Annotated in this window: 44 protein-coding genes, 1 pseudogene and 1 riboswitch (1 of these 46 only partly in view); of the genes and pseudogenes, 31 read left to right on the plus strand and 14 right to left on the minus strand. The window is 27.1% G+C overall.

Annotation, left to right across the window (positions count from 1 at the left end):
- The 7 genes from IC175_RS14525 to IC175_RS14555 all read left to right on the plus strand — a co-directional run.
- On the plus strand, positions 1–185 hold the 3' portion of the coding sequence (locus IC175_RS14525) for a FeoA family protein (protein WP_227432844.1). 37 nt of this gene lie to the left of the window's left edge; 185 of the gene's 222 nt are visible here — the last part of the coding sequence; its start codon lies beyond the left edge, outside the window; the stop codon is at positions 183–185.
- A gap of 99 nt (positions 186–284) precedes the next feature.
- Positions 285–2,441 (plus strand): ferrous iron transport protein B, encoded by a 2,157-nt coding sequence (gene feoB / locus IC175_RS14530; RefSeq protein WP_227432845.1) that lies wholly within the window; start codon positions 285–287, stop codon positions 2,439–2,441.
- A 25-nt stretch (positions 2,442–2,466) separates the two neighbouring features.
- The gene (locus IC175_RS14535; RefSeq protein ID WP_227432846.1) at positions 2,467–2,619 is read left to right on the plus strand and encodes a FeoB-associated Cys-rich membrane protein; all 153 of its coding nucleotides are present in this window, start codon (positions 2,467–2,469) and stop codon (positions 2,617–2,619) included.
- Between the two features lie 180 nt (positions 2,620–2,799).
- Positions 2,800–3,510 (plus strand): AIM24 family protein, encoded by a 711-nt coding sequence (locus tag IC175_RS14540; RefSeq protein WP_227432847.1) that lies wholly within the window; start codon positions 2,800–2,802, stop codon positions 3,508–3,510.
- A gap of 88 nt (positions 3,511–3,598) precedes the next feature.
- Positions 3,599–4,369 carry an ABC transporter permease gene (locus IC175_RS14545; protein WP_227432848.1) on the plus strand — a complete coding sequence of 257 codons (771 nt, stop codon included), beginning with the start codon at positions 3,599–3,601 and terminating at the stop codon, positions 4,367–4,369.
- Positions 4,362–5,093 (plus strand): ABC transporter ATP-binding protein, encoded by a 732-nt coding sequence (locus IC175_RS14550; RefSeq protein WP_227432849.1) that lies wholly within the window; start codon positions 4,362–4,364, stop codon positions 5,091–5,093. Before IC175_RS14545 ends, IC175_RS14550 begins: the two co-directional genes overlap by 8 nt.
- A gap of 33 nt (positions 5,094–5,126) precedes the next feature.
- Entirely contained in the window at positions 5,127–6,089 is a 963-nt protein-coding gene (locus IC175_RS14555; protein WP_255619376.1) for an NrtA/SsuA/CpmA family ABC transporter substrate-binding protein, read from the plus strand.
- A 115-nt stretch (positions 6,090–6,204) separates the two neighbouring features.
- Here IC175_RS14555 and IC175_RS14560 read toward each other — a convergent pair whose 3' ends face one another.
- The gene (locus IC175_RS14560) at positions 6,205–6,801 is read right to left on the minus strand and encodes a DUF3793 family protein (RefSeq protein ID WP_227432851.1); all 597 of its coding nucleotides are present in this window, start codon (positions 6,799–6,801) and stop codon (positions 6,205–6,207) included.
- Positions 6,802–7,045: 244 nt separating this feature from the next.
- Here IC175_RS14560 and IC175_RS14565 point away from each other — a divergent pair, with 244 nt between their 5' ends.
- The gene (locus IC175_RS14565) at positions 7,046–7,645 is read left to right on the plus strand and encodes a hypothetical protein (protein ID WP_227432853.1); all 600 of its coding nucleotides are present in this window, start codon (positions 7,046–7,048) and stop codon (positions 7,643–7,645) included.
- Between the two features lie 152 nt (positions 7,646–7,797).
- On the opposite strand, the gene IC175_RS19695 is transcribed toward IC175_RS14565, so the two are convergent.
- Genes IC175_RS19695 through IC175_RS14580 form a run of 3 tightly spaced genes read right to left on the minus strand, consistent with a single transcriptional unit; the run spans position 7,798 to position 9,368 of the window.
- Positions 7,798–7,896 (minus strand): cysteine-rich KTR domain-containing protein, encoded by a 99-nt coding sequence (locus IC175_RS19695; protein WP_227433305.1) that lies wholly within the window; start codon positions 7,894–7,896, stop codon positions 7,798–7,800.
- Between the two features lie 26 nt (positions 7,897–7,922).
- Positions 7,923–8,729: an alpha/beta fold hydrolase gene (locus tag IC175_RS14575; RefSeq protein WP_227831146.1), complete on the minus strand. Its 807-nt coding sequence runs from the start codon at positions 8,727–8,729 to the stop codon at positions 7,923–7,925.
- A gap of 15 nt (positions 8,730–8,744) precedes the next feature.
- Positions 8,745–9,368 (minus strand): TetR/AcrR family transcriptional regulator, encoded by a 624-nt coding sequence (locus tag IC175_RS14580; RefSeq protein ID WP_227831145.1) that lies wholly within the window; start codon positions 9,366–9,368, stop codon positions 8,745–8,747.
- Between the two features lie 601 nt (positions 9,369–9,969).
- A riboswitch (SAM riboswitch) is annotated at positions 9,970–10,076 on the plus strand.
- A gap of 118 nt (positions 10,077–10,194) precedes the next feature.
- Between IC175_RS14580 and IC175_RS14585 the strand changes: the two genes are divergently transcribed.
- The 7 genes from IC175_RS14585 to proC all read left to right on the plus strand — a co-directional run bounded on the left by IC175_RS14585 (position 10,195) and on the right by proC (position 18,768).
- Entirely contained in the window at positions 10,195–11,160 is a 966-nt protein-coding gene (locus tag IC175_RS14585) for a methionine ABC transporter ATP-binding protein (protein ID WP_227432855.1), read from the plus strand.
- Positions 11,153–11,809 (plus strand): methionine ABC transporter permease, encoded by a 657-nt coding sequence (locus tag IC175_RS14590; RefSeq protein ID WP_227432857.1) that lies wholly within the window; start codon positions 11,153–11,155, stop codon positions 11,807–11,809. Before IC175_RS14585 ends, IC175_RS14590 begins: the two co-directional genes overlap by 8 nt.
- Positions 11,810–11,846: 37 nt before the next feature.
- On the plus strand, positions 11,847–12,638 hold the full coding sequence (locus tag IC175_RS14595) for a MetQ/NlpA family ABC transporter substrate-binding protein (protein ID WP_227432859.1): 792 nt from the start codon (positions 11,847–11,849) through the stop codon (positions 12,636–12,638).
- 148 nt (positions 12,639–12,786) lie between these two features.
- Complete coding sequence (locus IC175_RS14600) at positions 12,787–15,525, plus strand: PAS domain-containing sensor histidine kinase (RefSeq protein WP_227432861.1); 2,739 nt, start codon at positions 12,787–12,789, stop codon at positions 15,523–15,525.
- Positions 15,526–15,639: 114 nt separating this feature from the next.
- Positions 15,640–16,248, plus strand: a complete 609-nt coding sequence (locus tag IC175_RS14605) for a DNA-3-methyladenine glycosylase (RefSeq protein ID WP_227432862.1) — start codon at positions 15,640–15,642, stop codon at positions 16,246–16,248.
- 1,089 nt (positions 16,249–17,337) lie between these two features.
- Entirely contained in the window at positions 17,338–17,928 is a 591-nt protein-coding gene (locus tag IC175_RS14610; RefSeq protein WP_413840640.1) for a helix-turn-helix domain-containing protein, read from the plus strand.
- 36 nt (positions 17,929–17,964) lie between these two features.
- Positions 17,965–18,768: a pyrroline-5-carboxylate reductase gene (gene proC, locus IC175_RS14615; protein ID WP_227432864.1), complete on the plus strand. Its 804-nt coding sequence runs from the start codon at positions 17,965–17,967 to the stop codon at positions 18,766–18,768.
- Between the two features lie 79 nt (positions 18,769–18,847).
- Here the strand turns inward: proC and IC175_RS14620 are convergent, their stop codons facing one another.
- Positions 18,848–20,038, minus strand: a complete 1,191-nt coding sequence (locus tag IC175_RS14620; protein WP_227482326.1) for a DUF1002 domain-containing protein — start codon at positions 20,036–20,038, stop codon at positions 18,848–18,850.
- A gap of 267 nt (positions 20,039–20,305) precedes the next feature.
- Here IC175_RS14620 and IC175_RS14625 point away from each other — a divergent pair, with 267 nt between their 5' ends.
- The 7 genes from IC175_RS14625 to IC175_RS14655 all read left to right on the plus strand — a co-directional run bounded on the left by IC175_RS14625 (position 20,306) and on the right by IC175_RS14655 (position 27,120).
- Complete coding sequence (locus tag IC175_RS14625; protein ID WP_227432867.1) at positions 20,306–20,782, plus strand: type I restriction enzyme HsdR N-terminal domain-containing protein; 477 nt, start codon at positions 20,306–20,308, stop codon at positions 20,780–20,782.
- Positions 20,783–21,072: 290 nt separating this feature from the next.
- Positions 21,073–21,957, plus strand: coding sequence for an RNA polymerase sigma factor RpoD/SigA (locus IC175_RS14630; protein WP_227432868.1), 885 nt, complete (start codon positions 21,073–21,075; stop codon positions 21,955–21,957).
- A gap of 696 nt (positions 21,958–22,653) precedes the next feature.
- Positions 22,654–24,198 carry a murein biosynthesis integral membrane protein MurJ gene (gene murJ, locus IC175_RS14635; protein ID WP_227482327.1) on the plus strand — a complete coding sequence of 515 codons (1,545 nt, stop codon included), beginning with the start codon at positions 22,654–22,656 and terminating at the stop codon, positions 24,196–24,198.
- Between the two features lie 35 nt (positions 24,199–24,233).
- On the plus strand, positions 24,234–24,893 hold the full coding sequence (gene deoC, locus IC175_RS14640; RefSeq protein ID WP_227482328.1) for a deoxyribose-phosphate aldolase: 660 nt from the start codon (positions 24,234–24,236) through the stop codon (positions 24,891–24,893).
- Positions 24,894–25,080: 187 nt separating this feature from the next.
- The gene (locus IC175_RS14645) at positions 25,081–25,449 is read left to right on the plus strand and encodes a GntR family transcriptional regulator (protein WP_227432872.1); all 369 of its coding nucleotides are present in this window, start codon (positions 25,081–25,083) and stop codon (positions 25,447–25,449) included.
- Positions 25,450–25,452: 3 nt separating this feature from the next.
- Positions 25,453–26,328 (plus strand): ABC transporter ATP-binding protein, encoded by an 876-nt coding sequence (locus IC175_RS14650; protein WP_227482329.1) that lies wholly within the window; start codon positions 25,453–25,455, stop codon positions 26,326–26,328.
- Complete coding sequence (locus tag IC175_RS14655; RefSeq protein ID WP_227834594.1) at positions 26,329–27,120, plus strand: ABC transporter permease; 792 nt, start codon at positions 26,329–26,331, stop codon at positions 27,118–27,120.
- Positions 27,121–27,297: 177 nt separating this feature from the next.
- On the opposite strand, the gene IC175_RS14660 is transcribed toward IC175_RS14655, so the two are convergent.
- Positions 27,298–28,623 carry an MATE family efflux transporter gene (locus IC175_RS14660; RefSeq protein WP_227836055.1) on the minus strand — a complete coding sequence of 442 codons (1,326 nt, stop codon included), beginning with the start codon at positions 28,621–28,623 and terminating at the stop codon, positions 27,298–27,300.
- A 421-nt stretch (positions 28,624–29,044) separates the two neighbouring features.
- On the opposite strand from IC175_RS14660, the gene IC175_RS14665 reads away from it, so the two are divergent.
- From IC175_RS14665 to IC175_RS14675, 3 genes and pseudogenes are all read left to right on the plus strand, one after another.
- Positions 29,045–29,629, plus strand: a complete 585-nt coding sequence (locus tag IC175_RS14665) for a TlpA disulfide reductase family protein (RefSeq protein ID WP_227851664.1) — start codon at positions 29,045–29,047, stop codon at positions 29,627–29,629.
- Positions 29,622–29,771 carry a CD1871A family CXXC motif-containing protein gene (locus IC175_RS14670; protein ID WP_227432878.1) on the plus strand — a complete coding sequence of 50 codons (150 nt, stop codon included), beginning with the start codon at positions 29,622–29,624 and terminating at the stop codon, positions 29,769–29,771. Before IC175_RS14665 ends, IC175_RS14670 begins: the two co-directional genes overlap by 8 nt.
- Positions 29,772–29,781: 10 nt before the next feature.
- Positions 29,782–30,633: pseudogene (locus IC175_RS14675) on the plus strand (4Fe-4S binding protein); the annotation flags it as partial.
- 892 nt (positions 30,634–31,525) lie between these two features.
- On the opposite strand, the gene IC175_RS14680 reads toward IC175_RS14675, so the two are convergent.
- From IC175_RS14680 to IC175_RS14695, 4 genes are all read right to left on the minus strand, one after another.
- Positions 31,526–32,386, minus strand: coding sequence for a creatininase family protein (locus IC175_RS14680; RefSeq protein ID WP_227851665.1), 861 nt, complete (start codon positions 32,384–32,386; stop codon positions 31,526–31,528).
- A gap of 563 nt (positions 32,387–32,949) precedes the next feature.
- The gene (locus IC175_RS14685) at positions 32,950–33,597 is read right to left on the minus strand and encodes a lactate utilization protein (protein WP_227432881.1); all 648 of its coding nucleotides are present in this window, start codon (positions 33,595–33,597) and stop codon (positions 32,950–32,952) included.
- Between the two features lie 445 nt (positions 33,598–34,042).
- Positions 34,043–34,957 (minus strand): DUF2935 domain-containing protein, encoded by a 915-nt coding sequence (locus IC175_RS14690; protein WP_227482332.1) that lies wholly within the window; start codon positions 34,955–34,957, stop codon positions 34,043–34,045.
- Between the two features lie 232 nt (positions 34,958–35,189).
- Complete coding sequence (locus IC175_RS14695; protein ID WP_227432883.1) at positions 35,190–35,372, minus strand: hypothetical protein; 183 nt, start codon at positions 35,370–35,372, stop codon at positions 35,190–35,192.
- 421 nt (positions 35,373–35,793) lie between these two features.
- Between IC175_RS14695 and IC175_RS14700 the strand changes: the two genes are divergently transcribed.
- The 6 genes from IC175_RS14700 to IC175_RS14725 all read left to right on the plus strand — a co-directional run bounded on the left by IC175_RS14700 (position 35,794) and on the right by IC175_RS14725 (position 39,471).
- Positions 35,794–37,896 carry a bifunctional diguanylate cyclase/phosphodiesterase gene (locus tag IC175_RS14700; protein WP_227482333.1) on the plus strand — a complete coding sequence of 701 codons (2,103 nt, stop codon included), beginning with the start codon at positions 35,794–35,796 and terminating at the stop codon, positions 37,894–37,896.
- A 234-nt stretch (positions 37,897–38,130) separates the two neighbouring features.
- The gene (locus IC175_RS14705) at positions 38,131–38,280 is read left to right on the plus strand and encodes a hypothetical protein (RefSeq protein WP_227432886.1); all 150 of its coding nucleotides are present in this window, start codon (positions 38,131–38,133) and stop codon (positions 38,278–38,280) included.
- 502 nt (positions 38,281–38,782) lie between these two features.
- On the plus strand, positions 38,783–39,001 hold the full coding sequence (locus IC175_RS14710; protein ID WP_227432888.1) for a hypothetical protein: 219 nt from the start codon (positions 38,783–38,785) through the stop codon (positions 38,999–39,001).
- A gap of 68 nt (positions 39,002–39,069) precedes the next feature.
- On the plus strand, positions 39,070–39,189 hold the full coding sequence (locus IC175_RS14715; RefSeq protein WP_227432890.1) for a DUF2829 domain-containing protein: 120 nt from the start codon (positions 39,070–39,072) through the stop codon (positions 39,187–39,189).
- On the plus strand, positions 39,190–39,297 hold the full coding sequence (locus IC175_RS19700) for an MW1434 family type I TA system toxin (RefSeq protein WP_227831156.1): 108 nt from the start codon (positions 39,190–39,192) through the stop codon (positions 39,295–39,297).
- A gap of 6 nt (positions 39,298–39,303) precedes the next feature.
- The gene (locus IC175_RS14725; RefSeq protein ID WP_227432891.1) at positions 39,304–39,471 is read left to right on the plus strand and encodes a hypothetical protein; all 168 of its coding nucleotides are present in this window, start codon (positions 39,304–39,306) and stop codon (positions 39,469–39,471) included.
- A gap of 59 nt (positions 39,472–39,530) precedes the next feature.
- Here the strand turns inward: IC175_RS14725 and IC175_RS14730 are convergent, their stop codons facing one another.
- The 4 genes from IC175_RS14730 to IC175_RS14745 form a co-directional block, all read right to left on the minus strand.
- Positions 39,531–39,848 (minus strand): hypothetical protein, encoded by a 318-nt coding sequence (locus tag IC175_RS14730; RefSeq protein WP_227851666.1) that lies wholly within the window; start codon positions 39,846–39,848, stop codon positions 39,531–39,533.
- Between the two features lie 378 nt (positions 39,849–40,226).
- Positions 40,227–40,427: a hypothetical protein gene (locus tag IC175_RS14735; RefSeq protein ID WP_227432893.1), complete on the minus strand. Its 201-nt coding sequence runs from the start codon at positions 40,425–40,427 to the stop codon at positions 40,227–40,229.
- Between the two features lie 89 nt (positions 40,428–40,516).
- The gene (locus IC175_RS14740) at positions 40,517–40,930 is read right to left on the minus strand and encodes a hypothetical protein (protein WP_227432894.1); all 414 of its coding nucleotides are present in this window, start codon (positions 40,928–40,930) and stop codon (positions 40,517–40,519) included.
- Positions 40,914–41,147 carry a helix-turn-helix transcriptional regulator gene (locus IC175_RS14745; protein WP_227432895.1) on the minus strand — a complete coding sequence of 78 codons (234 nt, stop codon included), beginning with the start codon at positions 41,145–41,147 and terminating at the stop codon, positions 40,914–40,916. Before IC175_RS14745 ends, IC175_RS14740 begins: the two co-directional genes overlap by 17 nt.
- Positions 41,148–41,178: the final 31 nt, after the last annotated feature.

Here is a 41,178-nt window from a genome sequence, read left to right on the forward strand (position 1 = left end):
TAAAAGTTAAAAAATTAGAAGGAGAAGGAGCTACACGAAGACGTATAATGGACATGGGAATTACAAGAGGTGTTGATGTATTTGTGAGAAAAGTAGCTCCTCTTGGAGACCCAATTGAAATAACAGTTAGAGATTATGAACTATCAATTCGTAAATCAGATGCAGAAAAAATTATTGTGGAATAATAAAGTTAATTATAGTAGAGTTAATGCAATTATATAGTGAGAATGATTTTCTGTATCAAAAATAATTTATATATCTAAATATTAATGGAGGGAATGGAAATGTCAATAAAAATAGGTCTCATAGGAAATCCTAATTGTGGCAAGACAACAATGTTTAATGGACTTACAGGTTCATCACAATATGTTGGTAACTGGCCAGGAGTAACAGTTGAAAAAAAAGGTGGAAAATTAAAAGGAAATAAAGATGTAGAAATAGTAGATTTACCAGGTATTTATTCTCTATCACCATATACATTAGAGGAAGTTGTTACACGTAATTTTATGCTTGATGATAAACCAGATGCAGTAATAAACATTGTAGATGCATCAAATATAGAGAGAAATTTATATTTAACAACTCAGGTTTTGGAATTAGGTATACCTACTGTTATAGCTCTTAACATGATGGACGTTGTTAAGAAAAATGGAGATAAGATAAATATTAAAAAATTATCAGAGGTTATAGGTTGCCCTGTAGTAGAAGTAACAGCTGTTAAAGGGCAAGGTATTATGGAAGCTGCTCAAAAAGCAATTGAAATTGCAAGTGGTAACAATAAATTAGATTTTAAGTTACCTTTTGTTGATGAAAGCAAAGGAGCAATAGAAAAAATCGAAAAGATAATAGAGGAAAAAACTCCATATATAGATATGGAAACACGTTGGTTAGCTATAAAGTTATTTGAAAGAGATGAAAATGTTATACAAAAGCTTGATATTTCTAAAGTAATATTAAATGACATAGAAGAGATAACTAGAAATTGTGAAGATGAATTGGATGATGATAGTGAAAGTATAATCACAGCAAATCGTTATGAATTTATTAGTTCAATAATTTCAAGCATAATAAAGAAAAATAGAAATGGTAAAGAAACTGTTTCAGATAAAATAGATAAGTTTGTAACAAACCGTATATTAGCACTACCTATTTTTGCACTTATAATGTGGGGAGTTTACTACATAGCAGTAAGTTCATTGGGTGCTATAGCAACTGATTGGACAAATGATGTATTGTTTGGAGAAATTATTCAAGGTAATGTAAGTAATTTCTTAGCTTCCGTAAATGTAGCTGATTGGTTACAAGGTCTTGTAGTTGATGGCTTAATTGGTGGAGTTGGAGCTGTATTAGGATTTGTACCACAAATCATGCTTTTATTTTTGCTATTATCAATACTTGAAGATTGTGGATACATGTCACGTGTGGCTTTTATAATGGATAGAATATTCCGTAAGTTTGGTCTTTCAGGAAAGTCATTTATACCGATGCTTATAAGTTCAGGTTGTGGAGTTCCTGGTGTTATGTCAACTCGTACTATAGAAAATGACAGAGATAGAAAAATGACTATCATGTTAACTACATTTATTCCATGTGGAGCTAAGATTCCAATAATAGCTTTATTTGCAGGAGCACTGTTTGGAGGGGCTTCATGGGTAGCACCATCAATGTATTTCTTAGGAATTGTAATGATAATTGTTTGTGGAATTATATTAAAAAGAACTTCTTTATTTGTTGGAGAACCATCTCCATTTGTTATGGAACTACCTCAATATCATGTTCCTAGTGCAAAAGGAGTTTTAATTCATATGTGGGATAGAGGAAAAGCATTTATAATCAAAGCAGGTACAATTATCTTTGTTGCTTGTGGAGTAATATGGTTCTTACAATCATTTAACTGGTCACTACAAATGGTAGATGCAGGAGATAGTATATTGGCTAGTCTAGGAAATATAGTTGCACCAATATTTGCACCTCTTGGATTTGGAAACTGGCAATCATCAGTAGCAACAGTTACAGGTCTAGTAGCAAAAGAGAATGTAGTTGGAACATTTGGCGTTTTATTTGGTATATCAGATGCAACAGAACAAGACCCAACACTTCTTGGTTCAGTTGCAAGTATGTTTACAGTAGTCAGTGCATTTTCATTTATGGCATTTAACATGCTTTGTGCACCTTGTTTTGCAGCTATTGGTGCTATAAAAAGAGAAATGGGTTCATGGAAATGGACATGGATTACATTAGGGTTCCAAACTTTAACAGCTTATATAGTTGCTCTTCTTATCAATCAAGTTGGAAGTGTACTTTTAGGAACTGGTGGAAGTATTGCTGGGGCAATAATATCTATAGTTATAGCAATAGCTGTAGTATTTGGGGTTTTAACTTATTCAAATCGAACAATAAAAAAAGATAAAATTGGTAATTTGAGCTATATGAAAAATTAGTTCATATAAATAAGGAGTGATGATTATGGCTACATTTATTATAGCAGCTATTGTGGTAGTATTAATGGCATTGGCTGTGATGCATATGGTTAATAACAAGAAAAAGAATGGCAGTAGTTGTGGATGTGGTTGTTCTGGATGCTCAAGTAGTAAGAGTTGCCATGATACTAAAAGATAGATAAAATAAGAGTCTGATAATAAAGTAAGTTAAACTTTTTATCAGGCTCTTATTTTTTATATAAATAATAAATTTCATATTTGAAGTCAATTAGACTATATTATATTTTTACTGTATAATTATAGACAAATATATGATTAGGAGGGATTATTGCTAAATACAGCAATATAAATGTTTATTATGTTTAAATTTGATGTAACAAATGAACTTATGTGTATAGCAAGAGGAAGTGGTAAATTTTTTGCTAAAAAAGGTGCTATGGTAGCATTTAAAGGAAATTTTAACTTTGAAAAATTAATATTAGGCCCAAATAATGGTGGTGGTTTAGGTAGAGCATTGCTAGGACATGTTCAAAGGTCATTGACAGGAGAACAAATGCCAATAATGGTTGTTGAAGGTGAAGGTGAAATTTACCTAGCACAAAATGCTTATCATGTAGATGTAATATCAATTGACCCAGGTGACTCGATTTGTGTTGAGAGTGAAAACTTATTAGCATTTTCAGAACAACTAGATTATAGTGTAAAATTAATTGGTTCAGGAGTAATATCTCAAAAAGGACTTTTTACTACACATTTAATAAATAAAACAAGTCAAAATCAAGATATTGCCATAATAACAGATGGGAACCCTCTAATACTTGAAGGGCCTTGTTGTGTCGACCCAGATGCGTTAGTAGCATGGACTGGAAGGGAACCATATCCTAAAGTAGCAAAACTATCATGGAAAACTTTTGTTGGTCAGACTTCAGGGGAATCTTATCATATGGAGTTTGTTGAGCATGGTCAAATTGTTATTATACAACCATCTGAAAGATTGTCCAGCTTGAATACAGATGCAACACCTTCTGACAGAATGAGGTCAGGTGGAGTAAGAATTGGTATAGATTAATTTTTATAGTGAATTTTAATTGTAGCTTAAAATATATTTAAAGAATAAAAAGGGTAGCAGGGGTAGGTATATTAAAAAGGAGTATTAGATGCTGGAGAGAATTCATAGAAAGTTTAAAGGATATTACATTTTCTTACTAATCTTAGTTTTATGGAAAATTGTATGTGTTTTAGGTATATGGAGTAGCTATATTTTGCCTCCGCCTGAAAGAGTTTTGGAAACTTTTATAAAAATGATAAATGATGGTTCTATTTTTTTAAATGTTTATGCTAGTGTGAAGAGGATATTTATAGGTTTTTTAATAAGTTCATTGATAGCAATACCACTTGGAATCGTGTTTGGTGTAAATAAAAAAATGTATGAATATTTCAAGCCACTATTTGAATTTATGAGAAGTACACCTCCACTAGCCTTAATACCTATGCTGATTTTATGGTTTGGTATAGGTGAAGAGTCTAAAATTATAATTATAGTTTTAGCATCGTTTTTTCCAATATTTTTAAATACACTAAAAGGGATAAAAAATTGTGACAGTAAATTAATTGAAGTAGGCAAGTCTTTTAATTTATCTAAGAAAAGAATTTTTTGCAAAATAATAATTCCTAATTCTATGTTAGATATTGTTGTTGGACTTAGTTTAGGTCTTGGGTATAGCTTTAGAGCTATAATTGGTGCAGAACTTATTGCGGCTTCTTCAGGTTTAGGATACTTGATTTCTGACGGTAAGGATATGTCAAGAACTGATATTGTACTGGTTGGAATTTTTGTTATTGGTTTTTTAGGTATACTTTCAGATTATCTATTTTCAATGGCAATAGCAAAATTTAGTAAAGGGAAGCAGGTTGATTTAAATGGTTAGAAATGGATTTTTATTAGAGAATATACATAAAAAGTATTTAGTTGATAATAAAGAACATTTAGTGCTTGATGATATATCATTAAGTATATCTAGCGAAGAAATAACGGTTATACTAGGGGAAAGTGGCTGTGGGAAGACAACCTTGCTTAGAATTTTAGCAGGTCTTGAAAGTACTACTAGTGGAAATGTATATTTTTTTAATAATGATAAAAAGTGTATCCCAAAAGTAGGAGTTGTTTTTCAAGAAAGTAGACTAATGCCATGGCTAAATGTAAGTGAAAATATACTTTTACATACTGAAAAAAATAATAGAAATAAAGTTGATTTAGATAGATATTTAAAGATGATGAAACTTGAAAAGTTTAAGAACTCATATCCAAATGAGTTATCAGGAGGAATGGCTCACAGGGTAAGTATTGCAAGAGCTCTTTCTTTTAATCCAGATATTCTATTGATGGATGAGCCATTTGCAGCATTAGATTATTTTACAAGAAGAAAAATGCAAAAAGAAGTAGTAAATATCCATAAAAATACTAAAAAAGGGGTAGTATTTGTAACTCATAATATAGAAGAAGCTATGGAAATAGCAAAGAAAATAATTGTTTTTAGTAAAAATAAAGGGATTAAACAATTTAGTGTCGAAGATGAATATAATAGAGATTTAACTAAAAGCTATTATATAAGCTTAAAAAAAGAAATATTAAGGGAATTGGGGGAGTTTTAAGTGATTAAAAGAAACAAAAAAATTTTAGCAGTAATGACATCTTTAGTAATGGTATTGGTTGGGACTGTGGGATGTTCAACCAAAGAAGAGGGTAATAAAGATGTTCCTACAAAAAAAGAGACTAGTTTACCTAAGGAAATAAATTTAACCTATGTGAAGTCTCCACTTAACGTTCCAAGTATACTGGAAAAGAAAGATGATTCATTTGGTAAGGAATTTAAAAAGGATAATATAAAAGTTAATTTTCATGAACTAACAACAGGCCCAGAACAAACTCAGGCACTAGCTGCTGGAGAATTAGACTTTTTACATGCATTAGGTGGAACATCTGCTATAATAGCAGCATCTAATGGAGTTGGACTTAAAGTTACAAATATCTATAGTAGATCACCAAAAGGATATATGCTTATAACTAACAATGAAAATATCAAATCTATAAAAGATTTAAAAGGTAAGAAAATTGTAGGTCCAAAAGGGACTATACTTCATCAATTATTGATTGCTGCACTTGCTAAGGAAGGTTATACGATAGATGATGTTGAATATGTAAACATGGATATTCCTAGTGCTGCCTCTGCATTAGAAAGTAAAAGTGCAGATGTTGCAATGCTTGCAGGGCCAGTGGCTTTAAAAACAATAAATGCAGGTAGCAAAATGATAGTAAATGGAGAAGGTTTAGTTAGTGGAATAATAGTTACTGCAGTAAGTGATGATTTTGCTCAAAAATATCCTGAATTAGTAAAAAGATTTATGAAAGTTCATGAAGAGACTTTAAAATATATGGATGAGAATAAAGATAAGGTAATGGAAGAGGTATCAAAAGAAGTTGGTTTAACTTTAGATGAAACAAAGGAAATGTATTCTTGGTATGATTTTAGTTCTAAGATAACAGATAAGGACATAAAAGAGTTAGAGGATACACAAGAATTCTTGATGTCTAATGGAATGCAAGAAAAGAAAATAAATATTAAAGATATGTTATATAACCAAAATTAGTATATTAAGAAATTAGCATATTAAAATAGAAAATACATCCTTAAGTTATTGTGATAATAACATGATAAAAAAGGATGTATTTTTATTTTTAATTATTTTATAGAATAAAATCTAATTAGAAACAGCTTACTATTTTATCTACACTTATGTAGTCAAGTAATTTTCTCATTTTTTTACGATGAAGCAAGAACTTAGAATATGTGTCTTCTGATTGTTTTGGATCACCATAAACTTTCCAATACCTAATCATAGAAACTTCATAGTTACTATATCCCATAAATCCAATTACATCTTTAAGGGGATATCCTAAAAAAATACCTATTTCATCAGGAAAAGTATCAGTTTTAAGCTTTTCAACTAGATGCTCTAAATAAGCATTTACATTAGTATTTTGTTTGTATCCTAAAAACTTCAAGAAATTTACTGTTTTTTTACATTTTAATCTTTCTGACAATGCTGTTTTATTTACAAATAAAATTTTTAATCCTTTTTTTTCTTTATCAATAACTATAAAATCTATTCTTTTACAATTATATAGATATTTGTAAATATCATTAATTTTTTCCTCTCTATTTACATCAGTAAATGAAATATTTATTATTTCAGCAGGTTTAGAGCCTAAAAAAACTGGACCTAAAACTTCTAAAAGCCATTTTATATATGATGATTCAATTTTATTCTTACAACAAAATTGTGAATTGCAACAATGCATAAAAGATAACCTCCTTCAAATGAAAATTAATATCAATTAATTAAATTATACTATGAATGATAATCAATATCAATAATAAAATTATATTTTTTTTATTAATTACTTATCTATTATAATTTCCCAAAAAATAAATTATAAATTGTTTAATTTTAGTAAATAAAAAATAAAAATATAGAAATACTAAATTGAGAAAGAACTTTATTAAAACTTTTTGTAATATAAAACATCTAGGAGGATAATAAAAATGAAATTAAAAAGAACTTTATTTGTAGGACTAGCGTTAGTATTAGCTATAGGTATGACTGCTTGTACTAAAAAAACTGAAAAACCAAATGAAAATGCAGGAAAAAATCCAAATGAATCAGTAAACAACAATGAAGGTTATATGAATTATTATTCAACAAGCTATAATGATTATATAGCAGGTTTAAATAGATATTCTATTTATGATACTCCAGAAAGTATAAATAATCAATTTAAAGATAAAGAATATCCAGGAAATGAAAAATATTTAAGTGATGTAAAGGCTGCATACAAAGACAGTAGAGACAAAATACAATCATTTGTAACATCTCTTAAAAAAGATGGTAAAACAGAAGATGCTGAATTAAAGAAAATGAATGATGAATTAATAACTGAAGGTGAAAGATTAGTAAAAGATATAGATGCTAGATTAGAGAAATTAGATAAAGTATCTGATGAAGATATGAAAAAAGGTCAAAATGACTTTATGAAACTAGTTCATGGAACAGAAGATGTTGGAAATGATATAGGTAGTGGTTTTAGAAAAATGATAAAAGACATGAATGATAGATTAGGAATAACAGGAAATAATAAAAAATAGTAGAATAACCTGCCAATATCAACAATAAAAATTATTTTATAAAGCGCTGTAAAGCCACACGAACACTATGTTTGTGTGGCTTTATGTGTTTCTGTTTTAGTTGCTTAAAAATTCCGTTTTACGCCTATTTGATTTCAATATTTAATGATGGCTTATAAAAACAGTAAAAAAATATAAAACGAGAAATTTTCAGGTATAGTATCTAATCGAATTTTTAGCCTTGTTTTGTTGCCACATACAGGATAGCGTATCTACTCTATTTTTATAATGCTTTACTTTATTTCGATAAATAATTTAGAACACGATTATTAAAATCTTTTGCTTCCTCATACGCAGCATGTCCAAGACCTTTATATATAAATAATTCGCTGTCCTTAATTTTATCAGTTAATTCAACAGAAGAAGTTACACCAACTATCTTATCGTTATCGCCCCCAATTATCAAAGTGGGACATATAATATTATTCAACTCCATATATGCATCATGCTGAATACAAGAGGATGCTTGTATGAGAAACCGTCTAAAATCTTTAGGTTTACCGATTTTCCCAAGCAAGGGGTAAAGAAAACGATATTTTTTTAGATAATTCTCTGAATAAGAATTTTCTGATATGTCAATCATTAGATGCTTATATTTTTCTTGCTCTGCCAATGTAATCCAATTCCCAACAACTTCTTGTATGTTTTTATTCTGCTTTGATAGCGTAACTGCCAGTACGAGTTTCTCAATTAAATCGGGATAATCAATAGCAAGGTATTGTGCTATCATTCCACCTTGAGAAATACCTAAAACTTTAGCTTTAGTGATACCAAGTATTTTCATGGCTTTCGCTTGGTCTTTAGCCATATCTCGTGTAGAATAACCTTCTTTTAAATGGTTTTTTCTGCTAAAAACATATACTTTATAGTCTTTGGCGTACATGCGATATGCTATAGCCATTGCGATAGCCATTCTTTTGACTGTGGTTAATCCATCGCCTAGTCCAGGAAGCATGATTAAAATATCACTACCATTTCCAAAAGAGATATAGTCCATATCTGTATCGTCAATGCTGACGCATCCACCTTTTGCCTTCCAAAACATAACTGTATCCTCCTTTTATTTTAAAAGCCCCATTTTTAATATTTCCAGATATTCTGTTAGACTTTTTACATATTCATTTTGTATGTGTTCGAATGAATAGTTATCTATTTGAGTACTTACTAAAAAAGAATCGTTAAAACCTTTTAGAAACCACTTCAAAATGTCGATAGTTTTCTGCTTATCCCAACGAAAATTACTCAAATCAATATCTTTAACTAGATTGTCATATACATCAAATTCCTTAATACTATATCGTTCTATGGTCTTTTGGTAAATCTCAGTATCACTTCTTGTAAATGCACCTATTAACAATTTTGCTTTTTCAGGATTTTGAATATACCAAGAAAATTCTAAAGCAGAATATTCAATTATTCGTTGGAATAACTCTGGTGAAATGGCGATTGTCTTTTTTTCTAAACTTTCAATAAAGTCTGCTGTGACGGTATCAAGTATGAAAAAATACAATTCTTCTTTAGTAGAAAAATATTTAAACAAGCTACCTTTACTAATACCAGAGCTTTTAACTATTCTATTGGTGGAACTATTTGTATAACCATATGTTGCAAATTCAGATATTCCCACACTAATAATATTCCTTTGTTTGTCTTCATTAAGCTCAAAAAATAATTTTGTAGGCATGATATCTCCTTATGTAATGACCGACTGGTCATTTCCGTTGTACAATATTAGTGACCATGTGGTCACTGATATTTAGTATACTTATTAGTCACTTACTTGTCAATGAGTTTTTCAAAAAAATGTTACAAGTGGAGATATTATAATGCTTTATTACAATCTTTTCTTACATAGTGACGTATTTGGTTTTTGCCTGCCAACGAGACTGTATTTAAAGTTCCAATAACTCCAGTTCAGATGATTAGTATTTTCACAAATATTTACTTCGCATTTTAAAATAGTTCGTTTTTATTTTTTACTCCAAGTTCTTTGCAAATAAGTTCTTTATATGCTTCTACTTTTGCTGGAAAATCACTAACATTCTACTCGAAGAAATCCACATCCAAATAGAAATTAGATAGAACAAGTATCAGTTTTGTCAAAATAATTGAAAGAGTAGTATCTTTATATCCATTTTCTAAACTGATATGAGGTTTTATGAACTTTGTTTTCAATTCAGAATAATAAAAAATAAAAATTTCAAATAAATTTATTGACAAATATTATTAATAAATATATTATATATAACATAGCAAGAAATGATAATCGAATTAAATTAAATAACGTCTTATCAAGAGTGGTGGAGGGACTGGCCCTTTGAAACCCGGCAACCAGTATATTTTATATACATTGGTGCTAAATCCTGCAACTAATATAGTTGATAGATGAGTATAAATAGCTTTCTAAGCCTGAGTTTATACTCAGGCTTTTATTTTGTTAGATACAAATTTAAAATACATAAATAAAAATAAACATACAAATTGAGCAGAATATGTGGGGAGGAAATTTTATGATTAGCATAAAAAATGTTAATAAGTATTATGGAAAGACTCAAGTACTTAAAGATGTAAGTATTGAGATAGAATCTGGAGAAATTTTTGGAATAATAGGTCATAGTGGTGCTGGAAAATCAACACTACTTAGATGTATAAATGGGCTAGAAGAATATCAAGAAGGTAGTGTGCTTGTATCTAATAAGGAAGTAAAGTCATTAAATGAAAAGCAAATGAGGGATTTAAGAAAAGAGTTAGGTATGATTTTTCAACACTTTTCATTACTTGAAAGAAAAACAGTGTTTGATAATGTAGCATTACCTTTAGAGTGCTTTGGATATACAAAGGCAGAAATAAAAAAAAGAGTTTTAGAGTTACTAGAAGTGGTTGGTATATCTGAAAAGAAAAATGATAAACCAAGAAACTTAAGTGGTGGTCAAAAACAGAGAGTTGCAATTGCTAGGGCTTTAGCACTAAACCCACAAGTACTTCTTTGTGATGAAGCAACTTCAGCACTAGACCCAAATACTACAAAATCAATTCTTTCATTACTTGAAGATATAAACAAAAACCTAGGAATAACAATAATAGTTGTAACTCACCAAATGGAAGTTATAAAACAAATTTGTGGAAGAGTGGCAATAATGGAAAATGGAGAGGTATTAGAAATAGGAGATACAGAAGAAATTTTCTTGAGAAATACTAAAGGACTTAGAAAATTAATAGGTGAAGAAAGTATAATTTTACCAAAAGGAACAAATATAAAAATACTATTCCCTAAAGACATTTCTAATGAAGCTATTATTACAACAATGGCAAGAGAGTTAAACATAGATGTATCTATAATATTTGGGAAATTAGAACAATTTAAAGAAGATATTTTAGGTTCACTTATTATAAATGTTTCAGATAAAAGTGGAGATAAAGTAAAACAGTATCTTACAGATAAGGACATAAGATGGGAGGAAATGATAAATGAATAGTCTAATTGATTTTTTAACAACACTATTTCCAAATGCATTACTACAAACTTTATATATGGTCATAGTACCAACTGTAGTGGCAACAATATTAGGATTTATACTAGCAATTATATTAGTAGTGACAAAACCAGATGGATTAAAACCAAATAGTACGATTAATAGTGCACTAGGATTTATAGTAAACATATTTAGAAGTTTCCCATTTATGATACTTATAGTTGCAATGATTCCAATAACAAGATTAATTGTTGGAACAAGTATAGGAGAAACTGCTGCAATAGTACCAATAACTATTGGTGCAGCACCATTTATCGCTAGGATTATAGAAAGTTCATTAAACGAAGTTGATAAGGGACTAATAGAGGCTGCCAAATCTTTTGGAGCTACAAAAAAACAAATAGTATTTAAAGTTATGATAAAAGAAGCAATGCCTTCAATAGTATCTGGAATTACATTATCAGTAATTTCTATACTTGGCTATACAGCTATGGCAGGTGCAGTAGGAGCTGGTGGACTAGGTAATATAGCTCTTATTTACGGATACCAAAGATTTGACACAGCAGTAATGGTTTATACAGTAATAGCACTTGTAATACTAGTTCAAATAATACAAGGTTTAGGAAATCTAGCTTATAAGAAACTAAAATAATTTAATCAATAAAACATTTTTAAAGGGGGAGTAAAAAATGAAATTAAAAAAATTATTATCAGTAGCATTAGTGTCAGCAATAGCAATATCAGCAGTAGGATGTTCAAACAAAGAGGATAAAAAAATATTAGTAGGGGCATCATCAAATCCACATGCAAAAATATTGGAAGTTGCAAAACCTTTATTAAAAGAAAAAGGATATGATTTAGAAGTAAAGATATTTGATGATTATGTGCTTCCAAATACAGCTTTAGATGAAGGTTCTTTGGATGCTAACTTCTTTCAACATATTCCATTTTTAGAGGAGACTGTGAAGGAAAAGGAATATAAACTTACTTATACATCTAAAGTTCATATAGAGCCAATGGGATTCTATTCAGAAAAAGTTAAATCATTAGATGAAGTAAAAGATGGAGCAGTTATAGCTGTACCAAATGATGCGACTAATGGAGCTAGAGCACTTAAATTATTAGCAAAGCATAAATTAATAGAAGTAAAGGATGGCGAACTTATAACTAAAAAAGATATAACTAAAAATCCTAAAAATATACAAATAAAAGAAATGAATGCAGAACAATTACCAACAGTATTAAAAGATGTTGATGGAGCAGTAATAAATTCTAACTATGCTTTAACAGCGAATTTAAATCCTACTAAAGATGCAATAGTAATAGAATCAAGCGATTCTCCATATGTAAATATAATTGCTTGTAGAGAAGATAATAAAGATAGCGATAAGATTAAAGCTTTATCAGAGGCTATGAACAGTAAAGAAGTTAAAAAGTTTATACAAGATGAATATAAAGGAAGTATAGTTCCAGCTTTTTAAATTAAATATACAAAATCTATAAAATGAGTAAAATTTTAAAAACTTTACTCATTTTTTTTTATAACTAGAAAGTGACAAATTTTTTGGGAGAATTGTGGTAACATATTTATAGATAAAACTATATAAAAATGAAGAAGTGGTGGAGAATATGGAATCTAAAGGAACTTTAAGGAAGAATAAGGGCTATATATTGGCTAATGGGTTATTTTTAATTATTGCACTTTTGAATATAAATTTGTATACAGTTTCCATAAATATGTATAGAATAATTTTACTTTGGATATTTGGATATTCTATAGTTTATATAACTAGTTTTGAAAAAGATGAATTTATAAACATACTAAAATTAGGATGCCTTGTATTAGTTTTTGTGGGGATTTTAGGCATAGCAGAATTAGAGATTCAAAAATTCCAAGTTATGATACTCAATTTAAGTATAATTAATATATCTACATTTATATACTTAACAATTTCTAAAATAAAAAAACTGAGAATAAGTCATTTGTTGATTTTCAACAGTACTTTTGTAATAGTAGATTATCTTCTAAGAAGTATTTTTAATAACTTTTATTTGAATATGATTATTATGGCAATTAATGTTGCCATGTCCTTGTTCAATTTATTGTTTGTATTAAACAAAACTAATAGTGAAACTGAACATTATAGCTTAATAAAAAATTTATCATACTTTGCTTTATTTGCAACTATTATAGGTTTTATAACAACTTGTCAAATTAGTATAGTAGATACAGATAGATTAATAGGAGTAGTGTATTTATTGTTATGTAATTATACTTACTATGTGTATGTATACAGTCTAATTAATAGAGTGGTATATCCATATTATGAATTAAATTCAATAAATAAGAAATTAAGTAAAAAGTCAGAACAATTAAGTAAGATAAATCTAGCAATAGAAAAGGACATGACTATACAGAAAACATTAAAAAATTACATAGATGAAAGAAAAGAGTTATTAAGACAAGCACTTGATACTATACCAAATGTATGGATAATAACAGATTATGATTTTAATATAAGTTATACAAATAATGCATTTAAAGATGAATTTTCAAAGGACATGAAAAACTTTTATCACATATTAAATTTTATAAAGGAAGATGAGCATGTAGCTGAAAAGCTAAAGAAATTTGATACGGATATAAGTATAATTGATAAACAAGTAGAGTTGAATAATAAAATATATTTGTTAAGTTTAAGTAATAATGAAGAAGAAAGTAATTATTTAATAAGCTTAAATAATATTACAAATGAAATAAAAATGGATAAAGAGATAAGGGCTATAAATAAAGATTATGAAAATATAATATTAAATATACCATCTCCTATACTTGTAAGAAGTGCAGAAGGTGGTATAAAGAAGAATAAAGTAATAAGCATAAATAAAAAATATGAAAAGAGTTTTAAATGTACACCAAAAGAGCTAGTTAATATGACATTAGAAAAATATTTTGAAACCTTTAACATAGATTTTTTTGATAATAGAGAGTTTAAAAGATTAAATCTAACAAAAGAAAAGAAAGCTGAAATAGTAAGTTATAATGATACAGCAAATTGTATAATTAATTTTGTAATGTCTGATTCAGAGGGCGAAGAACATGTTGAAGAAGTAAGAGTTGGAGATTATTGGTCAAATAATAAATTATTTAAGTTACTTACATTTAGAGATATAACTAAAGAAATAAATATACTTAGAACAGTAAATGAACAAAAAATAATATATGAAAAATTATTAGATGCTATACCAGAGGCTATTTTTCTTGAAGATTTAAGTACATCAAGAGTACTCTATACGAATAGAGCTTTTAGAGAATTATTTGGAATATCAAGTGATGTACTAGGCGTAACAACACAAAAATATAGAAATATCTTAGTAAAAAAATACATAAACAATTTAAATATAGGTGAAAGAGAAAAAAGTATTCATATAGTAAATGAAAACAATCATATTAAAGAAGTAAAGATGATATCAAGAACCTTATACTTTGGGCAGAAGAGAAGTAGAGTGAGAATAATTAAAGATTTAAGTGTACAAAGAGAGTCTGAGAGACTTAAAAAAGCATTAATAAAACAAAGACAGTATGACCAGATGAAGATGGAGTTCTATGCTAATATATCTCATGAACTTAAGACCCCTTTAAATAATATCTATAGTTCAGTTCAGCTTATCGAGAATCTTTATAAAAAAGGAAAGATAATTGACTGTCAAGATATATTAAGAGAACACATAAAAATAACTAAACAAAACATGTTTAGATTATTAAGATTAATAGATAATATAATAAATATTTCTCAAGTTAAATCAGAAATATATAAGATTAAAGCGGTTAACTTTGATATTATCGATATAACAGAAAGAATAGTTACATCCATTAGCAGTTATGCAAAATCTAAGGGAATAGACTTAGTTTTTGATACAAATGAAGAAACCATGAGAGTAGGACTTGACCCAGAATCTATAGAGAGGATAATATTGAATATATTATCAAATGCTATAAAGTTTACTTTAGAAGGTGGAGAAATACTTGTAGGAATATATAAAGAGGGTGAAAATGTAGAAATACTTATAAAAGATACTGGAATAGGTATAGAAAAGGAGAAATTAAACGACATATTTAATAGATTTAAACAAATTGAAAATAGTGGTATATCAAACGAATTCGGCAGTGGAATAGGATTGTGTCTTGCAAAATCATTAATTGAAATTCAAAATGGAGAAATTTATATAGATAGTAAATTAGGAGAAGGAACAAAGGTAAAAATAATATTCCCAATTAAAGAAGTAGTTGAAGAAGTCTATGATAAATCAAATTACAACGATAATATTGAAAAATTCGAGATAGAATTTTTTGATATATATAAGTAGTAAATATTGAAATCCATTATTTTATATATTAATATACAATTAAAAGCAGACTAATTTTACTTATGATTTTAGCTGTATTTAACTGACTATAAATAAACTTTATGAGGTGGAATTTTGGAAAAGGATTTTTTTAGGAAAAATGGAATTGATTTAGCTAAATCTATATTAGGTAAATATTTAATAAGAAAATATGAAAATAAAACAATTGTTACCAAGATAGTAGAGACAGAGGCATACATGGGTATAAATGACAAAGGCGCACATGTATATGGTGATAAAAGAACTGAGAGAACTAAGCCTCTCTATTTAGATGGTGGACATATATATGTTTATTTAATTTATGGTATGTACAATTGTCTAAATCTATCAGCAAATATAGAAAATGTACCAGAGTGTGTGTTAATAAGAGGTGTCGAACCAATAACTTCTTTAAATGAGATATCTGTAAATAGATATAATAAACTGTATGATAATTTGAGTAAGTATCAAATAAAAAATATTACTAATGGACCAGGAAAACTTTGTAAGGCTTTAAAAATAGATAGAAGCTTAAATAGTAAGAGTATAATGGGTGAAGAATTATATATAAGTGACTTTTATTATGATAATGAAGGAAAAAAAGTATTTAGTGAAGATAAATTGGATATAAAAACTAGTAAACGTATAAATATAGACTATGCAGAAGAAGCAAAAGATTTTTTATGGCGTTTTTATATAGAATAGGTACTGATATCAATAAGATATATATTTATAAAAATTATTTTTTATAAATATATATCTTATTTTTTATAGAATTTTTATTTTAGTATAAATAAATTTATAAAGCAGGAGATGTATTTTCAGTAGATTTTTATAATTATTTTCAATTGTTTTGTTTATACAAACAAAGATATATTTCAACAAAATAAGTATGATAATATTATACTATAAAATAAATGAATATTAACTTTTGGACGCATTTTATTAAGAATAGTCGTGTTTATATATAAAGTTAGTTTATTTTATATTAAACAGATTATTTATTACAACAAATAATTATTTATAAAAAATAGAAAAATTTTGACAAAAAAAGAAAGTATCTTTAGAATAGAGATATATTTAAAATCGTATGATTGAGGTTATAAGGTGATTTCATATGGTTTATTATGAAAATTATTGTTAGACAGAAAATTTAAAAATGGAATTTAAAAAGATGATAAATATTTTGATAACGATTGTTAAATTAGGAAATAACAAGTCTGTATCTGTATAAATATTAGAAAAATATGTATAGTTTTAGACTGTAAAATATAAGATATTGTAGAAATAAAAAAAGGCATTGAATAGATACTATTAAATTGTAAAATTATGTTATAATTATTGTAAAGGATGTAAAAATCTGTAGAAATAGCAATATAATAAGCTTGATTTTTAATAGTTAAATTCAAATAAACTATATAATGCAATATACATAAATTAAAGATAGTAATCTGATAAAAATTATACTAATAGGATTTATATATTATGAACTATATAAATAATAAAGTAAATTATAGGAATAACTTAAGTTTTATAATATAGTTTTATAATATAAAAAAAGTCATTATAATCAGATATATTAAAAAATAGAAAAATGATTAATAAATTTTATTAAATTAGGTAGAGAGATATATATAATAAATTATAAATAATGATAAATGTGTAGACAAAAGAAAGTGAATAAATTATATTTATACTAATAAAGTTTTTTTGAGGTGAAATATTATAGATATAATAGCCTATATTTATATTCTTATATTTATATTATGAAAAAATTAAAATTATTTAGGGGTGATGGTTTTGAATAAGGACATAGGAGCAAAAATAAAGCAACTTAGAACTCAAAAACAAATGACACTGAAAGATATGAGTGAGAAAACAAACTTATCAATTGGATTTTTGTCACAGCTTGAAAGAGGATTAACAAGTGTGGCAACAGATTCATTAGGTAAAATAGCAAATGTATTGGATGTAGATTTAACTTACTTTTTTATGAAACCAAAGGAGCATAAGAGACCTGTATTAAGAAGTTATGAAAAAGAAGTTTTTGATGTAGAAAATTCAACATTTATACATTATCATTTATCATCTAATTTAAAAGAAAAAACTATGTTACCAAGATTAATTGAAATTCTTCCAAGTAAAAGTAGTGAAGAAATTTGTTGCTATGTACATAGTGGTGAAGAATTTGTATATGTTTTAGAGGGCACTCTTACAGTGTTTTTGGGTGACGAGCAAATTGAAATGTATCCAGGTGATACAATACACTACAATAGTGAAAAGAACAATCACAATTGGGTTAACTATACTAATAAGATGGTAAGAATTTTAGTGGTAAGTATACCAAATCCATTTGAAAATTCTGATACAGTTAAAGAAGCTTAAAGTTTAGTTATTACTTATTTAAGGAGGAGTATTACAGTGAAAAGAATTGGATTTATAGGTGCAGGGAATATGGCCAGTGCTATGATAGGTGGTATAGTAAATTCAAAATTAGTTGAACCTAATATGGTAACAGCATCAGCATATACTCAAGGAACTCTTGATAGAATACATGCAAATTTTGGTATAAATACTACAAAAGATTCAAAAGAGGTTACTAGAAATTCTGATATAGTAATTGTAGCTGTTAAGCCAGACATATATGATGATATTTTAGAAGAGATAAAAGATTTTGTAGATGATAGTAAGATTATAGTTACAATAGCAGCAGGAAAATCTATAAAAGATATAGAGGCAATTATAGGTGAAAATAAAAAAATAGTTAGAACTATGCCTAATACTCCTGCACTTGTAAATGAGGCTATGTCTTCAATATCTATAAATAAAAATATAAAAGATGAAGATTTAGAAGCAGTGGTAGAAGTATTTAGTTCTTTTGGAAACACTGAAGTCGTACCAGAATATCTTATAGAAGCAGTGATTGGAGCGAGTGGTTCTGCACCAGCCTATGTGTTTTTGTTTATAGAAGCTATTGCAGATGCAGCAGTAATTGCAGGAATGCCAAGACAACAAGCATATAAATTTGCAGCACAAGCAGTTATGGGTTCTGCAAAAATGGTACTTGAAACAGGAAAACATCCTGGTGAACTAAAAGATATGGTATGCTCACCTGGAGGGACTACTATAGAAGCAGTTAAAGTCCTTGAAGAGGAAGGTTTTAGAGCCTCTGTTATAAAAGCTATATGTGCATGTATAGAAAAATCTCAAAAAATGAGCAAGTAATAAGAATTTATTTGAGATAAAAAGAATTGCCTTTTATAGAAAATTTCTATATTAGGCAATTCTTTTATTTACTTAATTTTTAAAATAAACCTGAAAGCCAATTCTTTATTTTTTCAAAGAAACCAACTGAGTCATTAGTATTGGATTGATTTTCAGAATTATTAGTTGTGTTATTTTCACTTGATTGAGTGTTATCATTATTCTCGCTATTATTTTCTGAGTTATCCGTATTATTAGAGTTAGTACTATCTTCTGAGTTATCTGTATTATTAGAGTTAGTATTATCTTGTGGATTTATTTGAACACCTTCTGTAGAGTTTATCACAGCATTTGAGCCAAGAGACTCATCATTAGTGTTATTTAAGATTCCCAAATCTTTTTTATCTCCTCCTGAGAATAAACCAGAGAACCAATCTCCTATTCCACTAAACCATCCACCTATAGTATCTAGTATTCCAGAACCTTTAACACTATCACCTAATTTTTTTAGTTGTTCATTTACATTGTCTGATACATTATCCAATGTATTTTTCATATTATTGTAATCATAATCTTGGTCAGCTATTTTTTTCATTACACCTTGAATTTGTTCTTTTTGTTCTGGTGTAATAGTAATATTGTAATTGTTTACAACATTATTTATCGTATTAGCTATTTGATTAGTATCCTTTGTACCATTTTTTACAATTTCTGTTTTGATATCATTCATCACACCAGTTGCTTTTTCTTGACCTATATCATCTCCTAAATCACCTGTAACCACTAACTCTTCAGAAGCAATTTCCTTTTTTGTTTCGTCAAGTTTTTTTCCTGATGCATCTTCAAATGCTTTCATAATTCCTGTCAATGCACCAGTACCACTTACAGGATATGGAGCAGCAGCAATAACATTTGCATTTTCAAGACCAGCTGTTGTAAGTGTTGAAGCAATCATTGAGCTAGTTACCCAAGTTAAATTTGCTGTTTTAACATTAATTCCATTGCCATTTGTTGTAGGCTCAACATAAGAGCAAGAAATAGTAACTTTACCAAGTTGGCTCTCTGTTGCAACACCTTGTAAATATTGTCTTTCTTCTGCATTTGTTACATCTAAAACTAAGACTTGGTCTTTTTTAACTCCAAAATAATTAAGCATTTGTTGTTTTTGAGATTCTGATAAGTTAGCTCCAAGTGTAACAACATTTGTTCCATCTGCATAAGCAAGGTTTAAACTTCCAAACACAAGCATAGTAGATATAATAATAGAGCTAATTTGTTTTTTAAACTTCATAATAATCCTCCTAGATTTAACATACATTACATTTTCAATATATATTTTTATCAATATATTGAATAAAAATATGTGCTACATTTCTATTATACTAAATATAAACTATTTTTTAAATCAATGCGATTACAAGTTTGTAATAAAAAAGGTAATATAAGGTAAATAATAAAAAAATAATTTTTATAAGAGATTGAAAAAACAATTAATGTAGTATACTATAATATAGAAATGATTATGATAATGTTATAGAATCGGAAGGAGAAAAAATAAATGTCAAAAGAATTAGTAAAAGACAGAGTAATAAAATATTTAATAGAAGATTTATTAGTACCTCAGGACATGATTGATACAAATGTTGAATTAGCAGAATTTGAAGAAGGTGCAGAGGGAACTTTAGATATTATTGTAAATGTTAAAGATGATGAGGATTATTACGCTCCAGTAATGATAGTGCAGTGTTTAGATGAAGATGTAGAATTAGAAGGGGAAGTTTTACAAAAACAAATAGAATTTTTAGAAGAAGTAGATAACATAACTATGTCAGGTAGATTGGTTTTAACTAATGGTGATGCTATGATGTATGCTGATTGGAGAGGCGAAGAATATGATACTGAGGCAGCACTTCCAACTTATGATATAATGGTAAAAGAGTTTAATGAGATGGAACAACAAGTTAAAGATTCAGAAGAAGAACATCATCATCACGATGAAAATTGTGGATGTGGATGCAATCATCATGAAAAGTAAATAACAAGCATATATATTAAAAAAGACTGTTTAATCAACAGTCTTTTTTTAGACATATATCAATCTAAAAACTTAGGATATAACAATATATAATAAAATAAATTATATATATAAGGAGGATATTAGGGTTAGAGGTAGAATAATATTATAGGTATAGTTTTTATAACTTTGTATACATAATATACAAAACAACTTATTTGAAGAAGGGGATATTATGTAGTTGTAGATTATGTAGTTTTAAATTATTTATTTTTGTTTTAGCAAATTCTATGAATAGAAGGGGTTTGATTATGGATACTAAAAAAGAAAATAATTATGAAAATTATATTTGTGTGGGTTCATCAAATGTATCAAATGCGATGAAAATGTATTTAAAGGAAATTGAGGAATACAAAATGTTGTCAGCAGGAGAAGAGGTAGAGCTGGCAAAGGAAATAATCAACTCATCTTCAGTAGCAAAGGAAAAGTTTATAAATTCAAATTATAGGTTGGTAGTGAGCATAGCAAAAAGATATAAAAGAGATAGTATTGATATGCTAGACTTAATTCAAGCGGGAAATATAGGACTCATAAAAGCAGTAGAGAAGTACGATTATAAAAAAGGATACAAATTTAGCACTTATGCTACATGGTGGATAAAACAAAGCATAACAAGATATATTGATGATTGCGAAAATACTATTAGAATACCTATACATCTTCACCAAAGAATAAATTTTGTAAAGAAAAAGAAACAAGAACTTTTAAATGTATTATTAAGAGAACCAACTGTAGATGAGATTGCAGATGCTTGTGGTCTTGAGGTTGAGAAAGTATTGGAATTATTAAAACGAGATAAAAATGTTGTATCTTTGGATACACCATTAAAAGAAGATGAAGATAGTAGTTTAGTTGAATTTATACCATCAGATGCTGATTTTAAAGATGTTGTAATGCATGAAGTGGAACAACATAATTTAAAAGAAAAAATAGAAGAATTACTTACAGGTCTTGGAGAACAAGAACAGCAGGTTTTGAGAATGAGATTTGGCATTGATGATGATGACCCTAAGACATTAGAGCAAATTGGAAAGGTGTTTGGAGTTACTAGAGAAAGAATAAGACAAATAGAAGCTAAAGCAATAAGAAAATTAAGACATCCAAGTAAATTAAAACAATTAAAGCATTTTTATTAATATTTATAAAGCGAATATAAAAGAAAGTAGGAGAAAGATTCTCCTACTTTTGTTTTTTCTTTTGTTATACTTACACATAATCAATAATGGTTTTTCAATAGGAAAATATGAGATTAATAAAATAAAAATTACCTTTACATTACTTTAACTTGCAGAAAAGTTGAGTTTTTATTAGCTTATTGACGACTATTAATAATCATATTGATGTACTTTATTTAAAATGCACTTATATATCTCTGTTAAGTATTCTTCATTGAGGAGAATACTTTTTTGGATTTTCTTTAAATAAATAATTATTTAGTAAAAGTGATTAAAATTTTTCAAAATAGATAAAATATGTTAAAATATAACTTAAAAATGATTATATATTTTCCTTATGTTGAGATTATTAAGTTATAAGAAATGAATAAAATGAAATTTAAAGATATTGCTAATATAAGTGTTTTGTTTTACCTAGATTAGAAAATAATAACTCCATTTCTGTGAATTCAATTAAATTTATTCTATTAGATTTAAATTGCGATTATAGAAAATGTTGTATAAATAAAAAACATAAAAAATAATGTTATTTATGATATATTAAAGAATAAACAACTACTATTATCTTCAGAAAATGTAGGAATAATAGATTAAATTATATATAAGAGGCTAGCTTTTACTGAACTAAAAGAAGTGTGTTAGAAGTGGAGTGATGAAATGAGCAAAGTGGCTAAAGCAACTTTTTATTTGATGATAGTTACTGTAATATCTAAGATTCTTGGCATGGGTAGAGAATTGGTTTTATCATCAATTTATGGAACAGGTTTGTATACAGAAAGTTATTTGACAGCTATGAATATACCAAATATTATATTTGCAGCAATAGGAACTGCTATAGTTACTACTTTTATACCAATGTATCAAGACATAAGTAGTAAACAAGGTGAAAAACAAGCAGTAAAATTTTTAAACAATGTCTTAAATATAATAGTTGGTATATGCATAATTGTAGCTATACTGGGTGTGATTTTTTCAAAACAACTTGTGAGTATATTTGCTATAGGATTTGAAGGCGAAAGATTTGAGCTTACTGTAAAATTTACTAAAGTACTTATAACGGGAATAATATTTATAGGTATTACTAGTGTTATGTCAGCATTTTTACAAATAAAAGAAAATTTTATCATAGTTGGATTTGGTAGTATCCCCTATAATATAGTAATAATTATTTCAATAATGATAAGTACCGTGTTTGGACCATATGTACTTCCAGTTGGTGCTGTAGTTGCTATGATAGTTCAGCTACTTTTTTACATGTTTTTTGTTAAAAAAACAGATTACAAATATTCATTTTACTTAGATTTTAAAGATGATAGTCTTATAAAATTGCTGGCATTACTTTCACCAGTGTTTATAGGTGTTGCTGTTAATCAAGTAAACTCATTAGTTGATACAACTTTAGCATCTACATTAGTTAAAGGTAGTATACCAGCACTTACTTATGCAGATAGGTTAAATGGTTTTGTTACAGGGACATTTACAGCCTCAATAGTGTCTGTTATGTACCCAATGCTGTCAAAATTAAGTGCAGAGAATAATCAAAAAAAATTTACTAGTTCAGTTAAATCTAGTGTCAATATGATAATAATTTCTATGATTCCTATTTCAGTTGGGTCTATTGTTTTTGCAAATCCAGTTGTTAGAATTATATTTGAAAGAGGAGCTTTTGATGCTAGAGCAACTCAAATGACAGCAACTGCTTTAGTTTTCTATGCAGTTGGAATGACTGCATTTGGACTTAGAGATATATTAGGTAAAGTTTTTTATTCATTACAAGATACAAAAACACCTATGGTAAATGGTATTATATCTGTTTGTGTAAATATAGTGCTAGATTTAATTTTAATAAAACCTATGGCTCATGGTGGTCTTGCTCTTGCAACTAGTTCATCATCAATTGCATGTATATTGTTACTTTTCATAAATTTAAGAAGGAAAGTAGGTTATTTTGGACAAGATAAGATAATAAAAGCAACCTTAAAATCATTAGTAGCATCAGTTATTATGGGAATTTTATCATATTTTACGTATAAATTTATATTTGGACTTTTAGGCGTAGGTACACTTAACGAGTTAGTATCATTAACCATTTCAGTAATAGTTGGAGGTGGAATTTATACATTACTAATGACCATTTTTAAAGTTGAAGAAGTTGATATGATATTAAATATTGCAAAAAGAAAGTTACACTTAAAAAACTAGTTTAACTATATTAATTATATATTTAGGAGGATTTTATGAAACACATATTAAAAACAGTAGACCATACTATTTTAAAGGCTACAACGACATGGGAAGATATTAAGATTTTATGTGATGAGGCTATAAACATGAATGTAGCATCAGTTTGTATACCACCATCATATGTAAAAAGAGCAGTAGAATATTTAAATAGTAAAATAAAGGTATGCACAGTAATAGGATTTCCCCTAGGATATCAAACTACTGCAACAAAGGTATTTGAAGCTGAAGATGCAATTAAAAATGGAGCAGATGAAGTTGATATGGTTGTAAATATTTCAGATATTAAAAATGGGGACTATGAGAAGATAGAAAATGAGATAAAAGAAATAAAAGCAATTATTGGAGATAAAATATTAAAAGTTATTATAGAAACATGTTATTTAGAGGAATATGAAAAAGTAAAGATGTGTGAGATAGTAACAGTGTCTGGTGCAGATTTTATAAAGACATCTACTGGAATGGGAACAGGTGGAGCTACTTTAGAAGATATAAAGCTTATGAAAGAGCATGTTGGAGAAACTGTTAAGATAAAGGCTGCTGGAGGTGTTAAATCGATTTCTGATGCAGAAAAATTTATAGAGGCAGGTGCTGAAAGATTAGGTACTAGTTCAATATGTAAAATATTAAAAAATGAAGACATAACAGGTTATTAAAACTATTAATTAATGGATAAAACAATGACAACTAGATATTAGTTTAATTATAAATTTATAGAATAAAAGGCAGAGGGAAATTTCCCTCTGTTTTTTTTATTTAATCTTGACAGAGAAAACTTTATAATATATTATAGTCTTATAGTTAGTTACTTAAGTAATTAACTAACTTAGGAAGGAGGAACCTATGAAATTAATATTAAATAATGAAGAACCCATATTTATTCAGATAGCACGAGCAATTGAAGATGAAATACTATCAGATGGAATAAAAGAAGAAGAGCAGGTTCCATCAACAACTGAACTTTCAAAGCTTTATAAAATTAATCCTGCTACAGTCTTGAAAGGAATAAATACATTAGTTGATAAGAATATTTTATACAAGAAGAGAGGGATAGGAATGTTTGTATCAGAGGGGGCAAGAAGTATAATAAAAGAAGTTAGGAAAGAAAACTTTAAAAATAATTTTATAAAAAATCTACTTCAAGAAGCAGATAAATTAGAAATAAACAGAGAAGAATTAGTTGATATTATAATAAATTTTAAGGGGGAGTAATGTATGAGTAACTCTATTAGGATAAAAAATTTGTCTCATAGCTTCAAAAAACAAAAGATTTTTGATAATGTATCTCTGAATTTTGAAGAAAATAAAATATATGGTTTATTAGGAAAAAATGGTGCTGGGAAAACTACATTATTGAATATAATAGTAAATCAATTAATTCAAAGTGAAGGAGATATAGAAATTTCAGGAAAAAATATAAAAGAAGATTTAAAAGTATTGGAAGATATTTGTATTGTAAGAGAAAAAGAATTTTATAATTCAGACTTTAAGGTAGGTCAGATATTTGAGTTTTCTTCTAGCTTCTATAAAAATTATGATAAGGCATTAGAAGAAAAACTATGTAAATATTTTGATTTAAATATAAAGAAAAAGTATAGACAATTGTCTAGGGGAATGAAGACTATACTTTCAAATATAATAGGAATTTGTTCCAATTCAGCTATTACTATATTTGATGAACCAACAATTGGTCTAGATGCAGTAAACAGGCAAGAATTTTATAATGTAATCTTAGATAATTATATAAAAAATCCAAGAACGATAATAATATCAACTCATTTGATTGATGAAATAGATGATTTATTAGAGCATGTAATAATATTAAATGAAGGTAAGATTATTATAGATGAAGATATTGATACTATAAAACAAAAAGCTCATTATATTACTGGAAGCAGAGAAGAAGTAGAAAAATTAGAAGCAATAAGAAATGTAAAGCCTAAAAAATCATTTGGAAATACAGTTGCCTATTTTTACTATGGTGACTTTAATAAAAACGATGAAAATATACTTAAAAATTCAAATATAGATGTAGGATATATAGGATTACAAGATATGTTTGTAAGTATGACTAAAAAGGAGGTTTTGTAATTGAATGAATTAAGACCATATATGAAATTTTTTAATAAAAATACAAAAACGTATATAATTTTATTTTTGGTAATAGGTGTTTTTTTAAATGTTTTACCACTTATTATTGTAAATTTTGCTAATTTACCTAGAGAAGACTTATCTTCATTTACAACTCCACTTTTAAACTATATAAGTATACTAATATTTGTATATGGAATATCTATAGTAAATAAAGATTTTTCAGGTGCTTTAAGTATAAGGGCAGATAGAAAGAATTGTATAAAAGCTATTATACTAACTTTAATTATTTTAGCCTTTGTTCTTTCTATTGTAAGTATAGTTTTGATATTTTTATCAAAGTTATCTATTGAGCTTATAACTGGTTATAAGGTAGATATGTTAGCTTTACTGAAACAAGATTTAATTTGGACCTCTATACCCATGATAATAAAATCATCAACAACAAATATGCCACTAGCTTATTTAAATTATTTTATAAATTTATGTATTAGTGAAATATGTATAGGTTTGATAGGCGCTTTATTGGGTGCTTTTACGTATAGGGTTAGAAAAGCTACAAGCTTTACCATATTAATAGGACTACCAATATTGATATTAATTTATGTAGTTAATTTTGCAATTAAACATATGCAAAAAATGATTACATATTTAGATAAAATTATTATTTTATTTGAAAATCCTTCTATTTTATTAGGGTTAAAAGTAGGAACTATATTTGTTTGTATAGCCTTAATAATATTACTACTTAGAAGAGCTCCAATTAAGGATTATGCAAATGATTTATTATAATTAAAATAGAAATTACCTTAAAAGTAGATTTAAATATTACTAGTAAAAAGCCCTTAAAAACCATTTGTTTTGGATTTTAAGGGCTTTAATTTCATTACAAATATGAAGTTTCTAAAGCGAAATTTGAATACAATTACTTTAAGCTAGCTTTATTAATTTTAACAATTATATATTTTACTAATACTTATATTTACTCTTATATTTTTTTATAAACAATATAGATATAAATATAGTTATAATTTCAGCAAATGGAACAGTAAGCCATAATCCATTTAGATGCAATATAGGAGGAAGAATTACAATTCCTATAATTACAAAAACAAAGGCACGACTAAAAGATATAATAGCTGAAATTTTTCCGTTGTGAAATGCTGTGAAAAATCCTGATGCAAATATATTTATACCAACAAATAAAAAAGCAAAAGCAAATATTTTTAGACCTTGTAAAGCTAAACCAAATACCCCATTATCAGGATTTACAAAAACTCTAACAATAAGTGGTGCAAAAACTAAAGCTACAATAAAAACTAAAATAGAAGAAACAAATATAAATTTTAAAGAATGCTTAAATGTTTCTTTTAACTTATCACTATTTTCAGCACCAAAATTATAACTTATCAATGGTGATACTCCAGCAGCAAAACCTAGATAAACCGATGTCATCAAAAAGTGAGCATAAAGTACTATAGTAAGAGCTGCAAGTCCAGTTTCTCCTGCTAATCTTAAAGCAACTATATTAAATAAGAATGTTGTAATTCCTGTAGATAATTCTGTAACCATTTCAGAAGAACCATTTATCATTGTATCTCTTATAAGTCTAAAATCAGTTTTTGGTTTTTTTAATTTTAATGTAGACTTACTTGATAAGAAGTAGGCTATACCTAAAATACAAGTTAAAATGATACCTATAGCAGTTGCAACCGCAGCACCTAGAAGACCCATTCCAAAATATTTAATAAACACATAATCTAATATTATATTTGTTACACCTCCAATTACTGATAGAAATAAACTAAATTTAGAGTTTCCATCAGTTCTTGTAAAATATTCAAATATAAATTTTAAAATATAAAAAGGTGTACATAAAATCATAACCTTACCATAAGTTATACAATAAGGTAGTAGTTTATCTGTTGCTCCAAGTAAAATAGATATTTCTTTGACAAAAAAATACGAGATTATTGTGAATAAAATTCCAATAATCAATGAAAATAAAACTATAAAAGAAAATGTAGAATTGGCTTCATCTTGTCTATTTTCCCCCATACGTATAGAAACTATAGCTCCTCCACCAGTTGCCATCATTATTCCAAAACCACAAACAAGGTTGATTATGGGTAGTACAATATTTATACTAGCAAGAGCATCTGAGCCAACTAATGTTGACACAAATATACCATCTATTATTGTGTATAAAGATATAAATACCATGGATATAATTGCAGGAGAAACAAATTTCAGAAATTCAAAAGTAGTGAATTTTCTTGTAAATAAATTTTCCATAAATTTTACCTCCTTTTATTACTCTCTATATATAATAAGGTATATAGTAACTATATAGTCAAGAAAAACTTTGCTAATACTATAAATGGCTTTAAATCAATAATAACTTATGTTTCGTATAATTTATAGAATAGCGATTAATGAACTTTTATTGAAAGAATAATTATACTCTATTGAAAAAGATAATTATATCTTAAGAAAATCTTTAGAAATATAGGTATATAATCTTAAGTTTTACAGCTTATCATATATATAAGATTTTGTTTGATAAGAAGTATATTTTAGTAACTATATATATTCAATATAGTTTTCCTTAGGTTGGCTATTATTTATTAAATGTAATAACTATAGTATAGAGAATAGGTTACTTTTATTTCAATCAACAATTTTATATATTATATAGATATTAGGAGTGTGAAGTATGAAAAGGTTTTTTGTATTAGTTTTGGGATGTGTTTTTGTTTTAGGTATACTTTCTGGTTGTAGTAAAAAAGAGTCTAAGCCTATAGACACAAGCGAAAAGAATAGTGAATGGTTTTTTAATCTAGAAACAAAAGATGTAGATGGAAATAAGGTAACAAAGGAGGTGTTTTCAAGTAAAGACCTTACTCTTATTAATGTTTGGACTACCTGGTGTGGTCCATGTGTAGGTGAGATGCCAGAACTTGAAGCTTTATCAAAAGAATATGAAAGTAATAATTCAAATGTAGCTATAAAGGGATTAGTTGTAGAAGTGGATGGAGTTGATATGAAAACTGGTCTTTCAGATGAAGAGAGAGACTTAGTTAAAGATATTATGAAAAAATCAAATGCTACCTATCAACAATTAACAGTATCTGAAGGTTTGAAAAAGACTGATTTTAAAAGAATTATAGAGTTTCCAACAACTTATTTTGTAGACAAGAACGGGAAATTTGTAGGTGACAAAGTTGCAGGTGCAAATAGCAAAGAAGAATGGAAAAAAATTATAGATGAAAGATTAAAGATGGTAAAAAGTAATGAGTAACTTTATTAAAGAAAATAAAAAAGGTATTTCTATTATTGTAATTGGTATTTCATTTATTGTATTGGGCATATATCGTGGAGAAGCAAATATAGTATTAACTAAAGCAATTATGATTTGCCTTGAATGTATTGGTATTGGTTAGGAGAGCAATCATGAAGTTATTATCAAAAATAAACAATAATATAAGAATTATTACTCAGATTGCATTTACAGCATTAACAAATGGATATATAAATGGTTTTTTGCAAGGGACTATTTATGGTGGAGAAAGTAAAAACTTGTGTGTACCTGGATTAAATTGCTATTCTTGTCCAGGGGCACTAGGTGCATGTCCAATAGGTTCACTACAAGCCGTTTTATCAAGTAGGGATTATAAATTTTCATTTTATGTTGTAGGATTTTTAATGGCATTTGGAGCTTTTTTTGGACGCTTTGTTTGTGGATGGCTTTGTCCTTTTGGACTTATTCAAGATTTATTATATAAAATACCATTTCCATTAAAAGTAAAAAAAGTTTATGGTGACAAATATTTAAAATATCTAAAATACATAGTTTTAATAGTTTTTGTAATTATTTTACCAATTACTATTGTAAATGTAGCAGGTGGTGGTAATCCTTGGTTTTGTAAGTGGATTTGTCCTTCAGGTACACTATTAGGTGGGGTACCTCTTATTTTAGAAAATGAAAGTTTAAAAGAATCCATAGGATTCTTATTTAGCTGGAAATTAAGCATTTTGATATTGATTTTATTAATGTCAATAATGATTTATAGACCATTTTGTAGGTACTTATGTCCTTTAGGTGCAATTTATAGTTTCTTTAATCCTATTTCAATATATAGATTTAAAATTGATAAAGATAAATGTACAAATTGTACAGTATGTCAGTCAAAATGTAAGCTTGATATTCCAATATATGAAGATGTAAATAGTTTAGAATGTATTAGATGTGGTGATTGTATAAAAGTGTGCCCTAAAAATGCAATTACTGTAACTTTTTCAAAAAATATAAAGAATAAATCAATATTTAAAAAAAATGTAAGGGGAAATAATTTAATGAAGAAGATTACTATATGTATTATGATGTTTGCAATCTCAGTATTAGTATTAACTGGGTGTAATAATGACAATAAAATAAAAAGTGAAGTAGATAATATGTTTAATGCAATAAAGACTCAAGATTCTGATAAAGTAGATAAATATTTTCCAGAATCAGGGTTAGGTAGTTTTATCTATAGTGACAAAGAAGGATTTAAAATGTATTCTAAAAATATGTCTTGGAAAATCGAAAATATAAAGAAAAAAGACGATAAAGTTATTGTAGATTTAAAAATTAATAATACAGATATGGTTTCTATATTAAAAAAGAATCCTCCTAAATTAGGAGAAATGATGCCTAATCCAACTATGGAGGACATTGATTCTGCAAATAAAAAAGAGTTTACAATTGCTTTAGAAGTCGTTAAGTCTGGGGAAAATTATATATGTAAAGCTAGCCCTGAATTTGCAATGAAACTTTTAAATGTAATTACTGGAGGAGGTACAGATTATCTAGCTGAGTATAATAAAGATTATTTTAAAAAACTTGATGGAGAATAAAAAAACTAAATTTATAGATAAAACATACTCAATAATTTATTAAAATTATGGTCAATATGTAGAAGTTTATTATGTAAAAGTTGTTTCTTATAGAAATAAAGATGCTAATAAAGAACATAATTGGCAATATAAATATTTGCTTGAATTATATAAAAATAATTAAATATGTAACATAAATAGTATAATAAAAGTGGCACTTAATTATAAGTGCCACTTTTATTATACTATTTATGTTATTTATAAGAGTTTATGTAGGTATTTTTTATAGGTTATAAATAGATTATATTGATTTGAAAAATTAAGTATTATAGTAATTATAAGTTTTAAATTTTAAGTTTGGGACATGATATAAAGGATGATTCATATATTTTTCATAATTAGAACGAAGAATAAAATTATGTGTAGCTATGTATATTTGTTCTCCAATGTCATTGTTTAGTTCAACTCCCAATTCTTCACTTGCCTCTTTAGGAAATCCAATATGACCTTCATTTTTAATTGTATTGATAACTTTTTGGATGTTCATCATTTCGTTATCTTGAATAGATATATCAGGGCGTTCTTGGTAATTATCATTTACTAATTCTGGATAGAGTGATAACATATTAGATGTTTCAATCCAGCCTGCGTGAAAATCATTTGGAAATAATTTGATTTTTTCTTTAATAGAATTAGAAAATTTTCTTAAGATTCCCTTTTGTTCGCAATTAAAAATTGAACCCATAGGTGCAATGGAAATTATGCCATATTCTTTGTTGATTGATTCACAGGCTTGTTCTATAGCAATTGTATGTAGTGGGTCAGCATGAGCAGATATAACAACGATATTTTTAACACCCCATTTGACTATGTTCTTTAATGTACTATAAATTATTTTGTAAATTAATTCACGGCTAATATGAATATTACCTGGGAAAGTTCCCATATCTGCAAAGCCCAAAGGTATTATAGGCAGTTTTCCATAACAATAGCTAGGTAAAATTGAGTCTAGTTTATTAATTGCAAGGTTAATCCATTCATCTGTTTCATAAATATCCACACCTATTGGTAAATGTCTACCATGTTCCTCAATTGGAGCTATACCAACAAATACTACTAGTTTTTCTTTGTCTAAATTCAAAATATCTTCCCATGAAAGAGTAAGTAAGTTATAATTCATAGCCTTGAACCTCCTGAAAATTTATTTTAGTAGTGATATTATTTTCTATATACATAATAATTAACACTAATATGTATATATAGTACTTTATATAAATAGTAATATATATACATATTAGTGTCAAGAAAGAAATAACTCTGATTTTAAAAACAACGACGATTCTTTTAATAATTGTTAAGTGAAAAAGTTAATGCTTATAAATTTATTACAATATTTTTTAGACTAAATATAAAGAGCAAGTATAGTACTATTAAAAAATAGAAGATATTTATTCAAAAAACACCAATCGGAAATTAAAACAAAAAACTTTATGGTATTTATGAAAACTTTATTAGAAATACAATTTAAATTATATATTATAGAAGTTTAAATAATAAAAGTAGTAGATATTTTGATTTCTAAGGGAAATAGTATTTAAGAAAATTGGAATATAGAAATTTGAGGACAAGGTAAAAGTGATAGAGAGAAAATTTTATATAGAATTTTCTCTCTATCACTTATGTAGGTAAACTATGTAACATTATTTTATTATTTATGTAATTATTTTTGTTTACAGATGTATTTTATAGACCAAGATTTTCTCCAACTAATATTACTTTTATCTTATTTGCTGGACGACTGATTCTTGTAGTTACCATATATGCACAAATACTTTCAGGACTTGTGCAATCTATACAACTACCATTAATATAGCAAGGAGTATTAACATCTTGAAAACGCTGTACAACTGCTGGTGCAGCAATTGTTCTAGTTCTTTGTATTGCATCACCAATATTTTTTACAATCTTATTCATGCCAGCAACAACTATAACATTTTTTGGTCCAAAAATCATTGCAGCTACACGATTTCCATTCCCATCAATATTAAAAAGCTGACCATCTTCACTAATAGCATTACTACTCATTAAAAAAGTATCACATAGAAGTGCTTGACGCATAATTTCTGTTCTTTCTTCTGGACTTTTTGCCAAATCCCTATCAATAACTTTATATCCTTTATTTTTAACAGCAATTTGTACACCCATTTCCTTAAGAGTTTCAGAACCTCCCCATGAGACTGTATGATTTTGAGGAATTAAATCTAAAATTTGTTGTAAAGCATCGTTTTTAGTTTTACAGTAATAAGCATCAAAATAGCGTTTTTTAAGAGCTGTAACGATGTTTGGACCTAACTTATCGTAACGTTTTTCTAATGGTGTTTGTCTTATCATACTAAAATCACTCCTGTATTTAAATTTTAAAGTTGTAACTATTATGCTAATTAAATTTACCTACTAGATAATTGTATAAATAAAGATAAAGAAAAGATTATACAAAATAAGCTTACATAAAACCAATTTTATTATTAACTTTTCCTAAAATTATGAAAATAGTTACAATATAGTTATAACACAAATAAGTTTTTATTATAAGATGTATATTATTAATTTTTAGTAAATAATCAAGTGGAAAAATAGTTCTGTTAAGAGTTCTTATTTTTAAAACTACTATATAAGAATGTTGTAAATTGTAGTTGATTATATGATTTTTTCACAAATATTTATTATAAATAAATGACTTAAGTTCTATTGAATAATAAAAAAGTAAAGAAGCAGTTTAGATGCATCTTTACTTTAATTAATTTTATGTTATATAAATTTGTTTAGAGTTTTTTAATTACATATTTTTGTAGTTTTCCAATATTCTGATATAATGATTGGCTTCTCTTAACACATGGTCTGCTAAAAGTGGCAATATTATAGATTTTATTTTACATTCTTCTATTCCAGATACTCCAGCCTCTTTAAAATCTTTGAATTCAACTGTTTCATCTAGAGTTTTATCTGTCATACTATTTATAGTAGCATCATTCATTTTATTTGCTTCTTCTATTAATTCCTTAAATTTTGCAGCAAATTCGTTTGAAGTATTGATTAGTTCATTTTCAGATGGGTCAAGTAATCCTCTTATAAACAATGCATGCTCCATCATAATTTGATCCCAAAATAATTCTATCTCTTTAAAATCTTTTGAATCAATATCTATTTTATTTTCTAGGTCAATTACATAGGAACGATATAAGTTAGCTTCATGTATTATATGTTCAATAAGTAGAGGGTAATTTGAGGTAAATAGATTGCATGATAGCACTCCATCTAGAACTCTTTCCTTTAGATTAATAAGTCCATCAAGTAACTTTAGTGAATCTGAGTTAAGCTGAGCTACATAATTTACTAAATCTTGGCTAACCTGTGGATTTACACCACTTTGTAAATTTAATTCTCTTGTGGTTATGTTTTGATTTATTTCTATTCCTGTAAATTCCTCTGTCTTTTTTTCTGCATTCAATGTATGACTAGTGACAATTTCTTCTGAATATAATATATCAGGTCTAATTACACCATTGCTAGCACTAACAGCATATGATAATAATTCCTCAAATTGCTTTTTATAGTGGTCAGCTTCTAGAGCAAGATTGTAATCCTTAGGTGTGAATCCTGCTTCCAAAAAAAGAGAATGCTCTTTCATGATTCTTGAAAAAAATAAGTGTAATTCAAGTGATAAAATAACATATTTTTGATTATCTATCATAACTTCCTCCCTTTAAAAATTATCTTGTTTATAATACTTTATTCTTAAGATTTGATTTTATGTATATTAGAAATAAATTAATTAAATTCTCTTGTTACTAGTTTTAAGATTTATTATTAGATTTTAGTTTTGAATACATAACTTTTGGATAAAACTATTAAAGCTAAAATACATAAAAGTAGGCAAGAAGAATCTTATATAAAATTCTTTTGCCTACTTAATATACTTGACTTTATGCCAAACCACACTCACATAATAAAATCATTATTCTATGGAGACATGACTCCACAGTATCTTCGCCATATTTTTTAATAAAATCATCGATTTGAGTTTCTATAAATGAATAGTATTCTTTTAAATTAGCAATATATGCAGTCATTATATGGACACATTCATCAATTTTATCTTTAAACACAACCAATCCCCCTAAAAAACGAAAAATTAAAATATTCAGTAAATAGCATGTATTATTTCATTTGATAACCTATATAGTATGATATATTGGCTAGAAAAATTTTACAAGTGGGTATGCAAAACTGGTTGTTATAATTGCAAAACTGGATAGCTGTTTTGTTATATATTCATGAATAAGAAACCAAGTAAGATATTGGGCAAATCCATTATCAAATAGATTTTTTATATATCATTTAAATTGGTAAATAGGATATTGATGTATTTTTTTTTATCAACTATAATTTAGAATATGAAGTGATAAATTTCCCCAGTAAATTAAGCTATTTAATGTGTATATATAAATGATTAAGCAATCCTCTGTAATAAAAAATAATTTTGGAAATGTTGTTATAAGTAATAGTAACAATGAAGGAGGCATGTATATGAACAGACATAACATTGAAATTATATTAAATCAGATAAAGACTAATATATATATTACAGATATTCATACTAATAAAATTATTTTTATGAATGAAAATATGAAAGAAGAATACAGTATTTTAGTTCCAGAAGGAAAAGTCTGTTGGGAAGTATTATATCCCGAAAAAAATATTCCTTGCAGTTGTTGTAAGATTTCAGAATTACTAGCGAGCAATAAAAAAGGAGTATCAATAAAATGGTATGAAAAATGTAATAAGTTAAATAGAGTTTTTGAGAATTATGATAGTTTAATTACATGGTATGATGGGACAACTGTTCATATACATCAATCTATAGATATTACAAACTCTATAGATTTAAACAAACAACTTAAGATTGATGAGTTTTGTCACGTATCAGATAACGATGAAAAAAAAGAGAACTTTGAGTATTTAAATATATCAAGAGATAAATTTGATTATGATTCCACTTTACTTTATGATGCTCTTATTAGAGGTACAGATGAATATATATATATATGTAACTTCAAAACAGGAGTATTTCGATATTCACCATCACAAGTTGAATTATTTGATTTACCAGGAGAAATTGTGGAAAATCCACTTGAATATTGGAAAAAAATTGTACATCCAGAGGACTGGAATCGTTTTTATAAGTCAAATATGGAAATAGGTAAAGATTATATGGATTATCATACAGTTGAATTTAGAGCTAAAAATCGTAGTGGAGAATATATATGGTTAAAGTGTAAAGGCCAATTAATGCGTGATGAATTTGGAGAGCCAAGTATTTTTGCAGGAATTATGACGCAGTTAGGTAAACAAAATAAGATTGACCCATTAACACAGTTATTGAACTACTATGAGTTTATGAGTGTATTTGAAGAAAAACTTTCAAATCCCATGATTGAAAAATTATGCATAATGCTACTAAATATTGATGACTTTAAGAATGTTAATGAGATGTATGATAGAGCCTTTGGAGATAACATAATAAAAACTTTAGCACAATCTATAAAATCTATTTTGCCAGGTAATGCTGAACTTTATAAACTTGATGGTGATGAAATGGGAATTCTTGTTGATAATGTTGAAGAAAATGACATTCGAATTCTATATGAACAAATACAGAATTTGATTATACATCTTCACTTGTGGAGAAAATATGGATTAAATATAACAATTTCTACTGGATGTGCTATATATCCAAAGCATGGAGATACAGTAAAAGAACTTTATAAATATGCTAGCTATTCTTTACAGTATGCTAAAGAACATGGAAAGAATAAACTTGTTTTTTTCTCTGAAAAAATCTTGAAAAATAAAATGCATTCATTGGAAATGATGTGGGAGTTGAAAGCATCAATTAATGATAATTTTCGAGGATTTAGTCTTAGATTTCAGCCACAAGTAGACACGCAAAGTCATAAAATAATAGGTGTAGAAGCACTTTTAAGATGGACTAACCAAAAAGGTGAAGCAATTTCTCCTTTAGAATTTATTCCGATTTTGGAAGAAAATGACATGATAAATGATGTGGGAGCATGGGTACTTCGAATGGCATTACGTACTTGTAGTGATTGGATTGATTATAATCCTCTTTTTACAGTAAGCGTAAATATTTCAGCTGTACAAATATTAGAGGAGACGTTTATTGAGGATGTAATTAAAATTATATCTGAGGAAAGTTTTCCTTATCAAAATCTTGTATTAGAGTTGACAGAAAGTCATACAGTACAAAATATGAGTATTTTACAAGATAAGTTTGAAATTCTACAATGTTTAGGAATTCGTATTGCTATGGATGATTTTGGTACAGGGTACTCTTCTTTAGAGATTTTAAAATTTTCTCCAATAGATATAGTTAAAATTGATAGAGTATTTGTCAAAGACATATTAAAAAGTAAGTTTGATGCTACATTCATACGATTTATTGTTGCAATTTGTCATGATGTAGGCATAAGAGTGTGTTTAGAAGGAGTAGAAACACAGGAGGAGTATGATTTAGTTAAGCAAATGAAACCAGATTACATACAGGGATATTTTTTTGGAAAGCCGCAAACAGCAAGAGAAATTTTAGCTATTTTAAAATTAGATATCTAATACTAATCAAATTTTCAATTTCACATTTACTTATATAATCTAGCAAGTAAATATATTTTAATTTTAACTGACATTTAACCTTAGATAAAAATAAAGAAAAAGTAAAATATAGGTAGATTATGTAAATATATATGCTATAATAGGGTTAACAAGAAGAAGCAGTCTACAATCTAAAGAGTGAGGTTCATGCGTAAAGAATATCCTCCCAACGTTAAGAAGGGAGGTGAATTGTGCATGGATATTTTTTTACGAGGTGTACTAGAACGTTTAGTTGCCAGTTTTATAGTTAACAAACTATTTGGAAAATGTAAAAAACCACTCGAAGCGGCAACTAAGAGTGGTTGGGAATTTGATTTAAAAATCACATTCCGTAAAAATGAGTAATTTTAAATTACGAACTCCACTCTACTGACAATAGATTGTAGTTCTTCTTGTTTTTTATTATACCACAAATTGATACAATTATTCAAAAAAAATATTTATATAATATGATTGATGATGCTAGTTCAATTCTAATTGTGTTCAAAATCTATTAATACACTATATTAAGTATTTGAATTGAGATTAAAATCTCATACAATTTTGTATCTTAGTTCAAAGTCTAAAAATCGGGTGGGACTTGGTAACTTCACTCATTATACAGGTACTGGTGATTAATCTAGGTTCGATTCATAGAACTTGAGACATAATATGTAATTCCACCTTAAAAAGACTAAGTTTGGGTAAGTTTAGTCTTTTTAAATTCTAAAATTCTTCTAATGCAGTTCATATTCAGTACACAAACTTTTGGTAATATATAAGTAAATCAAAGAGTGTATAGACACTAAATGAATTCAAATATACATACTTGTACATAAAATATATGATAATTTTGGGAGGTATAAACATGAAATGTCCTAACTGTGCTAGTGAGAAAATTCAAAAAAATATTAAATGGGGAGGAAAAGGAAATGCTGGTAATGTTGGACTAAGATATAGTTTACTAGGAGTAGCAACCGTATATTCTGATTTATGTTTGGATTGTGGTGAAATAGTTAGAACATACATAATGGAAAATACTGATGAGGATTGGCAGATAAAGAGAATAAAGAATATAAAAAAATAGAATAAGTTAAAAGGCTATCTTTGTAGATGGTCTTTTTTTATATAATAAATTGAAAAGGAGAATGAATTATGAAATTTGAAGAAGTATTACCACTAATAAAAAATGAAGAAAAAGCATTTAGATTATATTTGAATGGTAAAGGAATGTACATGCAAATGGATAAAGGCAGAAATTATGAGTTTTCATAAATTTATCCATTCTTTGTAATAAAAAACACATTAAATTCTTTTAATACATGGGTTCCAAGTGTAAGTGATATATTTGCAGAGGATTGGGAAGTAATAAGAGGAGAATGATAAGGGATGGATAGGAGGTTAATAAATGATAAGAGTTTTTATCCAAATAATATTTATCCAGCAATAGACTTTCTCAAGATAAAAAGACAGTTAAAATCAATATACGTTTATGAGATTGAACAGTTATTCAAGTCTCAAGTTGAAAATTTTAGTATATCAAAACTTAAGAATTGATGCTTAAGAAGGTAGCAACTGGAAATAGTTGTTACCTTCTTTTTTAATAAATTTAAAGTTTATAGAACAATATATCTTTTCCTAATTAAATAATAGGATATTATTGTTATGATAGACACTAATATTACTGATATTATTGCAGTATCAAGTCTTCTTATTAATAAACCCATGATTATATATTCTAAACCTATTAAATAGTGATAAAATATTTCTAGTTTAGTAGCTTTTTCTCTATCTATATTCCCATATTTTAATTCTAATTTATCTAAATATTTTTTCTTACAATAATTAGTTTTACCCTTGATTAAATATCCTACAGTAACTACTATTGTAAATGTTACTCCATAACTTAAAAATATAATGTTCCAAGAATTCATAGTAGAGATACCTCCATTTAGATTTATTTTCTTAATCAAAGTATATCAGTAGTATAAACATAAAGAGTGTCTAAAAAATTACAAATATTAACAAAGGGAATAAAATTATAGTAAAAGTTTTAATAATAAAACGAACAAAAACTATCATACTAAAACATAAGACATGTTATAATTGTATTACAAAGTTTCATTAATTACACTAAAAGCACTTCTGCAAAAGAGTGCTTATTTTTTTGGAATTCATTAATATATATGAACTATTAAGAACATTACTCAACACACTTTAAAATTGATTTAAATAGGTCTTTTTAACAACCTAAATCATATGATATAATAAAAAAATAGAAGTGTACTGCCAATACACTTCTATAGTTATAACTAAGCATTCTCATGTCGGGGAGTGCTTTTTTCATTTTTCCAAACAATATTATTTACTTCATCAATAATTATCAAATCAATCTCATTTTCTTCTAATATTTCTGTTGCAGTAAAAATTAGATTATCTAAGTCAAAACTTCGAGTTATTTCTAGTTGATTGTTGTTTAGAGTTCTTTTTAGTATGTAAGTCTTAAAACACACTTATATCACCTCTCATATTTATAAAAAAATTAAACATATATTAGCCTCTAAAATAGTTACATTAACTTGTGTTTTTAATAAACTTGTATTTACTCTTTTTTATCTAAAAGTATATTTATGAGCAAATATGCAACAAATAAAAAAATCTCAATGACACATAGTGTTATAGCTATAACTAGAAGTGATTGATTTTTCCATGCACTATAAGCTATGATGAAAAGAAATGTAAAAGCGCATAATGTATAATTCATAATTTTAACTAATATATGACTTGTTTTCATTGTTAAGTATAAGTCTCTTTCATCTGCATTATCTTGTAATTCTTCAACAATGCCTTTTTTTGAAAAAGCATTGTAAAAATTAAAGATTGCTATTGTAATTAAAAGGAATGATGAAATTAGGAATCTTTGTTCTTTTAAAATGCAGTAAATAACTATGCTAGCACAGCATAACATAGAAGCTATAACAGCTACTATAAAACCTCGTCTATTCTTTACCTTCATGTTTTTTGTCCTCCATTTCTTTATTTTCTTTTAAACAACATAGTTCTTCAATAGTTATACCAAACACTTGTGCCATACGATAAGCAAGCATAAGAGAAGGACTATATTGCTCTTTTTCAATAGAAATAATTGTTCTGTTTGATACATGGACTAAATCAGCAAGTTGTTGCTGTGTTAAACTCATATTTGTTCGAAATTCTCGCACTTTTGTTTTCATTCCATACCCTCTCTCTATATGAAGCTAACTT

The sequence above is a fragment of the Clostridioides sp. ES-S-0123-01 genome (genome assembly GCF_020658415.1).
Lineage (GTDB): Bacteria > Bacillota > Clostridia > Peptostreptococcales > Peptostreptococcaceae > Clostridioides.

Bases quoted from the DNA above. Each gene is read 5' to 3' on its own strand.
- IC175_RS14610 (WP_413840640.1), top strand. From the start codon at position 17,338: ATGGTTTTGAATAAGGACATAGGAGCAAAAATAAAGCAACTTAGAACT.
- IC175_RS14600 (WP_227432861.1), top strand. From the start codon at position 12,787: ATGGAATCTAAAGGAACTTTAAGGAAGAATAAGGGCTATATATTGGCT.
- IC175_RS14535 (WP_227432846.1), top strand. From the start codon at position 2,467: ATGGCTACATTTATTATAGCAGCTATTGTGGTAGTATTAATGGCATTG.
- feoB (WP_227432845.1), top strand. From the start codon at position 285: ATGTCAATAAAAATAGGTCTCATAGGAAATCCTAATTGTGGCAAGACA.
- IC175_RS14645 (WP_227432872.1), top strand. From the start codon at position 25,081: ATGAAATTAATATTAAATAATGAAGAACCCATATTTATTCAGATAGCA.
- IC175_RS14555 (WP_255619376.1), top strand. From the start codon at position 5,127: ATGACATCTTTAGTAATGGTATTGGTTGGGACTGTGGGATGTTCAACC.
- IC175_RS14550 (WP_227432849.1), top strand. From the start codon at position 4,362: ATGGTTAGAAATGGATTTTTATTAGAGAATATACATAAAAAGTATTTA.
- IC175_RS14690 (WP_227482332.1), bottom strand. From the start codon at position 34,957: ATGATAGATAATCAAAAATATGTTATTTTATCACTTGAATTACACTTA.
- IC175_RS14725 (WP_227432891.1), top strand. From the start codon at position 39,304: ATGGATAGGAGGTTAATAAATGATAAGAGTTTTTATCCAAATAATATT.
- IC175_RS14715 (WP_227432890.1), top strand. From the start codon at position 39,070: ATGAAATTTGAAGAAGTATTACCACTAATAAAAAATGAAGAAAAAGCA.
- murJ (WP_227482327.1), top strand. From the start codon at position 22,654: ATGAGCAAAGTGGCTAAAGCAACTTTTTATTTGATGATAGTTACTGTA.
- IC175_RS14700 (WP_227482333.1), top strand. From the start codon at position 35,794: ATGAACAGACATAACATTGAAATTATATTAAATCAGATAAAGACTAAT.
- IC175_RS14705 (WP_227432886.1), top strand. From the start codon at position 38,131: ATGGATATTTTTTTACGAGGTGTACTAGAACGTTTAGTTGCCAGTTTT.
- deoC (WP_227482328.1), top strand. From the start codon at position 24,234: ATGAAACACATATTAAAAACAGTAGACCATACTATTTTAAAGGCTACA.
- IC175_RS14595 (WP_227432859.1), top strand. From the start codon at position 11,847: ATGAAATTAAAAAAATTATTATCAGTAGCATTAGTGTCAGCAATAGCA.
- IC175_RS14730 (WP_227851666.1), bottom strand. From the start codon at position 39,848: ATGAATTCTTGGAACATTATATTTTTAAGTTATGGAGTAACATTTACA.
- IC175_RS14620 (WP_227482326.1), bottom strand. From the start codon at position 20,038: ATGAAGTTTAAAAAACAAATTAGCTCTATTATTATATCTACTATGCTT.
- IC175_RS14575 (WP_227831146.1), bottom strand. From the start codon at position 8,729: ATGTTTTGGAAGGCAAAAGGTGGATGCGTCAGCATTGACGATACAGAT.
- IC175_RS14685 (WP_227432881.1), bottom strand. From the start codon at position 33,597: ATGATAAGACAAACACCATTAGAAAAACGTTACGATAAGTTAGGTCCA.
- IC175_RS14630 (WP_227432868.1), top strand. From the start codon at position 21,073: ATGGATACTAAAAAAGAAAATAATTATGAAAATTATATTTGTGTGGGT.
- IC175_RS14580 (WP_227831145.1), bottom strand. From the start codon at position 9,368: ATGCCTACAAAATTATTTTTTGAGCTTAATGAAGACAAACAAAGGAAT.
- IC175_RS14745 (WP_227432895.1), bottom strand. From the start codon at position 41,147: ATGAAAACAAAAGTGCGAGAATTTCGAACAAATATGAGTTTAACACAG.
- IC175_RS14665 (WP_227851664.1), top strand. From the start codon at position 29,045: ATGAAAAGGTTTTTTGTATTAGTTTTGGGATGTGTTTTTGTTTTAGGT.
- IC175_RS14680 (WP_227851665.1), bottom strand. From the start codon at position 32,386: ATGAATTATAACTTACTTACTCTTTCATGGGAAGATATTTTGAATTTA.
- IC175_RS14740 (WP_227432894.1), bottom strand. From the start codon at position 40,930: ATGAAGGTAAAGAATAGACGAGGTTTTATAGTAGCTGTTATAGCTTCT.
- IC175_RS14585 (WP_227432855.1), top strand. From the start codon at position 10,195: ATGATTAGCATAAAAAATGTTAATAAGTATTATGGAAAGACTCAAGTA.
- IC175_RS14545 (WP_227432848.1), top strand. From the start codon at position 3,599: ATGCTGGAGAGAATTCATAGAAAGTTTAAAGGATATTACATTTTCTTA.
- IC175_RS14590 (WP_227432857.1), top strand. From the start codon at position 11,153: ATGAATAGTCTAATTGATTTTTTAACAACACTATTTCCAAATGCATTA.
- IC175_RS14670 (WP_227432878.1), top strand. From the start codon at position 29,622: ATGAGTAACTTTATTAAAGAAAATAAAAAAGGTATTTCTATTATTGTA.
- IC175_RS14625 (WP_227432867.1), top strand. From the start codon at position 20,306: ATGTCAAAAGAATTAGTAAAAGACAGAGTAATAAAATATTTAATAGAA.
- IC175_RS14660 (WP_227836055.1), bottom strand. From the start codon at position 28,623: ATGGAAAATTTATTTACAAGAAAATTCACTACTTTTGAATTTCTGAAA.
- IC175_RS14710 (WP_227432888.1), top strand. From the start codon at position 38,783: ATGAAATGTCCTAACTGTGCTAGTGAGAAAATTCAAAAAAATATTAAA.
- IC175_RS14565 (WP_227432853.1), top strand. From the start codon at position 7,046: ATGAAATTAAAAAGAACTTTATTTGTAGGACTAGCGTTAGTATTAGCT.
- IC175_RS14560 (WP_227432851.1), bottom strand. From the start codon at position 6,801: ATGCATTGTTGCAATTCACAATTTTGTTGTAAGAATAAAATTGAATCA.
- IC175_RS14650 (WP_227482329.1), top strand. From the start codon at position 25,453: ATGAGTAACTCTATTAGGATAAAAAATTTGTCTCATAGCTTCAAAAAA.
- IC175_RS14540 (WP_227432847.1), top strand. From the start codon at position 2,800: ATGTTTAAATTTGATGTAACAAATGAACTTATGTGTATAGCAAGAGGA.